The following is a 57,671-nucleotide window of genomic DNA, read 5'->3' on the forward strand; positions in this document are numbered from 1 at the left end:
ATATAGATGTAATAAAATTACACTCTATTATCAATAAAACATGTTTAGTTGAGAATGATATGTGCTATTTACAATATGAAAGGTCAAAATAAAAACTCAATATACCAGGTAATTTACCATTTCTATTTGAGATACGCTTAATATTGAATAACTTTCTTTTGACGCTATTCAAAGCTACTCTAATTTCATTTTCTCAATTAAAAAGTTTCTAAAGTTGACTATTTAAAGTCGAGATGTGATAATACTTAACAAGAGATTAGAATTATTATAAACAAACAATTATTGTTATGTAATTCTAGCTTATACTTAAAAATTTCAGGAGGTATTTACCTATGTCTTTAATTAACAAAGAAATCTTACCATTCACAGCGCAAGCTTATGATCCAAAAAATGATGAGTTTAAAGAAGTTTCACAAGAAGATTTTAAAGGTTCATGGAGCGTCGTATGCTTCTATCCTGCTGACTTCTCTTTCGTATGTCCTACAGAATTAGAAGATTTACAAAATCAATACGAAAAATTACAAGAGTTAGGTGTTAACGTATTCTCAGTATCAACTGATACTCACTTCGTACACAAAGCTTGGCACGATCATTCAGATGCAATCAGTAAAATTCAATATAAAATGATTGGCGACCCATCTCAAACAATCACTCGTAACTTCGATGTATTAGATGAAGAAGCTGGTTTAGCTCAACGTGGTACATTCATCATCGACCCAGATGGTGTAGTTCAAGCAGCTGAAATCAACGCTGACGGTATCGGTCGTGACGCTAGTACATTAGTAAACAAAATCAAAGCAGCTCAATACGTACGTCAACATCCAGGTGAAGTTTGCCCAGCAAAATGGGAAGAAGGTTCTGAATCATTACAACCTGGTTTAGACTTAGTAGGTAAAATCTAAGGAGGCATTAAAACATGCTTAATGCTGATTTAAAGCAACAATTACAACAACTATTAGAGCTAATGGAAGGCGACGTTGAATTCGTCGCTAGCCTTGGCTCAGATGATAAATCAAAAGAACTTAAAGAGTTACTAGATGAAATTGCTGGAATGTCAGCTCGCATCACGGTAACTGAAAAGGATTTAAAACGTACACCAAGTTTCTCAGTAAACCGCCCAGGTGAAGAAACTGGCATCACGTTTGCAGGTATTCCTTTAGGTCACGAATTCAACTCTCTTGTATTAGCAATTTTACAAGTAAGTGGTCGTGCCCCTAAAGAAAAACAATCTGTTATTGACCAAATCAAAGGCCTCGAAGGTCCCTTCCATTTCGAAACTTTCGTTAGTTTAACTTGCCAAAAATGCCCTGACGTTGTTCAAGCATTAAACTTAATGAGTGTTATTAACCCTAATATTACTCATACAATGATTGATGGCGCAGTATTCCGCGAAGAATCTGAAGACATTATGGCAGTTCCAGCTGTCTTTTTAGATGGACAAGAATTTGGTAATGGTCGTATGACTATTCAAGATATCTTAACGAAATTAGGAAGCACACAAGATGCTTCTGAATTTAATGATAAAGACCCTTATGATGTACTCATCGTAGGCGGTGGCCCAGCAAGTGGTAGTGCTGCCATTTACACTGCTCGTAAAGGTTTAAGAACAGGCATCGTTGCTGATAGAATTGGTGGCCAAGTGAATGATACAGCTGGCATTGAAAACTTCATTACTGTTAAAGAAACAACAGGTTCAGAGTTCTCATCTAATCTTGCTGATCATATTTCACAATATGACATTGATACAATGACTGGTATTCGTGCCACTAATATCGAAAAGACAGACTCAGCAATCAAAGTCACTTTAGAGAATGATGCTGTATTAGAAAGTAAGACTGTGATTATCTCTACAGGTGCAAGTTGGCGTAAACTTAATATTCCTGGAGAAGATCGCCTTATCAATAAAGGTGTAGCATTCTGCCCTCACTGTGACGGCCCTCTATTTGAAAACAAAGACGTAGCAGTTATCGGTGGCGGTAACTCTGGTGTCGAAGCAGCTATTGATTTAGCTGGTATTGTTAAGCACGTAACATTATTTGAATATTCTTCTGAATTAAAAGCAGATAATGTTTTACAAGATCGTTTACGTTCATTGGAAAACGTCGACATCAAAACGAATGCTAGAACTACAGAGGTTATCGGCGAAGACCACGTAACTGGTATTAGTTATGAGGATTTAAATACTGGCGAAACACAAGTAGTCAACCTTGATGGAATCTTTGTTCAAATCGGCTTAGTCCCAAATACTGCATGGTTACAAGATGCAGTTGAGTTAAATGGACGTGGCGAAGTCGTTATCGATCGTGATAACGCTACAAGCCTTCCTGGTGTATTCGCAGCAGGAGACGTAACAGACCAGAAAAACAAACAAATCATCATTTCAATGGGCGCTGGCGCTAACGCAGCGTTGAACGCATTTGATTATATTATTAGAAATTAAGTTTTAAATATATACCTATCATAATATCTTCACATGGACAGAGTCTTAATCACTTAAGACTCTGTTTTTTTATACATTTATCACTCTTGGTGGTAGATACTAAAAAACGATATGCCAAAAGGTTTGTTATAAAGCACAGCCACAAAGTAGCCATATCTCACGTTCAAATGTAGTTCTAAAACGTTCAAATATTTTTTCATAAATGATATTCTATTACGTGTGTAATAACAATAAAATGTATATACTTAATATGAGTGATGTAAAAAAGGAGTTTCTCAATTCTATGAAAAAGAGAGTAATTGTGAGTTTATTATTAGCACTTTCATTAACACTTGCAGCCTGTTCCAATAATAGTGAAGATGATAATAACCAAAATGATCATAGTAGTGCACACGCACCTAAAAGCGCTAAAAACATTAAAGAAAAAGATATTTTCTCATCAAATAAAAAAGGACAAAATATTAGCGACTCTGAAATGAAAAGCGCTCTAAAAAAATACCTACAAGTTAACAACGACGTATTAGATAATAAATACGTGATGCAACACAAGTTGGATAAACAAAGTGATAGTAGTCCTAAAATAACAAAAGATCAAGCTAATAAACTAAGTGAGCTTTCTAATTTAGCTGTTAAAAATGACCTACACTTTAAAAAGTTCGTGAAAAACAACAAAATTCCTAAAGAATATAAAGATCCTACGCAACGAATTATCAATTATTTCAATGCGTTGAATAGTACAATCGCCAATGTTGATGAAGATATTGAGGAATTAAATTACCAACCTCAAAACACTATCAATGTTGTTGATGTTCCAACTAAATATGCGGGCGATGTGAATAAAAAACAACAAGATAAAATTAAAGACTTCCTTAAAAAGAAAGGTATCGACACAGAAGTATTCGATAAATAAGAAGTAAACAACACTAGCTTCTATTTGATGTTCATTGATGCATCAAATAGAAGTTTTTTTAATACTTTTGACAGCGCTATCAATTTACTTCACACTAAGAGTGACTAACTTCATTTACATAATTATAAACTTTTAAAAACTTAAATAGGAGTGACTTGATGAAGCTACGCATAAGTTTTATAATCTTAGCAATCTTATCAACAGTAGCAATGGTTCTTGTTATGGCTAAATACCCTTCTGGCCCTAACACAATGAGTTACGATCATCCATGGGAAATATGGTTAGCTGTACTTACTAACATCGCTATGGCTTTGCCGGCATTGATATTAGGATTTTTTAATAACTTAATTTGTAGAATCATATCAGCTATTCTTCAAATGTTTGCAGTAATGATGTATGGTCTTTTTATTATCGTGGCATTTGCAGCCGGAATTGTCCCTGTAGGTCTTATTGCTATCCTAACTGTGCTACTTATATTACTCAGCACATTTATGACACTTTTTATAGGTTATCCCAAGTCTCAACACTATGGTAGTGGGACAGAAATATAATTTACTAGAATCAATTTCGTGGTTCCAGCCACATCCGGACGTCTTATTTCATTAAAAAAAGTGAATGGATGCAAGTTACATTAACTACTCCATTCACTTTCTTTTTATTTCTCAATTAAGTAAGGATGACAATTATCAATATTTAATTCTAAAGCTTCTTCTTTAGTGAGTTGCCCCAAATAAACAAATATACACCTTATTACAACTTGATGAGCGATAATCACTATATTGTCACTATCCTTATGAATTTCACTTTCAAAGAAACGCGCAATACGTTCATATACATCCTGATAGCTTTCTCCATTAGGTGCCTTCTGTATAAAACTATGTCTAAAATCCTTAAACTCCGGATCATTAAAATATCTCTCATATTCCTTGTCTTCGCTGACTTCTTGCTTATTTTTCCCTTCGAAAACACCTAACGAACGTTCTCTTAATGATTTTGTGAATGTCGTAGGAATATTATAAGGGAATATTCTTTCATAGGTTTGTTGGGTTCTAAGTAAATCTGAAACATATACATGTTCTATCTTTTTATCAGCAAAATAACTTACTAAATCTTGAGCACTTTGCATTCCTTTTTCAGTTAAAGGAACGTCTAATTGACCACAAAAATATGGGTTCCCATGTTGATTATCATAATTTGATTGGGATTCCCCATGTCTTACAAGAAAAATATTCATATTTAATACACCTTACTTAAGTACGATTAACTACTTTTACTTAATAATAAATTGATAGATAGGCCAATCAATACGAATCCAACGATATAGTCAAAAACTGCTTTAAATTTAGGCTTACTAAATAATAATTTAATATATTGAAATATAAATACACAGAATAAGAACCATAAACATGTTACAAGCACTACTGATAAAGATAGTAATGCTACTTCTGATTTCACTTCAATTCCGCCTTGTGAGAGAAATTGAGGCAAAATACTTACATAAAATAGTATCGCTTTAGGATTGAGACTTGTACTCAGAAATCCTTGTCTATAAGATGTTAAATAACTTACATTACGTACATCTATCAATGCTTCTTTACTAAAATTCACTGAACTGTGTGCACTTCTAATACTTTGAATACCTAAATAAATAAGATAACAAGCACCTAATATCTTAATAATTAAAAATACGTAGTATAAACTTGTCAATATGTATATAATGCCAAAAATCGCTAAAGAAGAATATAGAATATGCCCAGTTGTAATTCCAAATGCTGACATGAAGCCATTCATTTTACTGGAATTAATAGTATTCTTCATCACAATTATAAAATCTGGCCCTGGAACAATAATAATAAGTAATGTGATAATAATAAATGTAAATAAACCTTCCATACGCAACCTCCTAGATGTCATTTTATATTCCATTATCACATACAATTAGCTATTATGTAAGACCTTCCTCAGACTTCCCTCAAGTAGATACTTAGATTTATTGTTTAAAATATCCATAAACAACTCATCGTTTAAAGGCGTTATAATTGAAAATAGATTTAGAAAGAAAATGAACAAAAATTTTTTTATTGTCAGATAAATGTAAACCATGATATTATAAGAATGTAGTTAGTAGTAACTACAAAGTCTTTTATATTCATGAACATAATACTCCTGGATGGCGTAACCCAGCGCCATCCTCTTTTTATGTCAAAGAATATACCATATATAGAAAAAACCTTTGTATAAATCAAAAAATGCCCCAAAAAGATTATTACTCTAAATCTTTTTGAGACATCTACATTTAGAGGGAAATATAACCTCCCTCAAAACTTTATTTACATCGACTCATTATTTCTTTTTAAATAATCTAAGAATTAATGAAACAATGAAGATTAAAATAATTGAACCGATTAGTGCTGGGAAAATGTGAATTTTACCTAATTGTGGACCCCAGTGTCCAAGAATTGCAGTACCGACCCATGAACCTACGATACCAGCAATAATATTTCCTAAAATTCCACCTGGAATGTCTTTACCCATAATTAAGCCGGCAATCCAACCAATGATACCACCGACAATAATCATACCTATTAATCCAAACATAATTATTATCTCCTTTATTTTAAGATTGTTTACCTATTAGTAAGTGTTACCCTTAGTTAAAAATCATTAAACAATTTTGATAAAAATTTTTATTCAAGTTTAAAACTAAATCATTTATTAATTTCTTAATCCTCACAAAAACTGGAAGTGAAACAGAAATATAATTTAGCAAAATTATTCACGTTGTCCCAGCCTCATCATATATACAGAACTTGTAGACAAACTTAAATCATTTAAGAATGATAACTTTACTCCAAAATTGAAATTGTGTAGTTATAATTAAGACATTTAATATGATAAGCTATAATCTGTGAATTTAGCACAATCTATTTACTAACTATAAAAAAGTAGGTATTTTCTATGAATCATAAAAACACTAAACTTACGCTAGCAAGTAAAATTATGCATATATTAAGTTTCTTATCTATAATTGGAATATTAGCGATGATGACGTTAAACTTTTTCATTAAAGGCCATTTACATGGAGATTTTGAAATTGGTTTTAACATTAAAAGTAAGCAAGTTTATATTTTTTCAACGCTTATCTGCATCATCCTTATAAGTACAATTCTTTCAAATATTCTATCTAAATTAGATTCTAAACGTCATAAACAGCATTACTAAATTTCATTAATTCTGTAAAATCTCATCGCGTTTTTATAGAATATTTTCTGTTGTTCCTCCTCGGAAAAATGTTTTTTAATTAATTCAATATCTGATTTATTAAAAGGACGTTTCGCACGAGTAGATGGTAAATCCGTACCAAACATGAGCACGTCTGGGTTAATATCCATTAATTCTCTCATCGTTTGAATTGGTTCGACTTCAATTCTTCCAAAACCAGTTGCTTTAACATACACGCCTTGTTCAACTAATTCTTTTAAATCTTCGAACCCTTCATTTGTAAGGCCTAAATGATCTATTGAAACAAGTGGCAATTCTAATAATATTTCCTTTATTTCATTTAACTTTTTGGATTCTATATAGAGTTCAGTATGCCATCCCACTAAATTATAAACACGATGCGCAAAGGACTTAAGATGTTTTAAATCTTCAGAACCTCCCCTCTTTACGTTAAATCTTACACCTCTAATCCCAAGTTCATTTAACTTTTTTATCACTTCGTCAGGAGTAGATATAGGCAATTGGGTTGTACCTACAAACTGACCATTTAATGTTTCGAGTGCATGTATTAAATACTCTTGGTCAAACTCTTGAAATGATCCAGAAACAATCGCCCCTCCTATAATGTTGAGATCTTCTTGCCATACTTTATAATCTTTCTCTTTAAATTCAGGCGGCAAATAGCCATTATTTTCTTTAACTGGATAATCAAAATTAATCATATGAAAATGAGCATCAAAAATTTTCATCAATTACACCTCAAAATCTCTTGTTTTTAGAAAGATACCCTAAATTTTACAATAATGACACATATTCAAAATACTTTAACTTGAAAGTCTTATTTTATAATAATAGAATAAAATTACATCAGAACGATACATCTAGATTATTTCAACACGAATAGGAGATGTTATGTATGAATTTACATATTTTATATAACTTAAGAACTAAAAAACATTTAGAAATAGAGGAATTAGCACAACAATTAAACGAGAAGTATGGAACGCATTATGAAGCACATCAAATTTGGGAATGGGAAAATCATTACCACGAACCTAAATTTAAAGATGCTCTACGTTTAGCTGATTTCTTCGATGCACCCTATCAAATGTTCTTAGAAAGTAAAGTTAAAGAATATCAAAAGCATTTAGATAATGTTGATATAAGAATGTAACCCATTCATTTAAAATGAAAAGCTAAGATAGTACGTTTCAAACATAATAAACGTATTATCTTAGCTTTTTATCGTTGCTTATCCTAATTTAACTTGAGTGAAGACGCTTCTAACCAGACATGTTAATCCTAAAAACATTCAAGATAACTACATTGTTCAACATCTAGTTCTTCTTACTATCTTCTTCGTCTTCATCTTCATCATCAAAGAACACATCGTGTATAAGTTCAAAAATTGTTATAGCTAAACCTACAATTACTACAGCATTCGCAGTTTTATTACCAAAAATATGTATAAAATTAATCTTATCAATAATATTCGCAAACCAACCATGTTTATCTGAATTAATTCCAAAGTAATTGATTATAAATGCAATGACAAAAGTAATAATTAAGTTAATAAACAGATTCTTTAAAACCTTTTTCAAATTATATTCCATTTTAAGCTCCTCTTTATAATTTCGCTCACATTTAATAACTTAACATACTTAGAATTACATTTGATGAAGATCAATGATTTTAGACACCAAAACTAATTTTTAAAGCACAAAAATAACCCCATAAGCCTATGCCTACGGGGTTTAACAATAAACGATATATTATTGCTCTTCGTTTATAGTAGTATTATCTAAATCACTGTGTCTTTTATTAATTTTATAATTAGATGTGTTATTATAAAAAGCAAGTTGTAAATCTGTAAACAAATCTCGTATACTTTTAAAATCTCTTCTAGCTTAGCCCATATAAATATGATTAGTGTCTACTTCACCATTCACAACTAGTGTAAGTGCATAGACTTTCAAACCATTTTGTTTAGCATCGCGCTTTTCAATGACCTTGAAATTCTGACCACTCAAGTCATATACACGACCCTTTTTCAAATCTTTATAAGAATCATCAGCAACTTTAAATGACAGTTCGTCAGAAAATTTCATAATAAAATACTCCTTAATATTTTAAAAACAAGAGGTGGACGATGAAAGCAAAAATTATAATTCTTATATTGATATTAACACTTATAGGATTAGGAGGGCATACTTTGCACAAAAATAAAAAGGAGAATTACATTACGAAACAAGAAAAGCGTATAGATTTATACTTCAAACATAATCTAAAAAATTATCAAACTATGAAAATTAACAACTTCAAAAAGAGTCCTATGAAAGGATACTTTATTGATGGTTATATTAATGATGATAAAACTTTAGAGTTTGAGGCCTATATATCAAGTGCAGATAATCATCAGTTTACTGGAGACGTAGGATATGACACAGATGGCGTAGGTAAACTTTTTAAAGAAAAAAATGCTAAGGATAAATTAACACCTAATGATATTATTAAGAAAGAAAATTTAAATAAAAAAGACTATGAAGCAGATCCACCTCTAATTTGGGGCTTTTAACATCAGAAAAGCACTAACTACTCAACCGAATGAATAGTTAGTGCTTCTCATTTTCATCATTAATCCTCCAACGGAACGTCATCAACAATTATTAGCCTACCTGAATACTTGTCAGTTGCTTATTTTATTGAAACAAGCATATATTAGCATTATTGTTTATATAATAGTTTAATGAAATTAATAATATCCATCGACAATTAAGGAGGCATTTATGAGAAAAAGTAATTTAAATCCAATATTCTTAAAATTTACTGGTATTATTAAAGGTGTACCTAAATACTGGGCTCAAAACAGTCATTTGATTTATGCAATATCGTTAGTATTGTTTTTACCATTCTTGGTTTTATCAATACTTTTATTTTTACTTGGTTTAAATATTAAAAACACTACACTTGCAATTTTCATAGTAATTATAGTTACAAGCGCTTTATTAACATGGCTTTATCAAGAGGACTTTAAAAAAGACGATGGTATATTTAAAACATTTAATAACAATATTGTCCAATTTTTCATAACTATAATCCCTATAACATTAACATTATTAAGCACTGGATATACTCTGGATCAAATAAGCGAACAAAATAAATCAGAGAAAGATACAACTGTAAAATGTGTAAAAAAGCACTTTGAAGAAAATAAATTTTCTTGCGAGGTAAGTAATCTTAATTCTAAAATGAAACAATCTAATTTTCTAATTATCAATTTATTGTTAACTTCATCGTTTGGAACATTAATAGTTATACACAATATATACAAAGGAAAACATCAAAAGAAAAACTCCGTTATCAAATATAAAAAGAAGAAAAATTCAAACTGATAATTTAGTTGATATAGTATATCAGTCATGACAGCATCTATATTATAAAAACGCCAAGCCTATATGGTTTGGCGCTTGTTTAATATTATCACTTACATCTACCTAATTATCAATATGAAACTCTTCATTTGGACATTTCTTACTCAACTTCTCTAAATCTTTCTTATTCTTTTCATCATCTTGACCGGTACTATCAATAAATATTGGTGTCGCTAAATTTAAATCTACTTTATCAGTAAATAACTTTGGTGATTATCTATTCGGATATATAAATATTCTGTTATCATTCAATTTTATAGATGGCACTATTCTTCTATCAACGTTTTTACGTACTAACATTAGATTAAATGGCAATATAATACTAGCTTTCTGAAAATCATGTAGGGTCTTCCATATTTCTTTTTCTTCATCACTCATAAAATCATCATAGTACAAAACTGTATATCTTTTTATCGCCATTGCTCTATTGAACATATCTTCAATGCTTATCTTACTAGTCAATTTAGACACAATCCTATATACCTTTCTTAATCTTCCAAAGGAACATTACCAATAATGAAAGGTCTATTAGGGTGTTCCTCTCCGACAGTATCAATTACTTGCTGTTGTTCTTCTTCATCGCCATCCCATTCACAAACATTAACTTCGAAATTACGGGTTGTAATTTCTTGCCTATCTATAAATAATTTATGCTATTTGACGAGCATATACCTAGCACAAAAGCGATCACTAGGCTTAATAGGAACTCCTATAAGCTCAACCTGTTCATTATAGACTAACTGTACTTTACCATTCTGTGGATTTTCTTTATATTCACCACATTTGACGACAACTTCTTTCGTTTCAGTCTCATCACCAACTGCTGAATTCGTTAATAAATGTAAAAACTCGTTAGCACTTAACTTACGGTTGTCTCTTTTTTTATGTCTACATCTCTATAACCTTTCACCTCATGCCTTTTTTCTGCCCTATCTCCATATTCCCAAAGCACAAAAAATAACCCCGTAAGCCTTGAGCCTACGGGGTTTAACAATAAACGATATATTATTGTTCTTCTTTAACATATGGTAATAATGCCATATGACGAGCACGTTTGATTGCTGTAGTCAACATACGTTGATATTTAGCTGAAGTGCCTGTTACACGACGTGGTAAGATTTTACCGCGTTCTGAGATAAAACGTTTTAATAATTCAGTGTCTTTATAGTCGATATGTGTAATACCATTTGCTGTGAAATAGCAAACTTTTTTACGACGACGTCCGCCTCTTCTTGGTCCACCTGCCATGGTTAACTGCCTCCTTTGACTATTTTTTCGTTTTTATACGTTCGTTATTAGAATGGTAAATCATCATCACTAATGTCAATTGGACCATTCGCATTTGCAAATGGATTATCAGATTGATTAGATTTTGATGAATTATTGTTATTGTATGACGTATTTTGTCCTGATTGTTGACCACCGAATCCTTGACCATAGTCTTGGAAATCGTTGTTTTGTGAACGTTGGCCACCTTGTTGTGAGTTCTTAGGTTCAAGGAATTGAACACTATCACACACAACTTCAGTAACAAAGATACGACGACCTTCTTGATTTTCATAACTACGCGATTGTATGCGACCATCAACGCCAGCTAAGCTACCTTTAGATAAGTAGTTATTAACATTTTCAGCTTGTCTTCTGAAGACAACACAATTAATGAAATCAGCTTCGCGTTCCCCTTGAGCATTCGTGAAAGTACGATTAACTGCTAGAGTAAATGTCGCTACACTTACGCCTGAGGGAGTGGTTCTGTATTCTGGATCTTTCGTTAGACGACCTACTAATACAACTCTATTTAACATTTAAACGCCCCCGTCTAATTATTACTTATCTTGGTCTTCGCGGATAACGATGTAACGAATGATATCGTCATTAATTTTAGCTAAACGTTGGAATTCGTCAGTAGCTTTATTGTTATCTGTTTTAATACGTACGATGTTATAGAAGCCTTCTTTGAAATCATTGATTTCGTAAGCTAGGCGACGTTTGCCCCAGTCTTTTTCTTCTAAAACTTCTGATCCTTCTGAAGCTAAGATACCGTTGAAACGCTCAACTAAAGCTTTTTTAGCATCTTCTTCAATATTAGGACGTACGATATACATAATTTCATATGTTCTCATAGTTTATTTGCACCTCCTTGTGGTCTATGCGGCTTATCAACACTTATGTGATAAGCAAGGAATAATTTTCATTACTCACAATCAAGAATTATAGCATAGAGTATTACTTTTTACAATAAATATTCTAAAGCTCATCCTTCAAAATAAATTCAAAATCTAGCACCATACAAAGAAACAAACAGTTGCTATAAAAATAAGACTCCCCTTAGACCCCCTTCATCCAATTCTCGATCAAAACACATACAATTTATTGAATTACAAATGTTTTATATTCCGTGTAACCTTATTTTTCACAATAGTAAATCGTGTTAGATACGTTGTTGCGAGGTGAGTTTAATTGTAATAGTATAAAAATTACATTTTACATACAATTGCGTGTAATTTCTAAATTCTCACACAAAGGAGCACATTTATGTTTAAGAAAGTCACTTACTCGGTAATTTCATTTTCAGTATTAGCAACAAGTCTAGGAATAGTAAATGCACATGCTAAAGAATCCTCAAATAATCAGTCAACAAGCGAAAAAGGAACAATGGGGTATGGCTACCAACAATACATAAAGAAACATCCTAATCAAAAAAGTAATGCAACACAAAATCGTTCAACATTCTCAACAAAATCTAGAGCAGCTGTCACTGATAATGGCGAAAGAGTTCTAGATATTTCTGAATGGCAGGGTAATCTAACTGATGCTCAAGTCAAAAAATTAAAACAAAATTATGATTTCATTATCATTCGCGGCCAGTATGGTTCAGAATATGTTGATCAGTCTTTAGAACACAACTCTAACTTATTAGACAAAAACAATATGAAATTTGGCGTTTATTCTTACAGTATGTATGAAAATGCTGCAGACGCACGTTACGAAGCAAGAACATTACACAATCGTGCTCCAAAAGCTGAATTCTATGTCAATGACTACGAACAACAAACAGTGACAAATGGTGATGATGAAACAGCAACAAAAGCTTGGGCAGATGAAATGAGAAAACTTGCAGGAAATAAAAAAATACTCTACTATTCGTATGAAAACTTTATGATCAATCATGTTGCAAATGCTGTAAGTTCATATGATGGCTATTGGATGGCTTCATATCAAGCCGAAGAACCTAATCGAGAAAAAGTGTTATGGCAATATACTGATAGCTACTATTCACCAGAATTAAATCAAAATGTTGATGCTAACTATATCGACAGTAACGTAGATGCTTCTTGGTTCACATCTTAAAAAGCGAACAATAACGAACAAAAACACTTCACTTTTACGAACGTTCGTTCTATAATGTGGTTGAGGTGTTTAGCATGCAATTAAATTTAGATTGGAATAAAGAGTTCCAAGAATTTCAAGATATCTTAAATTGTGGTATTCACCCTGAATGGCTTTATTGTGCTAAGGCAAATTTGGTTCTTGAACCAGCTTATACCGGTGAAGGCAAGCAATTTTTCAGTACACAAGATATTATAGAAGCAAGCGAAGTCATTCCATTTTTTTAAAGAATTGGAATTTCAAATATATAAGCAATGGCATTTAGATTCTGAGTCACTACAAACTCTAATTTGAACGCCATTGCTTCTTTTTTAAACAAGTTGATCTATCAAGACCTCGAATTGACAGGCCCTCTAAGAAAATATTCACATAAATAAAAAACTGCCCACAAAATCAAAGACTTTGTCGACAGTTTGGGAGTGAGACAGAAATGTAATTTATCAAAATTATTTTCGTTGTCCCTCTCCCAACTTTCATTGATTGTAGAATTTCTTAAAAAGAAATTCTCTGTGTTGGGGCCCCGCCGGCAAGGATGGCTAGGATTGAAAGAAGCTTGATATAAGCGCACTTTCAATTCAGACATCTACTGCCAATATGTTAAAGAAGGTTGAGACAATTGCTTATGTCCCAACCTCTATAAAAATCTATTAAATTATACATTAAAGCGGAAATGTACGATATCTCCGTCTTTCATAATGTAATCTTTACCTTCTAAACGTTGTTTACCCGCTTCTTTAGCACCGTTTTCGCCACCATACTCTACATAATCATCGTAACTTGTAACCTCGGCACGAATAAATCCACGTTCAAAATCGGTATGGATAATACCTGCACATTGTGGGGCTGTCATACCTTGTCTAAATGTCCATGCACGTACTTCTTGAACACCTGCAGTAAAGTAAGTTGACAAGCCTAATAAGTCATAAGTAGTTCTTATGAGTCGATCTAGACCTGGTTCTTCAATACCTAAATCTTCTAGGAACATTTCTTTATCTTCATCATCGAGTGTCGCAATTTCTTCTTCAATTTTGGCACTAATCACGATAACTTCAGAATCTTCTTTCTCAGCATATTCACGAATTGCTTTTACTTTATCGTTGTCTTCATCGCCAATTTCATCCTCGCCCACATTAGCGATATATAACATTTTTTTAGAAGTTAATAATTGAGCTTGATTTACCCATTTTTGATCATCTTCATTGAAATCAATACTTCTAACAGGTTTACCATCTTCTAAAGCTTCTTTAATTTTAGTAAGAATACGTAATTCCATCTCTGCTGTTTTATCTTTTTGACGTGCCATTTTTTCAATCTTAGGTAAGCGTTTATCAACTGATTCTAAATCAGCTAATACTAATTCCATATTGATGACTTCGATATCATCTAATGGATTTACTCTTCCAGAAACGTGCGTCACATTCTCGTCATCAAATGCACGAACAACTTGGCAAATCGCATCTACTTCACGAATATGTGATAAGAATTTGTTACCTAACCCTTCACCTTTAGAGGCACCCTTAACGATACCTGCAATATCAGTGAATTCAAATGTTGTAGGGATAGTTTTTTTAGGTTGTACCATTTCTTCTAATTTAAGTAAACGTGAATCTGGTACTTCTACGATACCTACATTTGGATCAATCGTAGCAAATGGGTAGTTCGCTGCTAACGCACCAGCTTTAGTAATTGCATTAAATAGGGTAGATTTACCTACGTTAGGTAAACCTACGATACCTGCTGTTAAAGCCATTAATCATTCTCCTAACTTTCTTTGTCTTGATGAGATTCAAGAACTTTTTTCAATTTTTTATTAAACGTTTGACGTGGAATCATAATACTACGCTGACAATTTTCACATTTAATTCTAATATCAGCACCCATTCTTATGATTTTGAAGCGATTCGTTCCACATGCATGTTGTTTTTTCATTTCTACTATATCATTTATTCCGTAATTTGACGTCATGAAATTACCTCCAATGATAACTAGTCTTTACTTTGAGCCTCATCGTACTGTGTAAATAGCGGTTGAGGCATACGTATGCCCTCTTGCACAAACATTCTTTGCGCTTCTTTTCTAATAATACGGGCACCTGAAGCACCTTCTCCTGGAATCGTCTCTGCAGAAACACGAATGATTGCTTTATTGTTCTCAATTGCATCGATACCATCGACCACTGGGTCACTAACAAATAAATAGTATTTACTGCGTAATGACGTGAATAATTTATTTAATTTCTTCTCAACTTGATCCAAATTCTCATCAACTGAGACTGGAAGTTGCACAATCGAAGTGCCGTTTGTAATAGAGAAATTGGTGATTTCACCCATACTGCCATTTGGCAAAATAGTTAACTCACCAGAAATCGTATTAATACGTGTTGATCTTAACCCAATAGATTTAACTGTACCTTCTGCTACAGTTGTTCCGCCGCTATTGATTTTAACATAGTCACCCACATCAAACTGATTCTCAAAGATAATAAAGAAACCAGTAATGATATCTTTAACAATTGTTTGCGCACCGAAACCTACTGCTACACCAACGACACCAGCACTGGCGATAACACCTTCAACACTAATACCAAATTTGCTTAAAATGGTTGTAAGTACGATAAACCATACAATATATTTTACTACGTTTTGTACAAGTGATATAAGCGTTTTTGAACGTTTTTTACTTCCTTTTTTACTTTTATTTTGTATTTTAAAAGCTTGTTCAATCACTTTATTTAAAATCGCAATAACGATGAGTGCAACAATGATATAAATCAAAATCATTATAATTTTTGAGACAAGGTTCTCATATGTCTCAATTTTTGTTAAAGGTTCAAATAAAGAAGATAAAATATGCTTTATTTGGTTCATTATTTCGTTACCTCCTTTTTTAAAATTTTCGTAACTTATACACTATAGCTTAAAGCTCTTTCAATTGAATCAGTCTACAGTTTTAAAAAACCACATGAAATCAATTACTTTTCATTAAGTTGTTGAATCAGTCTTTTAAATTCTTCTTCTGATTTAAACTCAAAAGTGATTTTACCAACATGCTTAGATGTAGAAATATCAACTCTAGAACCATATCGTTCTTTGAGTTGTCTTTCTTGTTGTTGAATAAATTTAGGTTTCTTATTCTTACTTTGCTTCGATTCTGGTTGAACCGTATCATTCTGTAAATAGGTATTTACATATTGCTCGAGTTGTCTTACACTCCAAGACTCCCGGATGGCTTGCTTCCCTATCTTCTTCATCTTCGAAGCGTCTTTTAATGATAAGAGGGTACGGCCGTGTGCCCCAGATAATTCTCCTTCTCTAACCATTGTCATAATTTCTGAAGGTAAATGAAGCAATCTTAGCATATTGGCAATATATGGTCGAGACTTACCTAATCGTTGTGCAACCTGTTGTTGTGTAATGTTTAAATCCGACATCAACTTTTTATAACTTTCAGCTTCTTCAATCGCATTTAAATCTTCCCGTTGTAAATTCTCAATAATAGCTAGTTCCATCATATCTTCATCTGATAGTTCTTTAACTATTGCAGGGATCTCTCTTAGTCCAGCGATTTGAGATGCTCGGAATCTTCGTTCACCCACCACAATATAGAACCCTTGGATTGTTTTTCTTAATACAATCGGTTGAAGAATACCGTGTTGCTCAATTGATTTCGCCAAATCTTGCAATTTCTCCTCATCGAATGTCTTTCGTGGTTGATAAGGATTCGGTTTAATTAAATCAATAGCTATATTTTGCACGTGTTCGTTACTTTCAAGTTGCAAACGTTGATCTTCTTCCTGTGTCATATTTTCACATCTTTCTATAAATGTTTAACATATTGGCAGTAGATATCTGAATTGAAAGTGCACTGATATCAAGTTCCTCTTAATCCTAACCAACCTTACTAGCGAATCCCCAACAAAAAATTTTTTAGAAATTCTGCAAACAATGCAAGTTGGGTTCGGGACAAAGAAATTAATTTTGCTCAACTATTTTCTGTCCAACTTCCTATTTCAACACATCACTTACTATTTTAAAAATTTCAATCTCATTGTACAAGCGTTTTAAGATTTTTCCACATCCTTCCGAAACTTTTTAACAAACTTCAACGTTCATTCCTAAACCTTCCTACTACTCCCTAAATTAACTATTTAATCTAAATTTTCAGAAAAGTTGTTGACAAATCATTTTCCAGTATGTAATCTATGTATTAACAATTACAAAACGAAACATTTTACACACTGTAAAAAGGAAAGTAGAACTTACACTGCTAATACAGAGAGTCTTCATAAGCTGAGAGAAGGCATTGAAAGAAAGTTTGAAAATGGCCTTGGAGTGTTGATACCAATATGAGGTATCAACGGGTTCGCCCGTTACAGCGATACAGTATTAACATTGATGTTGAATGGCGTACTGGAATTACTACCGTCACAACTAATCGTTAATACTCATTTAATCTTTCAAAAGACTAAATGAGTTTTTATTTAACTCAATGATTTAACGTAGCGATTAAGATTGTGAATGTATTGGCACTTCCAAACATGTAACCATTTCCTACATGATGGCGTACTGATAGAGGTCACTTTAGCAATAAAGTGACAAACAAAGGTGGTACCGCGAAACCGAAGCTTTCGTCCTTTACATCCGATTTACTCGGGTTTAAAGGACGGAAGCTTTTTTTATTTTTTTATATTAGGAGGGTCTAGTAATGAAGGATACTGAATTAGCTCAAATCGCTCTAACACACGACCATACTGGCGCTATTGCCAATCCAATTTATTTATCTACCGCATACCAACATCCTCATCTAGGTCAGTCAACAGGATACGATTACACACGTACAAAGAATCCTACACGCACTGCATTTGAAGAAGCATTTGCAAAACTTGAAAAGGGCATCGCCTCTTTCGCCACTTCTAGTGGTATGGCAGCAATTCAACTTGTATGTAACATCTTCAAACCTGGTGATGAAGTTCTCGTAGCATTTGATTTATATGGAGGTACATTCCGACTCTTCGATTTCTACGAACAACAATACGGTGTGAAATTTAAATATGTAGATTTCTTAGATTATGAAGATGTTGAAAAAAATCTCACACCACAAACAAAAGCATTATTCATTGAACCCATTTCAAATCCACAAATGATAGAAATCGACGTTGAGCCTTATTACGTACTAAGTAAGAAACATAAATTATTAACAATCATAGACAATACTTTTTTAACGCCATATCTTTCAACGCCACTTGAAGAAGGCGCAGATATCGTGCTCCACTCGGCAACGAAATACATTGGTGGACATAACGATGTACTAGCCGGCGTCGTCACAGTAAAAGATGAACATTTAGCAGAACAACTTGGTCAATTTCATAACATGATAGGCGCAACACTGTCTCCTCTAGATAGTTACCTGCTTCAAAGAGGACTAAAGACCCTACACCTTCGTATTGATCGTTCTCAAGAAAATGCGCAACGACTCGCTGAAAGATGTCGTCACACTGAATCCATTGACGAAGTACTCTATAGTGGTCGCACTGGAATGCTAAGTTTAAGACTGAATAAAGCCTATAGCGTTGCTAAATTTCTGGAAAATATAAACGTCTGCATATTCGCAGAAAGTCTAGGTGGAACAGAAACGTTCATTACCTTCCCTTATACACAAACACATGTAGACATGCCTGATGCAGAAAAGGATAAACGAGGCATCGACGAACATCTTATTCGTCTTTCTGTAGGTATTGAAGATTATAACGATATCGAAATAGATATTATTCAAGCATTAGAAAATTCTAAAGTAGGAGTGATTTCATGAGTTTATCTATAGAAACAGAAGTCATTTTTGATTCACGCAGAGGACAAGAATATCACTCAGCTAATCCACCATTATATGATTCGTCAACCTTTCACCAAAAAGTACTAGGTGGCGATACTCAATATGATTACGCAAGGAGTGGAAATCCAAATCGCACTCTTTTAGAAGAAAAACTCGCACGTCTAGAAGACGGGAACTATGCTTTTGCATATGCATCTGGAATAGCAGCAATTACTGCAGTATTACTGACGCTTCAGTCAGGCGATCACGTTATCCTTCCTGATGACGTATACGGCGGTACATTTCGACTCACTGAACAAATTTTAAATCGTTTTAATATCGAATTTACGACGGTAAACGCTACAAATAATCTTGAAATTGAAAATGCCATTCAAACGAATACTAAACTTATTTATGTAGAAACACCATCGAATCCACTTTTCAAAATTACAGATATACGAGCAGTAGCAAGAATCGCTAAACAAAATAACCTACGCTTAGCAGTGGATAATACATTTATGACACCTCTTGGTCAATCACCATTAGCCTTAGGGGCAGATATCGTGGTTCATAGCGCAACTAAATTCTTAGGTGGTCATAGTGATCTCATTGCAGGTGCAGCAATCACAAATCGTAAAGATATTGCAGAAGCACTTTATTTATTACAAAACGGTACTGGCACAGCACTCTCTGCACATGATAGTTGGGCTCTGGCGAAACATCTTAAAACATTACCGGTAAGATTTAAACAATCTGTGTCAAATGCTGAACGCTTAGTTGAATTCTTAAGTCAGCGTGAAGAAATCGCAGAAGTTTATTACCCAGGAAATAACCCGATCCATTTAAGACAAGCTTCCACAGGTGGAGCTGTTATCGGATTTAGATTGAAAGATGAATCTAAAGCACAAGCATTTGTAGAATCACTCACATTACCACTTGTATCGGTCAGTCTTGGTGGTGTTGAAACCATTCTTTCTCACCCAGCAACAATGTCACATGCAGCTGTGCCAGAAGCTGTAAGACAAGAAAGAGGAATTACTTTCGGTTTATTCCGCTTAAGTGTGGGACTTGAAGATCCTGAAGAAATCATCGCAGATTTTAACTACGCTTTAAAGGAGGCTTTCAATGAGTCAATTTCTGAAACATTTACAGAACAACGTTTTGGTAGCTGATGGAGCTATCGGTACAATACTATACTCAGAAGGGCTCGACACTTGCCCTGAAGCGTACAACCTTACTCATCCAGACAAGGTAGAACACATCCATCGCTCATATATCGAGGCTGGCGCGGACGTGATCCAAACCAACACATACGGTGCTAATTTCGAAAAGCTTAAAAACTTCGGCTTAGAACATCGTGTCAGAGAAATTCATAAAGCAGCTGTACAAATTGCTAAACGCGCTGCCAATGAGGACACATTTATTCTTGGTACTGTAGGTGGCTTTAGAGGTGTGAGACAAGAAGAAATAAGTTTATCAACGATTCAATATCATACAGAACTTCAAATCGATACCTTAATCAATGAAGGCGTAGACGCTCTATTGTTTGAAACTTATTACGACTTAGACGAATTGAAAAATATTGTAGTCGCAACACGCAGAAAATATAACATTCCTATCATTGCGCAATTGACTGCTTCTAACACCAATTATTTAGTCGATGGCACTGAAATAAACGAGGCACTTAAACAACTCGTTGAGTGTGGTGCTGACGTTGTTGGTCTTAACTGTCACCATGGTCCACACCATATGCAGCGTTCATTTTCACATATAGAGCTGCCTGAACAGGCATATTTATCATGTTATCCAAATGCAAGTCTACTAGATATTGAAAATAGTGAATTTAAATATAGTGACAATGCGCAATATTTCGGCGACGTCGCACAAGAACTCATCAACGAAGGCGTGAGACTTATCGGTGGCTGTTGTGGCACGACACCTGAGCACATCCGCTACATTAAATCAGCCGTTCAAGGTTTAACACCTGTAAAAGATAAAAAAGTGATTCCCATCACGAAGAAATCAAATCGTAAACCAACGAGCGTGATGAAACAAAATCTTACTACCAAAGTTAAGAATGGACCGACTGTAATTGTCGAACTAGATACGCCGAAACATTTAGACACAGATACTTTCTTCGACAACGTCGGAAAATTAGATGAAGCAGGTATTGACGCGGTTACGTTGGCTGATAATTCCCTTGCAACAGTTCGAGTCAGTAATATCGCAGCAGCAAGTTTAATCAAACAACGTTATGATATTGAACCACTCGTTCATGTCACATGTCGTGATAGAAACCTTATAGGGCTTCAATCTCACCTCTTAGGCCTCTCACTCATCGGTGTTAATGAAATTCTAGCCATTACTGGTGATCCTTCTAAAGTGGGACATTTACCAGGTGCAACCAACGTGTATGACGTGAATTCGAAAGGTCTAACAGAACTTGCACTGAGATTTAACCAAGGTATTAACACGGATGGTGATGCGCTGAAGAAACATACCAACTTCAACATCGCTGGTGCGTTTGATCCAAACGTACGAAAACTTGACGGTGCCGTTAAACGACTTGAGAAAAAAGTTGCAAGCGGTATGAGTTATTTCATTACTCAGCCCGTTTATAGCAAAGAAAAAATAAAACAAGTTTATGAAGAAACGAAACATCTAAATACACCGTTCTTCATTGGCATTATGCCTATAGCCAGTTATAACAATGCACTTTTTCTACATAACGAAGTGCCAGGCATAAAAATGTCAGAAGATGTACTTAACCAATTTAAAGCTGTTAAAGATGATAAGGAAAAAACGAAAGAATTAAGTTTAAGACTCTCTAAAGAACTCATCGATACAGTACATGAATACTTTAACGGTTTGTACATTATCACACCTTTTCAAAAGGTAGATTATTCATTAGAACTCGCAGCATATTCTAAATCTATTACTGCTAACAAGGAGGCAATATTATGACAACAATTAAAACTTCAAACTTAGGATTCCCAAGATTAGGTAGAAAAAGAGAATGGAAAAAAGCGATTGAAAGCTACTGGGCTCACAAAATCGATAAGGCTGAATTAGATCAAACACTGACTGATTTACACAAAGAGAACCTCTTACTTCAAAAGAATTACAATTTAGACAGTATCCCTGTAGGAGATTTCTCATTATATGACCACATTCTTGATACATCTTTATTATTTAATATTATTCCAGAACGTTTCCAAGGTCGTGAAGTGAATGATGATTTATTGTTCGATATCGCCCGCGGTAATAAAGAACATGTAGCGAGTGCACTCATCAAATGGTTTAACACTAACTATCACTATATCGTGCCTGAATGGGATAATGTAGAACCTAAAGTAGAGAAAAACACATTACTCGAACGCTTTAAATACGCCCAATCTATCAATGTTAATGCCCATCCAGTTATCGTTGGCCCAATTACTTTCGTCAAACTTTCTAAAGGTGGCAACCAATCATTTGAAGAGAAAGTTCAAACTTTGCTTCCACTTTATAAAGAAGTACTAGAATCACTGATTCATGCCGGTGCCGAATACATTCAAATCGATGAACCTATCTTAGTCACTGATGATAGTGAAAGCTATGAGAATATCACTAAAGAAGCTTATGATTACTTCGCTCAAGCTGGTTTAGGTGAAAAGTTAGTCATCCAAACATACTTTGAACGTGTACACTTAAAATTCTTAAGCACATTGCCAGTTGGCGGCTTAGGTTTAGACTTTGTTCATGACAACGGTTATAACTTAAAACAAATTAAAGCTGGAGACTTCGATTCAAGCAAGACACTTTATGCAGGTATTATTGATGGTCGTAATGTGTGGGCTGCAGACGTTGAATCTAAAAAGCAATTAATCGAAACGCTACAACAACATACAAACCAATTAGTCATTCAACCATCATCATCTTTATTACACGTGCCTGTTTCATTAGATGATGAAACATTAGACGAATCTATTGCAGAAGGATTAAGTTTTGCTACTGAAAAGTTAGATGAATTAGATGCCTTACGCCGTTTATTCAATAATGGTGATAGCGCTAAATATGACGAACTTAAAGCGCGTTACGAACGTTTCCAAAGCCAATCATTTAAAAATCTTGAATACGACTTCGATAGCGTTCCTACAAGTCGTAAGTCACCATTCTCAGTACGTAAACAAAAACAATATGAGCGCTTAAATTTACCAGATTTACCAACAACAACAATAGGTTCATTCCCTCAAACACGTGAAGTACGTAAATACCGTGCAGATTGGAAGAATCATCGTATTACAGATGCTGAATATCAAGACTTCTTACAAAATGAAATTGCCCGTTGGATTAAAATACAAGAAGACATCGGTTTAGACGTACTCGTACATGGAGAATTTGAACGTAATGACATGGTTGAATTCTTCGGCGAAAAGCTTCAAGGCTTCTTAGTAACTAAGTTTGGTTGGGTACAATCATACGGTTCACGTGCCGTTAAACCACCAGTGATATATGGCGACGTAAAATGGACAGCACCATTAACAGTGAAAGAAACGGTTTACGCACAAAGTTTAACTGACAAACCTGTAAAAGGGATGCTCACTGGCCCTGTCACAATCTTAAACTGGTCCTTCGAACGTGTAGACGTCCCACGTAAGGTCGTTCAAGACCAAATCGCATTAGCGATCGATGAAGAAGTGTTAGCGCTTGAAGAAGCAGGTATTAAAGTCATTCAAGTAGATGAGCCCGCATTACGTGAAGGATTACCATTACGTTCTGAATACCATGAACAATACCTGAAAGACGCGGTTAACTCATTTAAGTTAGCAACGTCATCCGTACATGATGAAACACAAATTCATACACATATGTGCTATTCTCAATTTGGACAAATCATTCATGCTATCCATGACTTAGATGCAGATGTTATTTCAATCGAAACATCACGTAGTCACGGTGATTTAATTAAAGACTTTGAAGACATCAATTACGATTTAGGTATTGGATTAGGCGTTTATGATATTCACAGTCCACGTATTCCAACTGAAGCAGAGATTACTACAGCTATCAATCGTTCTTTACAACAAATTGACCGCTCACTCTTCTGGGTTAATCCAGACTGTGGCCTTAAAACGCGTAAAGAAGACGAAGTAAAAGATGCCTTAACTGTCTTAGTTAACGCAGTGAAGAAGAAACGTCAAGAAAATGGCGCAACAACAGCATAATATCATTTAGAGGTGATGCTTATGACAAACTATCCTTTATGGGACCAACTGAATCAACTTAAAGAGGCACAATGGGTCGACTTAACACATACTTTCGATCCTGAGATTCCTCGCTTTAGTGAATTTGAAAAAGGTGAAGTATCGACACTCTTTAACGTCAAAGAACATGGTTTCTACGTTCAACGATGGAGTATCGTTACACAATATGGTACGCATATCGACGCGCCGATTCATTTTGTGGAAAATCGAAGATACTTAGAAGAGTTAGACTTGAAAGAATTGGTCTTACCACTCATCGTCCTAGACTACTCTACAGAGGCTTCAGAGAATGCCGATTTCGTCGTAACTAGACAGCACCTTGAAGAATGGGAAAGTCACAATGGTCAAATTGAACCTGGTACATTTGTAGCTCTACGCACAGACTGGTCTAAACGCTGGCCAGATATTGACCAATTTGAAAATAAAGACGCCAATGGCAATCAACACTTACCTGGCTGGGGTCTAGATGCGTTAAAATTTCTTATCGAAGAACGTGGCGTGAAATCCATTGGTCATGAAACATTTGATACCGATGCTTCTGTGGACACCGCTAAAAACGGAGATATTGTAGGTGAACGTTACATTCTAGGCAAAGATACCTTCCAGTTAGAATTATTAACAAACTTAGATCAATTACCTACGCGTGGCGCAATTATCTATGCGATTAGTCCAAAACCTAAAGATGCCCCAGGGTTTCCTGTCAGAGCATTCGCAATCAAACCATAAATGAGCAATCATTTAAGCAAGTAACTCAAATTTTTCAATTATCGAGTACATCAACGTGACGCATGTCCCCCACAACTTTGGTAAGCTTTGAGCCGGCTTGCCAAAGAAATAAATGTATAAAATGCATTTAAAAGGGGGAACAAAGTCTTTTGCCTGTAGCGATCGTTAATGGAAGAGCCATTCATTACGTCATCGCATTATTAAACCTTCCTAATTTCATAAATAAAACAAACAAGCTGTAAGCGATGTCGCGGTGACATACACTTACAGCTTGTTTTATTATTTCGCGTCATAATGAGATACGAGAGTAGCAATACCTTGACCGCCACCGATACATAATGAAGCGAGACCATTTTGAGTCGTCTCATTCAGTTGATGTAATAAAGTAACTAATATACGAGCACCAGATGCACCAATAGGATGACCTAATGCAATCGCGCCACCTTTAACATTCACCTTATCTTGTGGCAATTGTAATTCTCGGTCAACTGCTAATGATTGAGAAGCAAAGGCTTCATTAAGTTCAAACACGTCGATATCAGACGCCGTTTTACCTGAACGTTTCAATGCTTGACGTACCGCTTCAACAGGACCAATTCCCATAACGGATGGATCTACACCACTTGTTCCGAAACTCTCTAACACCGCAATCGGCTTCACACCAAGTGCTTTCGCTTTCTCTTCAGTCATAACTAACATTGCTGCAGCACCATCATTAATACCTGATGCATTTCCAGCTGTAACAGATCCATCTTTCTTAAATGCAGGACGTAAATGACTTAACTTCTCAGCTGTCGTACCCGGACGAATCCCTTCATCTTGTGACACAACCACTGGCTCCCCTTTACGTTGAGGCACTTCTACTGGCACAATTTCAGCATCGAATCCACCTGTTTCTTGTGCATGTTCAGCCTTTTGTTGAGAGTGCGCAGCAAATTGATCTTGCTCTTCTCGAGTGATACCATATTTTTCAACTAAATTCTCTGCCGTAATTCCCATATGATAGTCGTTAAATTTATCTGTTAATCCATCACTTACCATGCTGTCTTCTAACGCTTGATTGCCCATTTTAAATCCAAATCGACTATTTTTTAATAGCATTGGTGATTGAGACATACTCTCCATACCACCTGCTATCACAACCTCATTATCGCCAGCTGCGATAGATTGATAAGCAAGTTGAATAGCCTTCATTCCAGAACCACAGACTTTATTGACTGTGAATGATGGCGTGGCCTCAGATAATCCGCCTTTAATGGAAGCAATGCGTGCAGGATTTTGACCTTGTCCTGCTTGTAAGACATTGCCTAGAATAACCTCATTGACTTCTTTTGGGTCGATGCCACTACTTTTTACGATGTGTTTAATTACTGTTGCGCCCAAGTCATACGCAGGGATATCTTTGAAGGCACCTCCAAATACGCCTATAGGTGTGCGGTATGCTTCTGCTAGAACTACTCGTGTCATATCTATTCATCTCCTTATTTTCTTTTTATCCTTATGAAAATGGGGGTCGAACCACATGTCGTTAACATGCATCTTCCCCTTATAAATGAAACGGTAACATCTTTCTGTATTAAAAATTATATATCATTAACCGTCTTTGAGAACGTCGTATAAGCATGTTTATCATACTTAGCGCGTGCCCACTCATTACTGACAATAGTACAAAATTATAATTAATTTTTCCAGAGACAACACATGTATCGACAAATAATTGTGTTTAATCTATACCTAATCATGTGATGATTCACATTTAGACTGACCCTTTGACGGTGAGATTTGAAATCGAGTGAATGAGGACATTGATATTTAATTGATTGAAAATGATATAAAAAGAGGAAACCAAGATGAAATAGTTCAGTTTAAATAGGCCGGGTAGACTGACCGCATTGTTAATCACTGATATAACTACTTCGTCTTGGTTTCCTTTACGATGTTATGAATACAAAGGCGAGAAATAATTTTTTTGATTCTTATTATGAATTGAGAGGGATACTTACTTTCCTTTATATTTGTTTAATTATTTATTGATGGATACATCATCAAATGAATCTTTTAACTTTTTCATTTCGCTATCTAGAAATTCTTGGTGTGGAACATCAAAATATTTACCTAACACAAGTGCATCTTCCATTTTGGGTTCATTTTCACCATTTTCCCATTCCCAAATATGATGCACTTCATATTGAGTACCAAATTTTTTATTTATGTCTTCTACAAGCTCTTTAATTTCTAAATTATTTTTCACTCTAATATTGTGTAGATTGTTCATGATCAACACTCCCTGAAAGTCTTTTATATTAACGTTGACGCCTTTTCCCTTACATTAGCGTTCTAATGATGGAATGTTAGCCCGTATGATAAATATAAATTACGATTAAAATTGTTACTGTTGCTCATATGACTCAATAGCTTGATGAATCGTGTCATGTAAGCTCGGTTCTTCAAGCCAATGTTGAAATCTATCAATAATATCTCTAGGACTAGAGACATCTTTAGGAAAATCGATATCTTTCATACCTTCAAATAAGTCACCAAAATGACTCTTCTCACCTTCATAGTTTTTCATGAAGTTATAAAAACTCACCACTTGCACCTCCCGGATTTCATAACAATAGATATATTAACAAAATATATACATTTCCAAAATACATTTGTTTTAATTTATCTAAATAATGAGATAGCCTCAATTTACAAATGATTTATCGGTTAATTTAATTTAAGAACGCTTCTATAACCAGCGTTTTAATCTTTTATCATTTCACTTACTAGATAAGCTACTCTACATTTGACTAAACTTATTTGAAGATTTTTGACATTCATTTACGTCATTTTGACTAATATACTTGTCAAAATGACAAAAGTAATATATGTTATGTGTGTAAGGAGTTGATAGAAATTGCGAAATCGACTTAAAGAATTACGTGCAAGAGACGGATATAACCAGACACAACTTGCTAAAAAAGCAGGCATTTCCAGACAAACTGTCTCATTAATTGAGCGTAATGATTTCACTCCATCTATTTTAACCGCTATAAAAATAGCCAAAATTTTTAACGAACCAGTAGAAAATATTTTTATTATTGAGGAGGGAGACTTATGAAAGTAGGAAGATACTTATTACTAATACTAATAGGAGGAGTAATAGGTGGCTTTATAGGAATGTCAATTGGAGTAATCAATACAAATAATCTTTTGAGAATCACTCATTTTTCAAATGTAAAGACAGTCCTAATTATTGTCGGATTAGCAACCATCATTAATATTATTTTGACTTTATATTTATATATTATTCAGAACAATGCACTCAAATATAAAAAGAAAGTTACTGAAGATATTGAAGATGATTTAGTAGATTATTATGAAAAAAGTGCGAACCTTAACTTTAATAAAGCACATATTATTTATTATGTTGAACTTATCATAAGTTTTATCAGCTTGTTCTTCATCGTTTTAGGTAACGGTAATGATAAAGTTCTTTTATATGCCCTAATACCTTATTTGTTTACAATCATACCATCATTAATGATTGGGTTCTTCGTACAAAAATTTGACCCACGTTATCCAAAATTGGGAGAAAAAAACTATACTGAAAAAGTTTTAAACCTATATGATGAAGGTGAAAAACATATCATACTCCAGTCTATGTACAAAGTCTTTTGTATAAATATCTATTTACTCATGACTGGAATTATTATATTAGGTTTCTTTTCTTTAGCCACTAACGAAAATCAAACAATAGGTGTATTTATCTTAATTATTCTATTTATCTATAATATTTATACTTATTTTTCTAAACTTATTCGTTTCTATAAACACAGTTAAATTGTCATTTAATAAGGGGGAAATATGAATGGAAAAGCTTTTAGAAATTAATCATCTAAATAAGTCTTATAATCAGTCAGAATTTCATCTTTCAAACATTTCTTTCTCAATTAAGCCTGGGGAAGTTGTCGGTTTAATTGGTAAGAACGGTTCAGGTAAGTCTACACTCATTAATACAATTGTAGGAAATAGACATAAAGATAACGGTAAAATCAGCTTTTTCGACGAAGAAGTCGACGAAGAAGATAATACATATAAAGAGCACATTGGCGTCGTCTTTGATGATTTAAGAGTACCTAATAAATTAACGCTCACATCTGTAGATAAAGTATTTGCAAATATATATCGCACTTGGAATAGCGAGGAATTCTTTTCACTAATTAAAGAATTTGAATTACCAACGCAGAATAAAGTTAACACCTTTTCACGAGGCATGAGAATGAAAACGGCTTTATCAATAGCGATGGCTCATGATTCTAAATTGCTTATTCTTGATGAAGCAACTGCTGGAATGGATGTTTCAGGTCGAGAACAAGTGATTGAAATTCTTGAAGATTATACAAACGAAGGTAATGGAATATTAATTTCATCACATATTTCAGAAGATATTGAACAACTCGCAAATAAATTAGTATTCATGAGAGACGGGGAAATCATTTTAAAAGAAAACAAAGAAGAATTACTTAAAAATTATGGAATTGTAGAGCAACCAGTGGAATCATTTAATATTTGTAATGAATATCTGGTCGCATCAAGAGAACGCAACCATAACAGAATAAGCTTAGTAAACAATTATCAAGAAGTGCCTGGAGCTAAACAAATCAACAATATTGATGATGCTACTAAAATTGTTATGCGAGGTGACAAATAATGAAAGGTTTAGTATTAAGTACTCTCTATGAAACAAAGAAACCATTAATTACTTATTTAATTATTGGAATCATTGCTACAGTAGTAATGACTTTTGCAAGCCCACCTATGAGCGGTTTTATTTTAATTGCATTATTAATCTCTTCAATTGCAGATAACTTTAAACGAGAAAAAGATTCTAAATGGATGAATTACGTTTCTACACTACCTATAAAACGATCTGATTATGTTAAGAGCTACTATTTTCTTTTTTGTATTGTCATAATCATTGCATTGGTGGTTAGTTTTCCGATTGTATTAATCATTACCCATAGTTTCAATATGGCGTTGATTTCCGCACTTGTTTCTCTTGGTTGTACTGGTATTTATTCCGCCATGTTGCCATTAACATTCAAATTTGGTCCTGAAAATTCCAACACAATCATCATGGTAACTGTCTTCTTTATGATTATCATATACTTCATTTTCTATATCCTTGCAGTTATTATAGCCGCACATTATGATAATTCAATGGTAGAAATGTTAAGTAATATAAGAAGTTTACTTGTGTTCGTTGTCTTTGGCATTTTAGGATTAGCAACTTTTGCTTTGACCTATAAATTATCTATAAGTACCTTTAATAAGAAAGAACTTTAATTTCAATAAATATGAAAATTTCGTTCAAACAATAACTAAATAAAATGATTCCTCATTCAATTCTAAATTACTAAAAAGACAGGATGTACAAATCCTGTCTTTTTTAATGACCTTCCCTTTTCAATTGTAGATACTCTTTCTTGAATAAATCATAAACATCACTATCTAAGCATACGCCCTGGATCCATTCTTCATTTCTTAGTTTTGAATAGTCATTTGATGTATTTTTCGCACAATTCTGGAAATTATCAACATCTTATCATATTATGTGGATAACTCCTAATTTACCTTTAAACGTTGATAAATGTGGGTTATGCAATATCTATCCATAAAGTTATCCACAATTTTTAATTGATTGTGTGAGTAATGTTAATAAAATTTTAAACTTAGGTTAATTTTAACTTAATGACACTCAATTACGCTTAAAAAGACAAAAAATGTAAGGGAATGATAATATGGAAATCGTAAAATCTAAAAATGATTTATTTAGAATTATTGATCATGCAGATCAGAAACACACATCTAAAATTCTACTTTTCATGATATTGGGAACGATCTTTTTAGATGCTTATGACATCACAATTTTAGGAACTATGACCGATCAACTCACGAAACAATTTCATTTGTCTCCAACAATGCTTTCAGTTGTCATGACCTCTTTACCTATCGGAGCACTTTTTGGTGCAATTCTCGGTGGCTCCCTCGCACATAAATTTGGTCGTAAACGTATTTTATCCGTATCTTTACTTATTCTTGTGATTACTTCTTTAGGTGCATCACTTGCTCCAAATCTCTTTATTTTACTTACATGTCGCTTCATTATGGGCTTCGCTATCGGTATGGACAGTCCTGTTGCCTTCACTTTTATCGCAGAAATCAGTAATAAATGGCAGAAAGGCCGTAACGTCAACTACTGGCAAGTTGTTTGGTACGTAGCGATTGTCGTATCTGCACTTGTGGTTATTGCATTCTTTGTTATGGGTACAGGCGAACATTTATGGAGATTTGCAGTAGGCTTTGGTGCATTCATTGCTCTCGTGCTTTACATTTTACGTATCAAATATTTGAAAGAGAGTCCAACATGGATCATTAATCATCATACATTGAAAGAGGCTACTGAATATGTAAGAAATAATTATGATGTAAATCTTAAGCTAGAGGGTAACGGAACTTCATTTTCCGAAAATAAATCTTCAAAACCATCAACAACTGAACTATTTAAGCCTAAATATTTAAAAAGAATTGTCTTAGCAACTTCAATTTCAACATTGCAAGGGATGCAATACTATGGCGTGGGATTATACATACCAATTATTGCAACTTACATTATAAGTAAAGATAAATTAGGCGTCTTACTAGGAACAGCCATCGTTAACATAGCAGGTATTATCGGAGCTTACGTAGGATCGCAACTCACTTACAAAGTGGGCACACGTCGCTTAACCATGATTGGTTTCAGTCTCGTCTTGATTGCAATGGTCATGACAGGCGTGTTCTATCACAGCTTACCAATGATCATTAACACGTTCTTCATCGCTCTATTCTTATTCGGGCACTCTGGTGGTCCGGGTACACAAGGTAAGACGATTGCTGCTTTATCATTTCCTACATATTTACGTTCGCAAGCTACCGGTTTCGTAGAATCTGTGAGTCGTACGGGTAGTATAATCGGGACTTTCGTATTCCCAATCATACTTGCAGCTGTAGGTTTAACAAATACTATGTTAATTCTAGCTATCGTACCGCTCGTTGGTTTAATTATCACGACCGCTTTAAGATGGGAAGCTGTTGGTAAGAATGTAGAAGACGAATAGAGGATAACCATTTAAAAAAGCCTCTTAGCAAGACCTCCCTGAGTTGAGGGTAGTCTACATTGCTAAGAGGCATATTTATATTAATTAGGGAAAGTACCTGGATTAAATCCACCTTTCCATTGATTCAACGGCCAATATCTAAATAATACTTTACCAACAAGTTGATCTTTATCGATTAAGCCCACATCTCGACGGCTATCAATACTGTTTTGTCGGTTATCACCTAAGACTAAATATTTATCTTTAGGAATTTTCATATGTCCATTGGCGCCTTTAAGATTCTTCGATTTAAAGTTCTCAGTTAAATATTCACCGACTTTATGTTTCTTATTGTAATTTAAATAAGGTTCTGAAACCTTCTTATTATTTAAATACAATTGGTCTTTCTTATACTCAACTGTATCTCCGGGTTTACCGATTAAACGTTTAATATAGTCATCTTTCTTTGTCGCATGAAAAATGACTACATCACCTGAATTAATATGGTTTAATGTTTTAGAAATTCGACTCACCATAACTTTATCTCTATCTTCAAAAGTAGGATGCATAGACTCCCCTGAGACGGTATAGGAAGTAAACAGGAATTTCTGTACTAAACCTACAATGATAAGCGCAACAGCGATAGCAATAATCCATTCTAATATCTCTTTTTTCATGATTTAGACTCCTTGATTCTTTAAATTATTCTTCTTCAGCATCTTCAACATTGTGAATGATAAAACCAGCAAATAAAGCTGCAGGGATGCCGATAAATGGTGTGAACATTGTACTGAATATGAAACCAAATACGAGTGTAAATAAGATACCCAGGTATCCACTCTTCTTCTCTTTATCAATAAATGCTTTCATCAAAGATTTAATTCTCCTTTAATGCTCATTATTGTACTATACCATTTTTAATTTTTACATTCTTACCTGTCTTAATTTTATCGTATTGTTTTTTAGGTACTACAATGACACGTTTACCCTTTTTCGTTTGAACAGTCACAGTATATAACTTTTCATTTGATTTCATCTGCTGTTTTAACATATTCATTTGGTATCTCACACTATCTTTCTTCGCCTGTTGATCATGAGATGAAGATGCAATGATATAGAAATATAACCAATTATTATAGTAAGAAGTCGCCATATATTGTGATGTATAAGGCGCGCCAGAACTATACGGACGTCTTGGAGCCATCAATGAACGAGACTGTGATCTCATATTTTGAGTACTCTGTCTATACTTTGAAGCATTTGCACTAGATTTCATACTACTTGATCTGGCTGCCTGTTGCGCTGCACGTTGGCTCGATTGTTGAGCAGTCCGAGATGCATTCGCTGCACTTGAACGACTCATTGATGAACTTGATGATGTTGAGCCTCTTGAAGCCGACGAAGACGCACTCGATGAACTACTGCTTGAACTACTTGAGCTAGAGCCACTAGACCCTCCTGATGTTGCAGCATTTAATTCCGTCGATAACATACCGATTGAGGCTGTAGTGATAACAATCATTAAACTTATAAATTTAAATATTTTACGTTTCATCTACTCACCTTTTCCTATTTAGATACTTCATCTTTTGAAACTGCTTTACCTTCAACATCATCATCGCCGTACATCATATATGGTGGACGATAAACGTGTACCTTGCTTCCATCTTTAACAATGTATGGCTTTTTATTACCATCACTTAGAATGTGTTCATAAACATGTTTTAAATCCGTTCTTTCTAAATGTGAATTTCCATTTTTATCTTTATATTTAATCTCGACATTAGGAGTTTCTTCTTTACCATCATTCAATACTTCATAATATTCGTATTCATATTTATCAGATTTCTGACTTTCTTTCGACGGCTCTTTTTGCTCTCCAGAACCCCCACACGCTGTTAAAATAAAAGATAAACCTAATACACTTACTAATAGTATTAACCTTTTCATAAACATACTCCTTTACCAATGATTCAAAGTTTCATATGAATTATAACAATCATTTTTTAAAATTCTATTAAGATTTAAATAAACTTAATGCTTTATAATGTTGATTAACTTCATCATCTCATAAATTAATTATGTAATACAAATCACTTTTAAAAATTCATATAAAAAGTGTTGAGATTTCATCTTTCAATGATTCTCAACACTAGAAATTTAATTATATTGACTTTCCTTAAAATTTTTACTCACAATGAGATTGATAATTAACCACACTACTTGGCAGATGATTGGCACTAAAAATATCCCTATCATGACAAAAGTGAATTTATACCATTCTATTCCACTGTTCAATCCATTCATTAATGTAAATACGAGTAGGCCTATCGCGACGACTCCCCAGAAAATCGTGGCAATCCACCATAAAATCCATGCAATTTTCATACTCTAACCTCTCTTATTCAAATGGACTATTCTTGTCTATATCTTTTGATCCATTTAGAAAACCATCTTTAATTTGATCAAAATGATTTATAAAATCCACTATCAATAGTACTGCTACAATAACTAAAATACCTTTAATCCAACTGCTAACGTGCATTGGTTCTTCACGTTTATAAAAATAGATTCCCAATATAGTCCCAACGATTAAAACAATTAAAAACGACATCGTGAACCCCCTACAATAATATATGTTACTTGTAGCATAACAAACTCTATGTACAATAAAAATTTTCTTATTAAGTATTCCGGGCGTCTTATTTTTCAAAACTTTCAACCGTGTAAGTTTGAAAAGCCAATTTGTAAGATTAGATAAAGGCACCTTACCAACAAAGCTCCTACAATTAAATTGTAAACAAATTAAAGGAGTGAAAGTTTCATGAAAGCTTTAAAAATTTCATTAACCACTATAATAGTCATTATTTTATTAATAATAGGATTACTTTTCGGATTAAAAGTTTATGGTGATCATCACCCAAATAATAAAGATGTTAAAAGTTTAAATATGTCTAACCCATTCGAACCCACAAAAGAATATTATGTAAAAACGACTAAACCAATGAAACATACCCCTAAGGATTATGAAGATGAAAGCAACATCTATAAAACAACTGGCTATGATGATAATGGTAATAGTAAAAAAATCACATATATGGGAATGAAAAAACTTAAACCAAATCACTATTTAAAAATTAAAGAAAAATTAGACACAGTGAAAAGTTATGAAGAAGTTAAAAAAGACAATATCCCTAAGAAAGCGATGAGTAAATTAGAAAAATAAATGGAGAGTGATTACACATATGTTAAAGAAACTATTAATAACACTGGGCGTTTTTATTCTTGTTATTGGCGCCCTCATGTTAGTAGGGAAAATTTACGGTGAACATCATCCAAACGATTCCGTAGTACAAGGCTTGAATAAATATAATCCAATGATTCCTAAAGAAACGTATTTTGTTAAAACGAATCAACCTGTGAATAAAGAAAAATTAGACAAAGATTTCTACGATTACACATACAAGACAGTAGGCTATGATGAACAAGGTGATGGTAAGAAAATTACTTATACGGCAACTAAGAAGTTAAAAACCAATCACTATCTCAAACTTACAATGAAACAAGGTCAAGTTTTGAATTATTCAGAAGTTAAGACAAATGATATCCCTAAAAATGCGAATAAAAATTTAAATTAAATTTTTCCACAATCTTTTTAATGGATTGTGGTTTTTATTTTGCAAAATCTTACTAATCTTACATACATGTAAGTTTGGACAGCGATTTTGTAAGGTTAGATAAAGGCAGTGATGACGGTAAGACTCTACAATTTAAGTATAAACAACTTGAGGAGTGAAAAAGATGTCAATTTTAAAAGTTAACAATCTATCTAAGGTCTATGGTGATAAACAAAAGTATCAAGCACTTAAAGATATCAGTTTCTCGGTAGAAAAAGGAGAATTCGTCGCTATCATGGGACCTTCTGGTTCAGGTAAGACGACCTTACTCAACGTACTCAGTTCAATCGATACTATTTCCGGAGGTTCTGTAGAAGTTGACGGCAATGAAATTAATAAACTCAGTAATAAACAACTCGCGAATTTTCGTAAAAAACAACTCGGATTCATTTTCCAAGATTACAGTGTGTTGCCAACTCTGACCGTTAAGGAAAATATCATGCTTCCACTTTCAGTTCAGAAAGTTCAAAAATATGAAATGGAGAATAATTATAAAGAAGTCACTGAAGCACTCGGCATTTATGACCTGGGAAATAAATATCCTAGCGAAATTTCTGGCGGTCAACAACAACGTACAGCAGCAGCACGTGCATTCGTTCATAAACCGACCATCATCTTTGCCGATGAGCCCACAGGCGCTTTAGATTCTAAAAGCGCACAAGATTTACTTAATCGTTTAGAAGATATGAATAAGCAGTTTAATTCAACCATTATCATGGTCACTCACGATCCTTCAGCAGCAAGTTTCGCTGAAAGAGTCATTATGTTGAAAGATGGTGATATTCACTCTGAAATTTACCAAGGAGAAGATTCTAAACAAGACTTCTATCAAGAAATCATCAAACTGCAATCGGCATTAGGTGGTGTCACTCATGACGTTTAATCAAATCACACTTAAAAACTTAAGACAAAATATTAAACATTATGGCATGTTTCTATTTTCGTTATTATTAAGTATCGTACTTTACTTTAGTTTCACAACTTTAAAGTATTCACACAGCATCAATAATTCAAATTCTCTCAAAATAATTCAAAAAGGTTCAAGTGTTGGCTCAACAATTCTATTCATCATCATTATCATCTTCTTAATGTATGCCAATCACTTATTTATTAAGAGACGTACGAAAGAGTTTGCACTTTTTCAACTTATCGGATTAACAAGAGGCAATATTCTAAGAATGTTAAGCATTGAACAATTTGCCATATTTGTAGTAACAGGCATTCTTGGCGTAATCATTGGAATTTTTGGTTCACAACTCTTGCTTGCCATCGCTTCAAATTTAATGAAGTTAAAGGTTCACCTTTCAATTGGTTTCGAACCACAGGCATTACTTGTCACAATCGTGATGTTAGTCATCGCTTTTGTATTAATACTTATTCAGAATTTCCTTTTCCTCAAAAGAAGAAGCATCTTAACAATGATGAAGGATAGTTCTCAGACAGAAGCGACTAAAGCGCGCATCACCGTACTCGAAATCATTGGTGGCGTGTTAGGAATTCTAATGATAGCTTTCGGATACTATATGGCGACTGAGATGTTCGGTGTATTTAACCCTTTAACCATGGCAATGATGTCACCGTTCATCATATTATTCCTAACTATTGTCGGTGCATACTTATTCTTTAGAAGTTCTGTTTCACTCATATTTAAATCAATTAAACGTGCTAAAAATGGACGTGTTTCTATTACGGATGTGGTCTGCACCTCATCTATCATGCACAGAATGAAGAAAAATGCGATGTCATTAACAGTTATCGCAATTATTTCAGCAATTACAGTGACGATTCTTTGTTTTGCGGCTATTACGAAAGCAAATTCGGATTATAATATTGAATCATCAACACCACAAGATTTTGACTTTTCAAAAGGTAAACAAGCTCATAAATTTGAACAGCAATTAGATAAAAATAATATTAAGCACGATAAAATCACTTATGAGTCTATTAACCCTAAAACTATTGAAGATAACGTTATGACTTTCCAAAATGATTCTGAGAGTATTTCAGAGAATACGTCAATGATTGTTAATAAACATCTTAAAGGTAATGACGCTCGATTAACAAATACAAAAACCGCTCTCGGAATAATGAAATTTAACATGAATAAACAAATCACAGTTAAAGGTAAGTCTAAAGAAACTGTGAAAGTCACAGATAAAGATGATTCCAAAGTTTACCCATCTGAACTTTCATATGCTGCTCCTATGGTGGAAGTAAGCCCTAAAGTATACAACTCATTAAAAACTGATAAAAATACTGTGCGAGTTTATGGATTTAACATCAAACATCCTAGTGATATGAAAAAAGCTAAACACATCGCATCAAAAGTTGATCCAAATGTTGTTTCTAAAGATGAATTGAAAAAAATAATAGATGCATCGAATGGTATTCTCATATTTGTAACTTCATTCTTAGGATTAGCATTCTTAATCGCTGCTGGATGTATTATTTACATTAAACAAATGGATGAAACTGAAGATGAAATTGATAACTTTAAAATACTTCGACGCATCGGATTCACAAATTCTGACATGTCTAAAGGCTTATTACTCAAAATTCTATTCAACTTCGGATTGCCTTTAATAGTTGCTTTACTACATGCACTATTTGCATCCCTTGCCTTTATGAAGATTATGGGCAATGTAACAATGACGCCGATATTCATAGTGATGATTGCTTACACAGTCGTTTATCTTATCTTTGCACTTGTTGCATTTATTCACTCAAATCGTGTCATTAAGCGCTCAATTTAAAATGGTTTTCCAAAAAATTTATTAAAAGGATGGTATTTATAATGAAAATTAAAGATTTAATCAAACAATCATATGAGGATTTAAAAAACTTAACTATTAACTGGTTCAATATTCTAGTATTAGTTGCTGCTGTATTCATTTTAAGTAATATCATTACACCAATCGCAGGTGTACCTATCGGGTTATTAGGTGGCGCGTATTATTTGAAACGTCGTGAAGAAAAAGAAAATAAATAATTGTAGCGTTTGAACTAGAAAACCCTCATAGAAGAAGTCATTTAGACCTCTATCTATGAGGGTAAATTTTTTACATAGCGACTATATTTATTTTTTAGCTACGCCGTCTTTTTCTTCGACTCTCATCATATTATTAATCAAACTTTGATAGAACTCACCTAGTTCTTTTCCATCGCGTTTATAATCAGTATCATCTAATCCTACGAAGTCTAAATGGTCCCAATTATATTGTACAGGTCTCACTTGCCAAATTCCTTTATCTGTCGCTGGATTCATTAATCCTACCTTTTTAAATGCTTGGTTAGTAGGATGTAGTGAAGATGTCACAGGTACAATACCATCGTTAACTCTGCGATCTTTATTTTCATCACTACCAATTACACGACTTGTTAAATCGAATAAGAAGAATTGTCTTACGTTAGGTACTTCATTTCCGAGAGGCCCTGTATGTGTCGCAGCACCTGTATAAGACGTATATACAATATTAGGATTGAGTGTCGTCATTTGATTTAACTTTTCTGCTCCTGGACTAGTTAAATCAGTAATCGCTTGGTCTTCAGTATCCCAAACTTTACTATTAGCAATACGTTTGGCATATTCCGCGTAACTTTCATTAGGCTTTTGCTTGAAGCCCCATTGAGCGAATCCTAGGTTTAAATTAAGTGCTTTACTACCACCAATACGTCCTATACGATTAATTGTGTTTTTGACAAATTTGCGTGTGCCTAGTTTATCTGCAGCAGGCGTACCATTATGTGGTGTCCCAAGAGTGGTAATGGAAGATATCATATTATCTTTTCCACCTTTGAACAGATCAGATAGCGTTCCTCCATGCTCACGTTGGTAATCTATTTCTTCTTGATTCCCATTTCTTAAAAAGTGTTCCATCAAACGAATCGTCTGTCCACCCATACTATGGCCAACGAGATGAACTTTCTTGCCGGGTTCCCAATCAGGAATAATACCTTTGTAAGTTCTTCCATAACGATTGTGACCATATTTAGCGGCATGAGCTGCGCCATAATCAACGCGACCGCCTTTAATATAGTAATATAGTTCTACTGCACGATCATAGTTACTACTAAATGCGCCGACATTGGCTTCATGAACACGATAGCCTTGTTCTGTCAATTTTTCTTTTACATTATATTTTTTGCCGCCCCAATAATTTGGATATAAATCAAATGAATCTTCTCCAACTAAACCAACAAACCCATGTACGAATATGACTGGATATTGATTTTTATATTGAGCTTGAGCAGCTTTTTTAGGAAGTTTATTAGATTGTTTTGATTGTAATGATTGTGAAGATTGTGAAGATTGTGAAGCTGATTTTTTGTTAGCTTTTGTAGTTTGTTTAGATGGTTTTGGAATTTCTTCTTTGTTGTTTGTTGATTGAATCGTTTGTTGATGTTTTTCTTTCTCTTTATTTTGGTTCAGTGAATTGTGGTTCGTATTTGAGGATTTCGTTTGAATTTGTTCACCTTTTTTAGGCTTGTCTACTTTTGATTCGTTATTTTCGGCTGATTGTTGTAAATTTTGTGATGGCTGTTTTTCACCTTTATCAACTTGTTTTTCTTTTTTCTTAGAATCATTTTGAGATTCTTGTTCTTTTGCTTTTTGTTGAGTTGTATCTTGACTTTGTTCAGGCTCTTTAGAATATGTATTTTTACCTGAATTCGTTGCTTGTTGTGTTTGTGAATCTTGGTTATTTTTATTTGATTCTGTGTTATCACTTACATTCTTTTGAACTGAATATTCATTTTCAGGTGGTTCTTGGGATTGATGATTTGTAGATGGCTCTTTTTGATGCGTAGCATCATCAGTTTTTTTAGACGGAACGGCGTCTTGATGAGTAGCTGGCTCTTCTTTTTTAGAATCGATTTGTTTAGGATTGTCCGCTTCATTAAGATTTTGATTTGAAGCTTCTTTCATCTGTTCATCATTATGTTTCGTAGTAACTTGAGCCTGTTGATTTGGAGATTGTACTTGTGTCTTTTCAGTAGAAGACTCCGAAGCTTCAGTTGATTGATTTTCTTTTTGAACACTTTGCGTTAATTCTTGAGTTTGCGTAGGCTTATCAACGTTTTGATGCGTATCTTCAGCAGCTTGTGCTTGATGTCCCCCAATAAAAATTGCTACACCCGTAATAATTGATATTGCTCCGACTGCGTACTTTCTGATACTAAATCTGTTTTTTTCTTTGTAATTTTCCAAAAATAATCACCTCTATAAGTTTTTTTCCTTTATAAAGATTGAAAAATATAACTGCTATTTTCACAATAACATAGAATTCTTTAAATTATTTAACTATTTTTATTAAAATTTAGTTAATTTTATGTTTTTGAGATTTAGTGTTAAATTTTTTGTTTTCATTTAAAATATTAAATATGTATTTTTTGTCGAAGAATAAACAGTTATATCTTTATCAATTTTTATTCGATACACATACTACTTTTTGATATATTATATAAAGGTCAACATTTGCGAGGTTATATCAATGGAGAACTATCAACAATTCTTAGACAGCCCTAATACATTCGTATTGATTGCGTTTATCCTATACTTAATCTGTGCCTTTGTGTTCTTTACTGTTACAGTTTTTATAGGATTACGCCATGTCTCTCTTATAGAAAGAATAATTACTACATTGGTTTTGACAATTATTCTTACATTGACTTTAACTGGACTTACATATTGTATCGTTTCAAAATAAGACAAATTAAAAACTGGAAAGCCTCAATTAAATAACAACTTTCCAGTTTCTCTTCGTATAAAATTATTTAAAATTTAATGCCTTTCTCACTACACGCAGTCTCATCAAAAAATCTTTTTTATTAATTAAATTCGTTTTCTCCTCTATTTCTCTTTCTCTTTCTTATCAAAATAATCTCGATATTTATCAAACACATTACTACCTTCTTGCTTATAAAAGAATAAAAAGTACACTGCTATTCCTATAGGAATGCCCAATATAGGTGTGGTTAAGAAACTTGCACATACAATTGATAAAACAATAGTCCACAAATCTTCACCTGTCCATTTTTTATTAATCAACTCGTGAAACATTTCTTTGATAGACATCTTTCTCTCCTCCTAAATCAATATAAAAATGTCTTATTACACCTCTAAACAATATTAAACAAGTAAGTAACTACCACGAGGTTAATTACTTACTTGTTTCAAAAATTTAAATCTTAATTACTTAATAATATCAATTAATTCTTTCTTAGAAGCAGCACGTGCCGGTATCCAACCGAAGACGATTCCGATGAGGGTCGATACGCCTACTGCTAAAATGACGGAACCTAGACTGACGGAACTCTTAACCATCTCTGGCGTCACTGCATCTATGAGGGTCGCAATGATAATTCCGAGTATCAGACCGATAATACCACCAATAAGACATAGTACAACACTTTCGACTAAGAATTGTATTTCGATATCTCGACCCTTGGCACCAAATGCACGTCGAATCGCAATTTCTTCAGTACGCTCAGTAACTGAAATGTACATCACGTTCATAACACCTATACCAGCGATAAATAGGGAAATACCTGCCACAGCCGCAACAAAGTAAGTAATGGTGTCTAAGACTTTACCAATACCTTTCATCATTGCTTCATTGTCTTGATAACTATATTGACCTTCAGATGTGCCAGTACCTTTTTTATTTAACTCTTTTTCAACTTTTTTACCTATCTCTTTTTTATCAGCGCCTTTTTCAACAGATACTAATAATTGAGGCATACCTTGAGTTAAATTTCCCATATATTTATTAAATGTCTTAGTAGGGAGTTGCACTGTAGATTCTTCAGGCATTCCCATACCTCCGGCGTCCATCCCTGAACTTTCAGATACTCCCACAACTTTAAATCCTTCACCATTGATATAGAGGGACTTCCCTAACGCATGATTATTGAACACTTTTTTAGCTATTTTACTATCAATAACAGCAACTTTCTCTTCTGTGTCATTATCATCTTTAGTGAATCCCTTACCTTTCTCTGGATCAGTTAATTCATTGACTTTTTTCAGACTTGTATCACCGCTACCATGCGTATTCGTAATTTTAGCGGAATATGTACTATCTTCACTATCTTTTACTTTAGCACTTTTAACACCGTTAATTTGTTCCACCACACTGATATCTTCTTGTTTAAACGGATTGTTTTTTGGTGCGTCCATATTTTCAGTCATAAATGAAATCGAAGCCTGATCTTTACCTGCACCGGCTTCATCAAATTGTTCATTCGTAGATTTCTTAAAACCATTACCAAGAGACATAATGGTAATCACAGCTGCGATACCAATGATGATACCAATCATTGTGAAGATATTACGACGCTTGTTCTTAAGGATCGAGCGAAAGGCAACTGCAATAACATTAGAAAAGTTATTCATGCGTTAACACCTCTTCCTCTTGCACACGTCCATCAAGTATATGAATAATACGGTCAGCTTTATCTGCGACGTCACGGTCGTGCGTGACCATAATCATGGTCGTTTTCTTTTCTTTATTCAATTTAACAAAGAGGTCCATAATATCTTGAGACGTCTTAGAATCAAGCGCGCCTGTCGGTTCATCGGCAATGACGAATTTAGGATTATTAATAATTGCCCGGGCAATAGCCACACGTTGTTGTTGGCCGCCCGACAACTTATTCGGCAATAAATCTTCTTTACCTTTTAGACCGACGTCTTGAAGACCGTCTAAAACTTTATCTTTACGCTCTTTACTACCCATTCCGTTATAAATAAGAGGGATACTAACATTCTCAAGAATAGTATTATTTTGAATTAACTTGAAGTTTTGAAAGACAAATCCTACAGTATGATTTCGAATTTCAGCTAGCTTATTGTCTGAACTTTTTTGATAATTTTCATTATTAAAAAGGTATTCCCCTTCATATCCGCGATCGATAAACCCTAAAATATTGATGAGCGTACTCTTACCTGAACCTGAAGGTCCCATAATAGCGATAAATTCCCCTTCATCAATATGAATATCAATATCCTTTAAAATATGATTGGATTCATTACCATTTTTGAAATGTCGATTGACTTTCTTCAACTCAATCATGATGACACCTCAACTTTTTCTCCATCATTTAAATTACCTTTAGGGTTTTTAATCACTTTATCGCCTGATTTTAAGCCTTTCTTAACAATGATTTGTCCATTATTACGTTCAATTTTGATATCACGTTTATGCACTTTGTGGTCTTTATCAACAACAAATACATTATTATCTTTTGTTAGCACATTGTTAGGTAATTTCTTAGTATTTAAAGGAATCTTCGCATCCATAGAGAAACCTGATCTTACAGGAATATCTAAATCTCCAATAACGACTTTATATTTAGATGTGTCGCCATCTTTACCTCCAGAAGGGTTGTTTACAGTTGGATTAGAAGCTTGAGCGCCTTCACCTTCTTCACCACCTGCTTGAGCACCACCAGAGGCCTCGCTTTCACTACCAGCATCAAAACTTGTAGGAAGTTCATCGATTTTTAGAATCTTACCTTCACCTTTTTTACCGGTACTATTTACAGTGACATCGACTTTATCTCCCTCTTTGATTTTATTAATATCAAATTCTGTAACTGTCGCATTGATTTGAGGGTTATCTGAAATCAACTGTAAAATCGGTTGTCCATCGCCGACATCTGAATCATTTTTCATATTTACTTTACCATCGAAAGTAGCATACATACTGTCATTCACTTGTCTGTCGTGTTGTGCAAGTGATTGTTGTGCCTCATTTAATGAACTTTGGTCTTGCGTAAGCTTAGATTGTAATTGGCTATTATTCGGACTTTGATTAATCTTTTGATAATCATCATTCACTTGGCTTTGTGCTTGATTCACTTTATTGGCTAATTGTTCACGTTTACTAGCATTCGTATCATAATTAATTAAACGATCCCCTTGTTTAACCTTCTGTCCATCATCTACAGATGCACTTAAAAATGTTCCAATTGAACTGTTATTGTTGTATGTTTTTACAGATTTAGGAGAAGCTTTCCCCTCCAAACTGATAGGTGTTTCTTTTTTAACTGTATATGTATCGTAACCTTCACTGTCTTTTTTACCTGAACCATTCACTTGTTTCACGATAAAAGCAGCGATAATTAATAATAGGATGATTGCAATTCCTATGATGATCCACAATGTTTTCTTTTTCATATCTATTTCTCCTTAATAATTAATTACAATTGGAATGATAACATACTCGTAATATTAGTAATATTTTATTTAAGAGAAATTTACAAAATCTTAGAATAGTTAAAATTAAAAAAACATTATTTAGTTAAAATGATTTAGTACTCACAAGTAATTTTAATCAAAAATTTAAATTGCGTATTTTATTAAATAGAATAAAATGTTAACCTTTTACTATCACAATTAAACAAAGGAGATATACATAATATGGAAAATCAAAACATTGAAAATAACCAACTAGAGAATTCAAGCGTTCCATTTGTAAGTCACTTTAGTAAATTAAGAGAAAATCCAAAGTGGTTAGTGAAGTTATTAATTCTAATAGTTTTAGCATTAATAACTGCATTCGTAAGTTACTTGGCTACGAAAGATACTGTAATATCACAATCTAACGGTCAAATGAATTCAGGATTATACTTGATAATTTCATTATTCACCGGTTTCTTCGGTATTCTTTTTAATACAGCAATAATTTTTGTGATTTTCTTAGTTATTTCTAAAATATTTAAATCTGATGCTAAAGGTAGTAGTATTTTTTCTGCTGCACTTTCATACGCGATTATCATTGATACTTTCTCACTTATTATCACTATTATTCAAGCATTATTTGGATTAAGTATTTTTGAATATAAATTAGATAGCTTAAATATCTTTGCTAAAGATAATAAGTACCTTATGGCTATTAGTTTAACTAATGTATTAAAAGCATTTTTAACAGGTGTAGTCTACTATTCAACAAGTCGTTTATCCAAGAAAACATCAATCATATTAGGCATCGTTGCTTTAGTTTTATTAGTTGGATTTGGATTAATAAGTGGAGCTTCTGGTCAATCAATGCCAAATATGAACACTAAATAATCACAAGAGGTACAAAAATGAACTCAGGATTAATATTATTGATAATCATTTGTTGTGGTATGATACCAATTATTATTAGTTTGAATGAGAAAAAGAAAAAATAATTCTAACCACAAATTAAACTCCAGTATATTGAAATCTTACTGGAGTTCATTTATTTATGTTATAGAAATTTATCAGTCAATAATATACTCAAGTAACCTATTAATACTAACACTCCCACAAAAGAGATAAGTGACATAAATGATGTAAACACATCTCTAAGTTTCATAGTTTTTATTTCATTTGGATCTTTACCATTCATAAAAGCTACTATTCTATCATAAGTTTCTATATCATTTTTTATCTTAATTCTCTCTACTTTATTAGATGCAAATATACCTATTAAAATTATAATGTAATCAATTCCTAAGCCCCACCAACTTAAATAATGAATAAGAGGACCTATCAAAATTGCACTAGTTAAAAATGGTATAATCATCATCCACGTCCAAAAATTTAATTCCTTTTTATCTCTTGTTAATTCCAATTTCTCCACGTCTCCTTTTACAAGATCGTCTAAAGAAACATTAAAAAGGTTACACATCATGAGTAAATTATGAATATCAGGATAGCTCTTATTATTTTCCCAGTTAGATATCGTTTGTCTTGAAACAAACATTTTTTCAGCCAGAAATTCTTGTGAATAACCATCTCTTTGTCTAAATTTTTTAATTTGATTACTAATATCCATATTTTTAACCCCTAATTGTTTTTATAGCGATCTTTCATAAATCATTCACTTTATTTAAAAGTGATAATTAAATTGAAACGTGTGTCTTAAATAAAAACTACCAAAGTTCTTTTACAACTTCATCCTTTTTGTTGTTAAAATCCTTTGACATCGCGGATACTTAAGTCTTCTTACACTATCCTCTATACAACCCGCATAAAAAAACGCTCCTTCTAAATAAGGAACGTCTACTTAATCGTCTCAAGTTTATAGCTCTACAATTCTTTTTAGATTATTATTTTCATATGTTTAGAACTTTACTTCTAATATAATTTTGTAGTTATATTTACACATTCAATTCATTATTTTGGCATGCACTTTTCTATCAGAAATTGAAGCTATATTCATAAATAAAAATGCCAAAAATATTCCTAGCCAGCAAATATAAATCATAATATTTTGTACATTATTAATAACCATTATATAAAATAATCCCACTACTAAGTAAATTGCAATAACGTAACAAAATACCATAAGCGCAAAATTTTTGAATGATGGAATCAGTCTTACTTTTTGTTTACTGTTCTTATTGAACGATTGATGTTTCAACTTCTTTCTTAAAGCTAAACGAAGCCCAACCACAGCAACAAATCCAATTAAAAACATGATTAGAGTCCATATTCGACTAATATTTATATCCATTAAACCCACTATACTTCTTAACAATACACTAATTATGACACCTATCCCACCAGTTATCATACCTTGACTAGCACCACTACCATTTGAAAATATATCTAAATTATTAAATTCTTGGTAAGTAAGTTTTGTGTATTTAATAGGTATAAACCAATTCAACATAGGAAATAGATAAGAACACCAATTTTGTTCTAAATCGACCATTAAATATTGATTATCTTTTTGAATAATTTTATACCTAGGATTTTTATAGATTGTATATACCAGTTCCATTATGTATATGTTCGCTCCATTTCATTGGATTTACTACTTTTTTGATTTTATTGACAGCTTCTCCAACATTATGTTCGACTTTTTTTGCTTTGTTACTACTATATTCGGAGCTATTTTTAACGTTTTTAGATTCCCTTAACGACTATGGACCTTCGTCATGCTAATTAGTTAACAATAAAATCAAATGCAAACTGCAACAAGCGTCTTATTTTAGTGACTTAGTAACAGAAGATTTTATTTCATGGATTTCAACATTTTCTTCCTCCATAGGATACAAGAAATAATTTGTTAAAGTTATTATGAATAATAATATCATTCCCGCTATTAGTATTAGTAAATTAAATTTATTAGATACTATAAATGCATACATTCCCAAACAATACAATATACTAAAGTAACAAAATATTCCTATACTTTTAAAAATATATTTACGTGGCGGAATTAACAAAGCTTTAATTTTATGATTACTATATTTAATTTCTATATGCTTATTGTTAAAATAACTTAACCATAGCCTCAAAAGCAAAACTGATGAAATTGATGTTATAACTGAAAATAACAAAAAAATTGAGTTAACTGATATGTCGAACTGATGTACAACCGTTCTGAGTAAAGTACTTATTATTATGGATAAACATATAGGAAAAACATAATTGGACTTTTTTACTTCGGATTTCTGTTTAGTCATTAATCTTTCTGCAGTCGTTTGATCTATTTCTCGAAGATATCTAGGAAACAGATAATTAATAAATGGAAAAAAGTAAGTAAATATATTTTTTTCGATATCTAAAATATAAAAGCTACCGCTATATATAATTAATTTATAGCGATTGGATTCTCCTATCGATTGAATAGTTCCTTGAACCATTTCACCAACTCCATTTCATAGGATTGACATCCTAATTCACTTACCTTCATGCTTTCTCACAAAATTCCTATAACTCTAACTTCTTTAATTTGGCTTATACGCCTGAATAATTTTTTTCAACATCTTTTCAATGTAATTTTCATCTAAAGAATCAGGTTTAATTAATATATTAAAGTAAATGGGTGAGAAGATGAGATCTATAAATAAATCTTGTTCTTCATCTTTAATATGATTGCTAATAATCTTTTTTAATGTTTTACGGTTGTTATTGAAATAATTAGTCATGAACATTTCACGTGCTTCGATTTGTTGGTGACTGACAAGTATTTCAATAACTGCACTACCTAATTTCGTTTTATAAATATCTTTAATTTTCACTAAAAATTGAAACAAATCTTCATATAAATCGCCATTATCGTCTATAAATATTTTGTGAGATTGTTCAACAAACATATCCATAATAATTGAAGCTTTATCTTTCCATCTACGATAAATCGTTGCTTTAGAGATGCCTGTATTTTCCGAGATCTGATCAATTGTAATGTCCCTAAAGTGCGTTGTTTCAAGTAAACGATTAATTTCATCATAAATTTTCTTATTTATCGTTGGATCTTTCGGTCTTCCAGCCATGTTTATCCCTTCTTTTACGGAAAATAAATTCAACCATTTCAAAAATAACTAATGCACTTACAAACCATACAACAAATCCGCCAATAATACTAACTAACCACATTTGAGTAGCTTGAAGAAGACCCCAAGTAGCTAAAATACTAAAGAGTACGCCGATCATGCCAAAGACTGCCCCTCTACTCACGTGCATCGCAACCTTATCGCCAAATTGCATACCAGTGATAAACATTGAAACTAAGAACACAGCTGGGAATGTTGCAAAGATACCTCCAAACTCTTTCCAAGGTAATACGACTGAGACGATATAACTAATCAATACCGCAAATCCACCTACAAGAAATTTTATTAAAACTAATTTCATTACTTAAATGCCTCCATCATTAAATATGTTTGACTACAAATATTGCTACAGAAATGACTAACCAACATACAATTGCAAATATCGTTCCGCTCTTATAATTTCTCTTACCTATAAATAAAGAAGTTAAAAAGACAGTAATGATACAAGATACAATTCCAACTACAGCGCCTGTACTTAAATGTATAGACATTTGAATAAGTTGATGTCCTCTATGGTCTATAGCTAAAGCAATAACAGCGGCCAGGTAGACTGCCGGCATAGTAGCAATAATGCCACCTAATTTACCGCCAACTTTGTCTGCTATCACTGATGCCAGTGCGACAGCGAGACCACCTATAACGAAATGAAGAATAGCACTAGAAATCGATATTCCAAACACAATAACCCTTCTTATCAATTAATTATTAAACGAAACGTTTCGTTTACTTTTAGTTTAAATCGATTAAAGGTTGTTGTAAACATATCGTTTAAAATACCTAATTTTCTAAAAATACAAATATTCATTGTTTCACGTTAAACAGTGATTCAAATTATTGAATATGAAAGAAAATTTACTAAGTTTAAAAGTGCGTTCGTCGAATTGAACGGTTTGAGGTTAGTAATAATTATCTTTATTTTACGTAGTATTGTGAACTTTTTTAGATGCGTGAAATTCGGCTTACTGAAAAACGATTATGCACTAAAACGTCATGAAGAAAAAGAGAGTAATTAACTATAAATAACGAAATCTCATTATCTGTAAACGGTGTTTTGCTATTTATATTATATTTATGACAATTTAGACACAAAGTTGTTTTCTATTTTATATATTTTATAATTAAATTAAAGAAATTATTTAATTCATCTAAGAAAGGACATCAAGCTATGAAATTAAAAACAAAATATCGATTCTCTATCAGAAAGTTTTCAATAGGAACTGGCTCTGTATTACTAGGTGCCTTTTTATTCGTAGGCTTTCAAGATGTAGCTCATGCAGATGAAATCCACAATAACACGTCACTTCAATTAGGTGATACGACTTCTAAACCACAACCTTTGGAAAATGAAGTGACTAAGTCATCAAATTCAGAAATATCAACCCAAACTCCAACAACTAACACGACTCAATCTGAAAACACTTCTAACACTAAAGAAACTGATTCTCACATTACTAGCGAAAAACCTAAACAAATAACAGATAATACGAATGCACAAACAACTGCATCTTCGTCTACTACGAACAAACAAAAAGTACATACTCGTGTACGACGTTCTACAACGTCACCTATTACTTCAGAAGGTGTATTAACTGATCACGCAACTATCGCTACGCCTAATATGGATAATCCAAATGGTGCGACAGTTAAAAATAGAGAGGTCGTAACTCCACAGCCTAAAAATTCAAATACAACACCAACGCCAAATGTAGTATTTGAAGCAAATCCTGACCCTAATCAATACACCATTGCTATCACAGATCTTACAAATTTTAATACTACATACCATACAAAATATTATTATCGTTTATCAAAACCGTATGACGACTCTGATGATATCACTATTCAATTGGTAGACGGTGTAAATAATTCTATTGTTGAAACAAAATCAATCAACGCAGATGGTGTAGTAACGTTTGGAGAAAATAGTTTGGCACATGTTGTAGCAACTCAAGACCCTAACAAAGCTAAATATGCCTTACTAGATTTCACGTTTCTACATACTCTAAATCAATTTAAACAAACTGTGCCAGCGATTAAAGTGCAATTCAAAAGTGATAAAAATGGTAATCTTGGTAATCAACGTACGAGTCTAAGAATTTTTGACGTTTATAATAGTGCGAATGAAGGAAATACATCTCCTGATCCTCAGTATTTTATTCCGATAACCGCTTCTCTAACAACGCACTATCGTGTAATAAATAAAAATAATCCTACATTCCAAGCTGATAAAAACGATATCAATACACAAACTTATGAGCCAGATCATACTGAACAAGAATTAGCTCATTATACAATTCAAGGTATGGGAGGACAAACATACACCGCTTCGAATGTTCGTAGATTTAAAGGCTATAAATTATATCAAACTGTGAGTCCTGATAATATGTCTGGTACATTGATATCTGCATACCCAGTAGGATTAAGATATGTAGATGCTACAAATAGTAACGGTGGTATCAAACGTATCAAAGAGGTAGTAGGCGAAGACGGCACAACACGTGTTGAAATTTGGACACTATCTATCGACCATATGTCAGAGGCCGCTAAATCAACTGGTATTGACACTACTAACTACGTGAGAGTTTATGCAGAAACGTTAAAGCCTGGTGAAAGAAACATGGAACATCTAGGTGAATACATTGATATACCTGGTTATCCGAAACCATTTAAAATACAACCAGCAAGTGAAGGTGACGCTGCAGGTATGCTTTTCGCACCTAAACAAGTCATTAACGGGGTTCAAGTTGGTTCTGGAGGTAACTTCCGCTTACAAAACTTTTTAGCAAGAATTAAACCAGCAGACTATTACTATACTACGCTTGATCCAGTTGAAGTAACGTTAAAAGTGCATAATATAATTAAGGGCGATCATAATCAAACTCCAGGTGAATTCACCTTTAATATAGAGGCAGGCCCTCATTCACCAACAATTCCAGATGCTTCACAATCAAAAACGAATGCAGAGGATGGTTCAGTAACATTTGATAAAATCGCGTTTACTAAGCCAGGTACCTATACTTATACAATTACTGAAAATAAAACAAATTTAAATCCTAATTATGATGCTGAACCGTTGCGAGTAACTGCTACAATTACTGTTATTGAAGAAGACGAGATGTTAAAAGCAAATGTGGTTTATAGTTACGATGGGGATAATGATGGTAACCAGGCATTCACAAATTATTACGTTGAACCCCAACCTTTTGATTTAAATATTCCTTTCACTAAATCTTTAACAGGACGTAATTTAAAAGATGGAGAGTTTCATTTTGCTTTAAAAAATGATAAGGAAGAAGTGCTTGCTACAGGTGTCAATGATGCTCAAGGTGCAATTAACTTTACCTTCTTAGACGGCAAACGTCCTACGTATACCAATGCAGATGTTGGACATACATTTAAATATAATGTAGAAGAAGTTCCGAGTAACGAGGAACGTATGACAAGTGATCCGATGAAAGCCGTAATCTCCGTTAATGTACTTAAATTTGAAAATACAGAACTACATGCACTTACCGTTACATCAATCGCACCATTAGATACAGAATTTAATAATACTTACACGCCATTACCAGCAACAGCCAAACTTGAATTTACTAACGTTCTTGATGGCAAACCTTTAACTGATGGTGAGTTCCAATTTACCCTCTCAGAAGGTGACCACGTGCTTCAAACAGTGTCTAATCAGAATGGCAAAGTCACGTTCGATCATTTAACTTATAATTCTGTTGGTAGTCATACGTATACAGTTAAAGAAGTACCGGGAACAGACACGAATATTGATTATGATCCGATGGCGGCGACTGTTACAGTAAATGTAACTAAAGATCCAGTTACTGGTAATTACGAAGCTACGATTGTTAATCCTAATGACACTGAATTTAATAATTATTTTGTAAGTCCAATTGCTTTAAGCTTTGATTTCTCGAAAAAACTACTTAATCGACCTTTAAAAGCTGATGAATTCGAATTCACACTGAAAAATGAACAAGGTGTAGAAGTTGCACGTACTAAAAATACGATTGACGGTAAAGTCATTTTCAATAATATTTCTTTCAAAAATAGTGACGTGGGTACGCATACTTATACAGTAGAAGAACTCCAAGGTAATGATCCAAACATTACTTACGATAATATGAAAGCTATTGTGAAAATTTCAATTTCTAAAGAAGGCCATATTTTACAAAGTAAAACTGAATTACCAACGGATACTGAGTTCAATAATACTTACATTCCATTACCAGCAACAGCTAAACTTGAATTTAATAATGTTCTTCTTACTGGCAAACCTTTAACTGATGGCGAGTTTCAATTCACCCTTTCTGAAGGCGATCATGTACTTCAAACAGCGACAAATCAGAATGGCAAAGTCACTTTCGATCATTTAACTTATAACTCTGAAGGTAGCCATACGTACACAGTTAAAGAAGTCCCAGGAACAGACACGAATATTGATTATGATTCTGCGGTTGCGACTGTTACGGTAAATGTAACTAAAAATCCAATCACTGGTAATTATGAGGCTGTGATTGTAAATCCTGATGACACTAAATTTACTAACTATTATGTAAATCCAATTGCTTTAAGCTTTGATTTCTCAAAAGAATTACTTGGTCGACCTCTAAAAGCTGACGAATTCGACTTTGTACTGAAAAATGAACAAGGTAAAGAAGTGGCACGTACTAAAAATACGGTTGATGGTAAAGTTATTTTCAATAACATTACTTTCAAAAATAGTGATGTAGGTACGCACACTTATACAGTAGAAGAACTACAAAGAAATAATCCGAATATTACCTACGATAGTATGAAGGCTAATGTAAAAATTTCTATTACAAAAGAAGGACATATTTTAATAAGTAAAACTGAATTGCCGGCGGATACTGAGTTTAATAACACTTATATTCCTTTACCAGCAATAGCTAAACTTGTATTTAATAATGTCCTTACTGGTAAACCTTTAACGAATGGCGAGTTCCAATTTACTCTTTCTGAAGGTGACCATGTGCTTCAAACAGTGTCTAATCAAAATGGTAAAGTGATATTCGATCATTTAACTTATGATTCTGAAGGTAGTCATACGTACACAATTAAAGAATTGCAAGGAACAGATACGAATATTGATTATGATCCTATGGTGGCGACTGTTACAGTAAATGTAGTTAAAAATCATCTTTCTGGAAATTACGAAGCTGTGATTGTTAATCCAAATGACACTGAATTTAATAAATATTATGTGAGTCCCGTTTCTTTAAGTCTTGATTTCTCTAAAAAATTAATCGGTCGACCTCTAAAAGCTCATGAATTCGACTTTGTACTTAAAGATGAACAAGGTAAAGAAGTCGCACGTACTAAAAACACGATTGATGGTAAAGTCATTTTCAACAATCTTACTTTCGAAAATAACGATATTGGTACGTATACTTATACAATAGAAGAACTTCAAGGCAATGATTCAAATATTACTTACGATCATATGAAAGCTAAAGTAAAAATCACAATTACAAAAGAAGGACATATTTTAATAAGTAAAACTGAATTGCCAGCAGATATTGAGTTTAATAATACATTCACACCAGTAAAAACGCCAACACCAAATAAAGTGCCTTTGCCAAAACCTCAAAAAACATCTGAACATAAAGTTGAATACGATAAAAAGGCGAAATATAATAAAGAAATTGAATTAATGAAAGAAACTAAATTCAATAAATATAATGAGGTGCATAAAGTAGCTTCACTTCCAGATACTGGCATTTCTGATAAGAATAACGATAAAACATTGTTCGCTACAGTATTCACTGTATTGGGTAGCCTTATTTTATTAGGCAGACGAAGACGAAAATCTAAATCAATTTAGAAATTAAATAAGAAGAAGTTGAGAGATAAGAAGTTAACTCGACTTCTTCTTTTTTTGTAATAAAAAGTATTAATATATTTCTTACTGCCGATAGCAGTAAGAACACGGGAACAATCATTTATACTATTCTCCTAAGACTGCCTTCCCTCTAATAAATTGAGTGATTCCAAATATATTGATGCGAATTTTATTACTTAATACTTTTATGTTAAAGTTTTATCAAATCAATTCCAAACAAGCGAGGTTAATCATCCATGTATAAGAATTTAATCTTTGATTTTGACGGAACAATTGCCGATTCTAAGCAATGTAGTGTGGTAGCTACACAGAAGACTTTTCGAGATAAAGGTATCACAGAACCTACAGTGAAAGATATTGAATATTATATGGGCATTCCTATTGAAAGGTCCTTTAGATTAATGAGTCCAACACCATTAGACGATTTACAATTAGAAGAAATCATCACTACATTTAGAAAGAATTACAAAGACATAGAGGCATCTTATCTACAACTTTACAAAGGGATGTCTAAACAACTTAGCATGCTTGCTGAAGACAAGAGATTGTTTGTCGTCTCGAGTAAAAAGACAGATGTACTGATTCGTAATCTAGAAATATTAAAAATAGATCATCTCTTCACCGAAGTCATTGGTTCTGACAAAGTTGACAATTACAAACCTGCGCCTGATGGTATCAACTACATCTTAAATAAGTATCGCCTCAATAATAAAGAAACGATCTATATCGGTGATGCCATATTTGATATGCAAATGGCCAATAGCGCAAACGTATCCTCATGTGCAGTGACTTGGGGCACACATAGCGAAGATGAACTAAAATCCGAAGACCCAACGTTTATCATCAATAATGTTACTGAATTAAACTTTTAAATGATTTAAAAAGTAAATAAACACCCCTAATAAACACAAAAAAACGAGTAAGTGCAACCCTATATTGCATTAACTCGTTTTCTCTTCTTACTATTTCTTATATATTCTAATCTTTATTTCATAATAGTCATCATGGTCTTTATCTTTATGTTCAACACGTAAGCCAGACTGCTCGATGGCTTGAATACTCTTACCAACTTCATCTCTCGCTTGAGTCACATCTTGAGAGAATTGAAACGTCTGTGCTTTAACCTTTTCAGGACCTGTCTTTTGACGAACTTTATCTTCAGTTTGTTTCACATTCAATTTTTGATTAATGACTTGCTCAATTAAATCCTCTTGCTCTTCTTCCGATAAGACTAAGACAGCACGCGCATGTCTTTCAGTAATCTTACCTTCTCGTAATCGTTTAATCACATTAGGAGCAAGCTTTAACAAGCGTAGTTTATTAGCGATGAAACTTTGGCTTTTACCTAAACTTTTAGCCAATTCACTTTGTGTTGTATCTCCAATTTCAAGCAATTTTTTGTATGCTTCCGCTTCCTCTACCACAGATAAATTCTCACGTTGAATATTCTCGATTAACGCAACTACTGCGGTTTCTTCATCATTCATATGGCGAATGATTACTTCAGCTTGTGGTTTATGCAAAGATTGTAATGCTCTGAATCGACGCTCACCAGCAATAATTTCAAACATGTCTTCTTCAATCGGACGTACAACAATAGGTTGTAACAAACCATGCTCTTCAATTGATTCAGCTAATTCTTTTATCTTATTTGGCTCAAATACTTGTCTTGGTTGATAACGATTGGGTACGATACGTTCAATATGAATGGATTCTACATTATTATTGCGTTCTTCTTCAGTATAACCAACGATGTCATCTTTATTTTTTAAACCAAATAATTTTGAAAAAGGTTTCTTCATATCCATTCTCTCCCTCTCAATTATTTGTATATGAATGATGTTAAATCTTAACTTTCAAGTAGTGGAGATTTATTTGGCGTACCTGGTTTTCTAGGATATTTCTTAGAAGTCTGTCTACGTTTATCAATCACAATCATTTGTCTTTCGCCAGCATCTTCAGGTAATTCAAATGTATATGTTTCTCTCACATTTCCACCTAAAATATTAATAGCAAACTTCGCTTCTTGCAATTCTTCTTCACCTTTTGAAGATTTAAGTGCGATGAATTGACCACCTTTTTTAACTATAGGTAAGCACAATTCACTTAATACTGTGAGACGCGCAACAGCACGAGCTGTAACAATATCATAAGACTCCCTGTAGTCTCCCTTGCCATATGATTCCGCACGATCATGTACAAAACTTACATCTTGGAGACCGAGCTCAGCAGCTAAATGATTGAGAAATTGAATTCGTTTATTCAATGAATCCACAATCGTTACCTTTAATTCAGGAAAAACAATTTTCAAAGGAATACTTGGGAAGCCTGCACCAGCTCCAACATCGCAAATACTCTTATCTCCATCGAAATCATAATAGAAACTAGGTGTAATTGAATCATAGAAGTGTTTTAAGTATACATCATGTTCTTCTGTAATACTTGTTAAGTTCATCTTTTCATTCCACTCAACAAGTAATTGATAGTACGTTTGGAATTGTTCTTTTT

The 57,671-nt window shown here is 33.3% G+C and carries 64 protein-coding genes, 1 pseudogene and 1 other annotated feature (1 of these 66 cut by a window edge); of the genes and pseudogenes, 29 read left to right on the top strand and 36 right to left on the bottom strand.

Translation table 11 applies throughout. From position 1 onward, the window contains the following. Positions 1-332 precede the first annotated feature (332 nt). The 4 genes from ahpC (at position 333) to JMUB898_RS12280 (ending at position 3,901) form a co-directional block, all read left to right on the top strand. The gene (gene ahpC, locus JMUB898_RS12265; RefSeq protein WP_002445177.1) at positions 333-902 is read left to right on the top strand and encodes an alkyl hydroperoxide reductase subunit C; all 570 of its coding nucleotides are present in this window, start codon (positions 333-335) and stop codon (positions 900-902) included. A gap of 14 nt (positions 903-916) precedes the next feature. Beyond that, complete coding sequence (gene ahpF, locus JMUB898_RS12270; RefSeq protein ID WP_002445176.1) at positions 917-2,440, top strand: alkyl hydroperoxide reductase subunit F; 1,524 nt, start codon at positions 917-919, stop codon at positions 2,438-2,440. Positions 2,441-2,723: 283 nt separating this feature from the next. After that, positions 2,724-3,350, top strand: coding sequence for an NDxxF motif lipoprotein (locus tag JMUB898_RS12275; protein WP_037541790.1), 627 nt, complete (start codon positions 2,724-2,726; stop codon positions 3,348-3,350). A gap of 158 nt (positions 3,351-3,508) precedes the next feature. Then, entirely contained in the window at positions 3,509-3,901 is a 393-nt protein-coding gene (locus JMUB898_RS12280; protein ID WP_002445174.1) for a hypothetical protein, read from the top strand. 104 nt (positions 3,902-4,005) lie between these two features. Here JMUB898_RS12280 and JMUB898_RS12285 read toward each other — a convergent pair whose 3' ends face one another. The 3 genes from JMUB898_RS12285 to JMUB898_RS12295 all read right to left on the bottom strand — a co-directional run bounded on the left by JMUB898_RS12285 (position 4,006) and on the right by JMUB898_RS12295 (position 5,948). Next, the gene (locus JMUB898_RS12285) at positions 4,006-4,584 is read right to left on the bottom strand and encodes a histidine phosphatase family protein (protein WP_002445172.1); all 579 of its coding nucleotides are present in this window, start codon (positions 4,582-4,584) and stop codon (positions 4,006-4,008) included. A gap of 26 nt (positions 4,585-4,610) precedes the next feature. Then, positions 4,611-5,243 (bottom strand): LysE family translocator, encoded by a 633-nt coding sequence (locus JMUB898_RS12290; protein WP_037541789.1) that lies wholly within the window; start codon positions 5,241-5,243, stop codon positions 4,611-4,613. 450 nt (positions 5,244-5,693) lie between these two features. Continuing rightward, complete coding sequence (locus JMUB898_RS12295; RefSeq protein WP_002445168.1) at positions 5,694-5,948, bottom strand: GlsB/YeaQ/YmgE family stress response membrane protein; 255 nt, start codon at positions 5,946-5,948, stop codon at positions 5,694-5,696. A gap of 360 nt (positions 5,949-6,308) precedes the next feature. Between JMUB898_RS12295 and JMUB898_RS12300 the strand changes: the two genes are divergently transcribed. Next, positions 6,309-6,572: a hypothetical protein gene (locus tag JMUB898_RS12300; protein ID WP_002445166.1), complete on the top strand. Its 264-nt coding sequence runs from the start codon at positions 6,309-6,311 to the stop codon at positions 6,570-6,572. On the opposite strand, the gene JMUB898_RS12305 is transcribed toward JMUB898_RS12300, so the two are convergent. Further along, positions 6,569-7,321 carry an amidohydrolase family protein gene (locus tag JMUB898_RS12305; protein WP_002445163.1) on the bottom strand — a complete coding sequence of 251 codons (753 nt, stop codon included), beginning with the start codon at positions 7,319-7,321 and terminating at the stop codon, positions 6,569-6,571. The two genes, JMUB898_RS12300 and JMUB898_RS12305, sit on opposite strands and share 4 nt — an antisense overlap. 167 nt (positions 7,322-7,488) lie before the next feature. Between JMUB898_RS12305 and JMUB898_RS12310 the strand changes: the two genes are divergently transcribed. Beyond that, positions 7,489-7,746 (top strand): helix-turn-helix domain-containing protein, encoded by a 258-nt coding sequence (locus JMUB898_RS12310; RefSeq protein ID WP_002445161.1) that lies wholly within the window; start codon positions 7,489-7,491, stop codon positions 7,744-7,746. Positions 7,747-7,909: 163 nt separating this feature from the next. Here the strand turns inward: JMUB898_RS12310 and JMUB898_RS12315 are convergent, their stop codons facing one another. Both JMUB898_RS12315 and JMUB898_RS12810 read right to left on the bottom strand, forming a co-directional pair. Then, entirely contained in the window at positions 7,910-8,185 is a 276-nt protein-coding gene (locus tag JMUB898_RS12315; RefSeq protein ID WP_002445159.1) for a hypothetical protein, read from the bottom strand. A gap of 294 nt (positions 8,186-8,479) precedes the next feature. After that, positions 8,480-8,680: a hypothetical protein gene (locus JMUB898_RS12810; protein WP_002445158.1), complete on the bottom strand. Its 201-nt coding sequence runs from the start codon at positions 8,678-8,680 to the stop codon at positions 8,480-8,482. A gap of 41 nt (positions 8,681-8,721) precedes the next feature. Between JMUB898_RS12810 and JMUB898_RS12325 the strand changes: the two genes are divergently transcribed. Both JMUB898_RS12325 and JMUB898_RS12330 read left to right on the top strand, forming a co-directional pair. Further along, positions 8,722-9,147, top strand: coding sequence for a DUF1433 domain-containing protein (locus tag JMUB898_RS12325; RefSeq protein WP_002445155.1), 426 nt, complete (start codon positions 8,722-8,724; stop codon positions 9,145-9,147). Between the two features lie 211 nt (positions 9,148-9,358). After that, positions 9,359-9,964, top strand: coding sequence for a hypothetical protein (locus JMUB898_RS12330; protein ID WP_002445153.1), 606 nt, complete (start codon positions 9,359-9,361; stop codon positions 9,962-9,964). Between the two features lie 527 nt (positions 9,965-10,491). On the opposite strand, the pseudogene JMUB898_RS12820 reads toward JMUB898_RS12330, so the two are convergent. The 4 genes and pseudogenes from JMUB898_RS12820 to rpsF form a co-directional block, all read right to left on the bottom strand. Continuing rightward, a pseudogene (locus JMUB898_RS12820) lies at positions 10,492-10,878 on the bottom strand (terminase small subunit); the annotation flags it as partial. Positions 10,879-11,008: 130 nt separating this feature from the next. Next, complete coding sequence (gene rpsR / locus JMUB898_RS12345) at positions 11,009-11,251, bottom strand: 30S ribosomal protein S18 (RefSeq protein WP_001831354.1); 243 nt, start codon at positions 11,249-11,251, stop codon at positions 11,009-11,011. A 47-nt stretch (positions 11,252-11,298) separates the two neighbouring features. Beyond that, positions 11,299-11,808 carry a single-stranded DNA-binding protein gene (gene ssb / locus JMUB898_RS12350; protein WP_002445148.1) on the bottom strand — a complete coding sequence of 170 codons (510 nt, stop codon included), beginning with the start codon at positions 11,806-11,808 and terminating at the stop codon, positions 11,299-11,301. Positions 11,809-11,829: 21 nt separating this feature from the next. Next, positions 11,830-12,126 carry a 30S ribosomal protein S6 gene (gene rpsF / locus JMUB898_RS12355; protein ID WP_002445146.1) on the bottom strand — a complete coding sequence of 99 codons (297 nt, stop codon included), beginning with the start codon at positions 12,124-12,126 and terminating at the stop codon, positions 11,830-11,832. 412 nt (positions 12,127-12,538) lie between these two features. Here rpsF and JMUB898_RS12360 point away from each other — a divergent pair, with 412 nt between their 5' ends. Together JMUB898_RS12360 and JMUB898_RS12365 are read left to right on the top strand one after the other, a co-directional pair. Continuing rightward, complete coding sequence (locus JMUB898_RS12360; RefSeq protein ID WP_002445144.1) at positions 12,539-13,354, top strand: GH25 family lysozyme; 816 nt, start codon at positions 12,539-12,541, stop codon at positions 13,352-13,354. A 74-nt stretch (positions 13,355-13,428) separates the two neighbouring features. Next, positions 13,429-13,620 carry a hypothetical protein gene (locus tag JMUB898_RS12365; RefSeq protein ID WP_002445142.1) on the top strand — a complete coding sequence of 64 codons (192 nt, stop codon included), beginning with the start codon at positions 13,429-13,431 and terminating at the stop codon, positions 13,618-13,620. A gap of 425 nt (positions 13,621-14,045) precedes the next feature. On the opposite strand, the gene ychF is transcribed toward JMUB898_RS12365, so the two are convergent. The 4 genes from ychF to JMUB898_RS12385 all read right to left on the bottom strand — a co-directional run bounded on the left by ychF (position 14,046) and on the right by JMUB898_RS12385 (position 17,195). Then, positions 14,046-15,143 (bottom strand): redox-regulated ATPase YchF, encoded by a 1,098-nt coding sequence (ychF, locus tag JMUB898_RS12370; RefSeq protein ID WP_002445137.1) that lies wholly within the window; start codon positions 15,141-15,143, stop codon positions 14,046-14,048. 11 nt (positions 15,144-15,154) lie between these two features. Next, on the bottom strand, positions 15,155-15,358 hold the full coding sequence (locus tag JMUB898_RS12375; RefSeq protein WP_002445134.1) for a DUF951 domain-containing protein: 204 nt from the start codon (positions 15,356-15,358) through the stop codon (positions 15,155-15,157). 20 nt (positions 15,359-15,378) lie between these two features. Continuing rightward, a complete protein-coding gene (locus tag JMUB898_RS12380; RefSeq protein ID WP_002445133.1) occupies positions 15,379-16,260 on the bottom strand; it encodes a mechanosensitive ion channel family protein in 882 nt (293 codons plus the stop codon). 104 nt (positions 16,261-16,364) lie between these two features. Continuing rightward, on the bottom strand, positions 16,365-17,195 hold the full coding sequence (locus JMUB898_RS12385) for a ParB/RepB/Spo0J family partition protein (protein ID WP_002445131.1): 831 nt from the start codon (positions 17,193-17,195) through the stop codon (positions 16,365-16,367). A gap of 428 nt (positions 17,196-17,623) precedes the next feature. Next, positions 17,624-18,031: a binding site (T-box leader), on the top strand. A gap of 66 nt (positions 18,032-18,097) precedes the next feature. On the opposite strand from JMUB898_RS12385, the gene JMUB898_RS12395 reads away from it, so the two are divergent. From JMUB898_RS12395 to JMUB898_RS12415, 5 genes are read left to right on the top strand one after another with little or no spacing between them, the layout of a single operon-like run. Further along, the gene (locus tag JMUB898_RS12395; RefSeq protein WP_002445129.1) at positions 18,098-19,201 is read left to right on the top strand and encodes a PLP-dependent transferase; all 1,104 of its coding nucleotides are present in this window, start codon (positions 18,098-18,100) and stop codon (positions 19,199-19,201) included. Next, on the top strand, positions 19,198-20,373 hold the full coding sequence (gene metC, locus JMUB898_RS12400; protein ID WP_002445127.1) for a cystathionine beta-lyase MetC: 1,176 nt from the start codon (positions 19,198-19,200) through the stop codon (positions 20,371-20,373). Before JMUB898_RS12395 ends, metC begins: the two co-directional genes overlap by 4 nt. Then, positions 20,327-22,165, top strand: coding sequence for a bifunctional homocysteine S-methyltransferase/methylenetetrahydrofolate reductase (locus JMUB898_RS12405; RefSeq protein ID WP_002445126.1), 1,839 nt, complete (start codon positions 20,327-20,329; stop codon positions 22,163-22,165). Before metC ends, JMUB898_RS12405 begins: the two co-directional genes overlap by 47 nt. Beyond that, positions 22,162-24,408 (top strand): 5-methyltetrahydropteroyltriglutamate--homocysteine S-methyltransferase, encoded by a 2,247-nt coding sequence (metE, locus tag JMUB898_RS12410; RefSeq protein WP_002445124.1) that lies wholly within the window; start codon positions 22,162-22,164, stop codon positions 24,406-24,408. Before JMUB898_RS12405 ends, metE begins: the two co-directional genes overlap by 4 nt. Positions 24,409-24,429: 21 nt before the next feature. Beyond that, positions 24,430-25,173: a cyclase family protein gene (locus JMUB898_RS12415; protein WP_037541788.1), complete on the top strand. Its 744-nt coding sequence runs from the start codon at positions 24,430-24,432 to the stop codon at positions 25,171-25,173. A 279-nt stretch (positions 25,174-25,452) separates the two neighbouring features. Here JMUB898_RS12415 and JMUB898_RS12420 read toward each other — a convergent pair whose 3' ends face one another. From JMUB898_RS12420 to JMUB898_RS12430, 3 genes are all read right to left on the bottom strand, one after another. Further along, on the bottom strand, positions 25,453-26,640 hold the full coding sequence (locus JMUB898_RS12420) for an acetyl-CoA C-acetyltransferase (protein WP_002445120.1): 1,188 nt from the start codon (positions 26,638-26,640) through the stop codon (positions 25,453-25,455). A gap of 556 nt (positions 26,641-27,196) precedes the next feature. After that, positions 27,197-27,448, bottom strand: a complete 252-nt coding sequence (locus JMUB898_RS12425; protein WP_002445118.1) for a helix-turn-helix domain-containing protein — start codon at positions 27,446-27,448, stop codon at positions 27,197-27,199. A 114-nt stretch (positions 27,449-27,562) separates the two neighbouring features. Further along, positions 27,563-27,763 carry a YozE family protein gene (locus JMUB898_RS12430; RefSeq protein ID WP_037541787.1) on the bottom strand — a complete coding sequence of 67 codons (201 nt, stop codon included), beginning with the start codon at positions 27,761-27,763 and terminating at the stop codon, positions 27,563-27,565. A gap of 312 nt (positions 27,764-28,075) precedes the next feature. Here JMUB898_RS12430 and JMUB898_RS12435 point away from each other — a divergent pair, with 312 nt between their 5' ends. From JMUB898_RS12435 to JMUB898_RS12455, 5 genes are all read left to right on the top strand, one after another. Then, positions 28,076-28,279 (top strand): helix-turn-helix transcriptional regulator, encoded by a 204-nt coding sequence (locus JMUB898_RS12435; protein WP_002445112.1) that lies wholly within the window; start codon positions 28,076-28,078, stop codon positions 28,277-28,279. Further along, a complete protein-coding gene (locus JMUB898_RS12440; protein WP_002445111.1) occupies positions 28,276-29,001 on the top strand; it encodes a DUF3169 family protein in 726 nt (241 codons plus the stop codon). The genes JMUB898_RS12435 and JMUB898_RS12440 overlap by 4 nt, the downstream gene beginning before the upstream one ends. A 28-nt stretch (positions 29,002-29,029) precedes the next feature. Beyond that, positions 29,030-29,872, top strand: a complete 843-nt coding sequence (locus JMUB898_RS12445; protein WP_002445108.1) for an ABC transporter ATP-binding protein — start codon at positions 29,030-29,032, stop codon at positions 29,870-29,872. Beyond that, complete coding sequence (locus tag JMUB898_RS12450) at positions 29,872-30,507, top strand: ABC-2 transporter permease (protein WP_002445106.1); 636 nt, start codon at positions 29,872-29,874, stop codon at positions 30,505-30,507. The genes JMUB898_RS12445 and JMUB898_RS12450 overlap by 1 nt, the downstream gene beginning before the upstream one ends. A 455-nt stretch (positions 30,508-30,962) precedes the next feature. Beyond that, positions 30,963-32,321, top strand: a complete 1,359-nt coding sequence (locus JMUB898_RS12455) for an MFS transporter (protein WP_002445105.1) — start codon at positions 30,963-30,965, stop codon at positions 32,319-32,321. Positions 32,322-32,401: 80 nt separating this feature from the next. Here the strand turns inward: JMUB898_RS12455 and lepB are convergent, their stop codons facing one another. From lepB to JMUB898_RS12480, 6 genes are all read right to left on the bottom strand, one after another. Further along, positions 32,402-32,977, bottom strand: a complete 576-nt coding sequence (lepB, locus tag JMUB898_RS12460; RefSeq protein WP_002445104.1) for a signal peptidase I — start codon at positions 32,975-32,977, stop codon at positions 32,402-32,404. 25 nt (positions 32,978-33,002) lie between these two features. Then, on the bottom strand, positions 33,003-33,170 hold the full coding sequence (locus JMUB898_RS12615; RefSeq protein WP_002445103.1) for a VraH family peptide resistance protein: 168 nt from the start codon (positions 33,168-33,170) through the stop codon (positions 33,003-33,005). Between the two features lie 28 nt (positions 33,171-33,198). After that, entirely contained in the window at positions 33,199-33,855 is a 657-nt protein-coding gene (locus JMUB898_RS12465; RefSeq protein ID WP_049402067.1) for a hypothetical protein, read from the bottom strand. Positions 33,856-33,869: 14 nt separating this feature from the next. Further along, positions 33,870-34,250 (bottom strand): LptM family lipoprotein, encoded by a 381-nt coding sequence (locus JMUB898_RS12470; protein ID WP_037541785.1) that lies wholly within the window; start codon positions 34,248-34,250, stop codon positions 33,870-33,872. A gap of 210 nt (positions 34,251-34,460) precedes the next feature. After that, positions 34,461-34,688, bottom strand: coding sequence for a hypothetical protein (locus JMUB898_RS12475; RefSeq protein ID WP_002445099.1), 228 nt, complete (start codon positions 34,686-34,688; stop codon positions 34,461-34,463). A 13-nt stretch (positions 34,689-34,701) separates the two neighbouring features. Continuing rightward, positions 34,702-34,914: a hypothetical protein gene (locus JMUB898_RS12480; protein WP_037541784.1), complete on the bottom strand. Its 213-nt coding sequence runs from the start codon at positions 34,912-34,914 to the stop codon at positions 34,702-34,704. A gap of 210 nt (positions 34,915-35,124) precedes the next feature. On the opposite strand from JMUB898_RS12480, the gene JMUB898_RS12485 reads away from it, so the two are divergent. From JMUB898_RS12485 to JMUB898_RS12505, 5 genes are all read left to right on the top strand, one after another. After that, positions 35,125-35,526 carry a YxeA family protein gene (locus tag JMUB898_RS12485; protein WP_002445097.1) on the top strand — a complete coding sequence of 134 codons (402 nt, stop codon included), beginning with the start codon at positions 35,125-35,127 and terminating at the stop codon, positions 35,524-35,526. A 19-nt stretch (positions 35,527-35,545) separates the two neighbouring features. Continuing rightward, the gene (locus tag JMUB898_RS12490) at positions 35,546-35,938 is read left to right on the top strand and encodes a YxeA family protein (protein ID WP_002445096.1); all 393 of its coding nucleotides are present in this window, start codon (positions 35,546-35,548) and stop codon (positions 35,936-35,938) included. A 163-nt stretch (positions 35,939-36,101) separates the two neighbouring features. After that, positions 36,102-36,860 (top strand): ABC transporter ATP-binding protein, encoded by a 759-nt coding sequence (locus JMUB898_RS12495; protein ID WP_002445095.1) that lies wholly within the window; start codon positions 36,102-36,104, stop codon positions 36,858-36,860. Continuing rightward, on the top strand, positions 36,850-38,730 hold the full coding sequence (locus tag JMUB898_RS12500; protein WP_002445094.1) for an FtsX-like permease family protein: 1,881 nt from the start codon (positions 36,850-36,852) through the stop codon (positions 38,728-38,730). The genes JMUB898_RS12495 and JMUB898_RS12500 overlap by 11 nt, the downstream gene beginning before the upstream one ends. 41 nt (positions 38,731-38,771) lie before the next feature. Beyond that, complete coding sequence (locus JMUB898_RS12505) at positions 38,772-38,966, top strand: VraH family peptide resistance protein (protein ID WP_037541783.1); 195 nt, start codon at positions 38,772-38,774, stop codon at positions 38,964-38,966. Positions 38,967-39,053: 87 nt separating this feature from the next. Here JMUB898_RS12505 and lip read toward each other — a convergent pair whose 3' ends face one another. Then, positions 39,054-41,183 (bottom strand): YSIRK-targeted triacylglycerol lipase, encoded by a 2,130-nt coding sequence (gene lip / locus JMUB898_RS12510; protein WP_002445090.1) that lies wholly within the window; start codon positions 41,181-41,183, stop codon positions 39,054-39,056. A 283-nt stretch (positions 41,184-41,466) separates the two neighbouring features. On the opposite strand from lip, the gene JMUB898_RS12515 reads away from it, so the two are divergent. Next, positions 41,467-41,682, top strand: a complete 216-nt coding sequence (locus JMUB898_RS12515) for a hypothetical protein (RefSeq protein WP_080981455.1) — start codon at positions 41,467-41,469, stop codon at positions 41,680-41,682. A gap of 143 nt (positions 41,683-41,825) precedes the next feature. On the opposite strand, the gene JMUB898_RS12520 is transcribed toward JMUB898_RS12515, so the two are convergent. The 4 genes from JMUB898_RS12520 to JMUB898_RS12535 form a co-directional block, all read right to left on the bottom strand. Beyond that, complete coding sequence (locus JMUB898_RS12520) at positions 41,826-42,050, bottom strand: VraH family peptide resistance protein (protein WP_002445088.1); 225 nt, start codon at positions 42,048-42,050, stop codon at positions 41,826-41,828. Between the two features lie 117 nt (positions 42,051-42,167). Further along, positions 42,168-43,370 (bottom strand): ABC transporter permease, encoded by a 1,203-nt coding sequence (locus JMUB898_RS12525; RefSeq protein WP_002445087.1) that lies wholly within the window; start codon positions 43,368-43,370, stop codon positions 42,168-42,170. Further along, positions 43,363-44,049, bottom strand: coding sequence for an ABC transporter ATP-binding protein (locus JMUB898_RS12530; protein WP_002445085.1), 687 nt, complete (start codon positions 44,047-44,049; stop codon positions 43,363-43,365). Before JMUB898_RS12530 ends, JMUB898_RS12525 begins: the two co-directional genes overlap by 8 nt. Next, entirely contained in the window at positions 44,046-45,155 is a 1,110-nt protein-coding gene (locus JMUB898_RS12535; protein ID WP_002445083.1) for an efflux RND transporter periplasmic adaptor subunit, read from the bottom strand. Before JMUB898_RS12535 ends, JMUB898_RS12530 begins: the two co-directional genes overlap by 4 nt. A gap of 243 nt (positions 45,156-45,398) precedes the next feature. On the opposite strand from JMUB898_RS12535, the gene JMUB898_RS12540 reads away from it, so the two are divergent. Next, positions 45,399-46,049 carry a YIP1 family protein gene (locus JMUB898_RS12540; protein WP_002445081.1) on the top strand — a complete coding sequence of 217 codons (651 nt, stop codon included), beginning with the start codon at positions 45,399-45,401 and terminating at the stop codon, positions 46,047-46,049. A 163-nt stretch (positions 46,050-46,212) separates the two neighbouring features. Here the strand turns inward: JMUB898_RS12540 and JMUB898_RS12545 are convergent, their stop codons facing one another. The 6 genes from JMUB898_RS12545 to JMUB898_RS12570 all read right to left on the bottom strand — a co-directional run bounded on the left by JMUB898_RS12545 (position 46,213) and on the right by JMUB898_RS12570 (position 49,971). Then, on the bottom strand, positions 46,213-46,782 hold the full coding sequence (locus tag JMUB898_RS12545) for a helix-turn-helix domain-containing protein (protein WP_002445080.1): 570 nt from the start codon (positions 46,780-46,782) through the stop codon (positions 46,213-46,215). 333 nt (positions 46,783-47,115) lie between these two features. Beyond that, complete coding sequence (locus JMUB898_RS12550; RefSeq protein ID WP_049402066.1) at positions 47,116-47,733, bottom strand: DUF443 family protein; 618 nt, start codon at positions 47,731-47,733, stop codon at positions 47,116-47,118. Between the two features lie 205 nt (positions 47,734-47,938). Next, positions 47,939-48,601 (bottom strand): DUF443 domain-containing protein, encoded by a 663-nt coding sequence (locus JMUB898_RS12910; RefSeq protein ID WP_002445076.1) that lies wholly within the window; start codon positions 48,599-48,601, stop codon positions 47,939-47,941. A gap of 84 nt (positions 48,602-48,685) precedes the next feature. Next, complete coding sequence (locus JMUB898_RS12560) at positions 48,686-49,231, bottom strand: TetR/AcrR family transcriptional regulator (protein ID WP_002445074.1); 546 nt, start codon at positions 49,229-49,231, stop codon at positions 48,686-48,688. Continuing rightward, positions 49,197-49,592: a DUF3147 family protein gene (locus JMUB898_RS12565; protein ID WP_002445072.1), complete on the bottom strand. Its 396-nt coding sequence runs from the start codon at positions 49,590-49,592 to the stop codon at positions 49,197-49,199. Before JMUB898_RS12565 ends, JMUB898_RS12560 begins: the two co-directional genes overlap by 35 nt. Before the next feature lie 19 nt (positions 49,593-49,611). Further along, entirely contained in the window at positions 49,612-49,971 is a 360-nt protein-coding gene (locus JMUB898_RS12570) for a DUF3147 family protein (RefSeq protein WP_002445070.1), read from the bottom strand. Positions 49,972-50,456: 485 nt separating this feature from the next. Here JMUB898_RS12570 and JMUB898_RS12575 point away from each other — a divergent pair, with 485 nt between their 5' ends. Together JMUB898_RS12575 and JMUB898_RS12580 are read left to right on the top strand one after the other, a co-directional pair. Continuing rightward, positions 50,457-55,145, top strand: coding sequence for a Spy0128 family protein (locus JMUB898_RS12575; protein WP_126502028.1), 4,689 nt, complete (start codon positions 50,457-50,459; stop codon positions 55,143-55,145). Positions 55,146-55,399: 254 nt separating this feature from the next. Beyond that, positions 55,400-56,035 carry an HAD family hydrolase gene (locus JMUB898_RS12580; protein ID WP_002445065.1) on the top strand — a complete coding sequence of 212 codons (636 nt, stop codon included), beginning with the start codon at positions 55,400-55,402 and terminating at the stop codon, positions 56,033-56,035. A gap of 90 nt (positions 56,036-56,125) precedes the next feature. Here JMUB898_RS12580 and noc read toward each other — a convergent pair whose 3' ends face one another. Continuing rightward, positions 56,126-56,965: a nucleoid occlusion protein gene (gene noc, locus JMUB898_RS12585; protein ID WP_037541834.1), complete on the bottom strand. Its 840-nt coding sequence runs from the start codon at positions 56,963-56,965 to the stop codon at positions 56,126-56,128. A 47-nt stretch (positions 56,966-57,012) separates the two neighbouring features. Next, on the bottom strand, positions 57,013-57,671 hold the 3' portion of the coding sequence (gene rsmG, locus JMUB898_RS12590) for a 16S rRNA (guanine(527)-N(7))-methyltransferase RsmG (RefSeq protein ID WP_002445060.1). Its footprint extends 61 nt past the window's final position; the window shows 659 of its 720 coding nt (coding positions 62-720); its start codon lies beyond the right edge, outside the window; it ends in the stop codon at positions 57,013-57,015.

Origin of the sequence: Staphylococcus caprae (assembly GCF_003966625.1) — a bacterium.
In the GTDB taxonomy this organism is placed as follows: domain Bacteria; phylum Bacillota; class Bacilli; order Staphylococcales; family Staphylococcaceae; genus Staphylococcus; species Staphylococcus caprae.

Coding starts and splice junctions, on each gene's coding strand:
- JMUB898_RS12520 (WP_002445088.1), bottom strand. CDS start 42,050: ATGTCTATCAAAGAAATGTTTCACGAGTTGATTAATAAAAAATGGACA.
- JMUB898_RS12275 (WP_037541790.1), top strand. CDS start 2,724: ATGAAAAAGAGAGTAATTGTGAGTTTATTATTAGCACTTTCATTAACA.
- ychF (WP_002445137.1), bottom strand. CDS start 15,143: ATGGCTTTAACAGCAGGTATCGTAGGTTTACCTAACGTAGGTAAATCT.
- JMUB898_RS12360 (WP_002445144.1), top strand. CDS start 12,539: ATGTTTAAGAAAGTCACTTACTCGGTAATTTCATTTTCAGTATTAGCA.
- JMUB898_RS12495 (WP_002445095.1), top strand. CDS start 36,102: ATGTCAATTTTAAAAGTTAACAATCTATCTAAGGTCTATGGTGATAAA.
- JMUB898_RS12565 (WP_002445072.1), bottom strand. CDS start 49,592: ATGAAATTAGTTTTAATAAAATTTCTTGTAGGTGGATTTGCGGTATTG.
- JMUB898_RS12485 (WP_002445097.1), top strand. CDS start 35,125: ATGAAAGCTTTAAAAATTTCATTAACCACTATAATAGTCATTATTTTA.
- JMUB898_RS12365 (WP_002445142.1), top strand. CDS start 13,429: ATGCAATTAAATTTAGATTGGAATAAAGAGTTCCAAGAATTTCAAGAT.
- JMUB898_RS12465 (WP_049402067.1), bottom strand. CDS start 33,855: ATGAAACGTAAAATATTTAAATTTATAAGTTTAATGATTGTTATCACT.
- JMUB898_RS12315 (WP_002445159.1), bottom strand. CDS start 8,185: ATGGAATATAATTTGAAAAAGGTTTTAAAGAATCTGTTTATTAACTTA.
- JMUB898_RS12295 (WP_002445168.1), bottom strand. CDS start 5,948: ATGTTTGGATTAATAGGTATGATTATTGTCGGTGGTATCATTGGTTGG.
- JMUB898_RS12445 (WP_002445108.1), top strand. CDS start 29,030: ATGGAAAAGCTTTTAGAAATTAATCATCTAAATAAGTCTTATAATCAG.
- JMUB898_RS12550 (WP_049402066.1), bottom strand. CDS start 47,733: ATGGAACTGGTATATACAATCTATAAAAATCCTAGGTATAAAATTATT.
- JMUB898_RS12455 (WP_002445105.1), top strand. CDS start 30,963: ATGGAAATCGTAAAATCTAAAAATGATTTATTTAGAATTATTGATCAT.
- metE (WP_002445124.1), top strand. CDS start 22,162: ATGACAACAATTAAAACTTCAAACTTAGGATTCCCAAGATTAGGTAGA.
- JMUB898_RS12305 (WP_002445163.1), bottom strand. CDS start 7,321: ATGAAAATTTTTGATGCTCATTTTCATATGATTAATTTTGATTATCCA.
- JMUB898_RS12280 (WP_002445174.1), top strand. CDS start 3,509: ATGAAGCTACGCATAAGTTTTATAATCTTAGCAATCTTATCAACAGTA.
- JMUB898_RS12330 (WP_002445153.1), top strand. CDS start 9,359: ATGAGAAAAAGTAATTTAAATCCAATATTCTTAAAATTTACTGGTATT.
- JMUB898_RS12505 (WP_037541783.1), top strand. CDS start 38,772: ATGAAAATTAAAGATTTAATCAAACAATCATATGAGGATTTAAAAAAC.
- noc (WP_037541834.1), bottom strand. CDS start 56,965: ATGAAGAAACCTTTTTCAAAATTATTTGGTTTAAAAAATAAAGATGAC.
- JMUB898_RS12580 (WP_002445065.1), top strand. CDS start 55,400: ATGTATAAGAATTTAATCTTTGATTTTGACGGAACAATTGCCGATTCT.
- JMUB898_RS12525 (WP_002445087.1), bottom strand. CDS start 43,370: ATGAATAACTTTTCTAATGTTATTGCAGTTGCCTTTCGCTCGATCCTT.
- JMUB898_RS12560 (WP_002445074.1), bottom strand. CDS start 49,231: ATGGCTGGAAGACCGAAAGATCCAACGATAAATAAGAAAATTTATGAT.
- lepB (WP_002445104.1), bottom strand. CDS start 32,977: ATGAAAAAAGAGATATTAGAATGGATTATTGCTATCGCTGTTGCGCTT.
- JMUB898_RS12325 (WP_002445155.1), top strand. CDS start 8,722: ATGAAAGCAAAAATTATAATTCTTATATTGATATTAACACTTATAGGA.
- JMUB898_RS12375 (WP_002445134.1), bottom strand. CDS start 15,358: ATGACGTCAAATTACGGAATAAATGATATAGTAGAAATGAAAAAACAA.
- JMUB898_RS12910 (WP_002445076.1), bottom strand. CDS start 48,601: ATGGTTCAAGGAACTATTCAATCGATAGGAGAATCCAATCGCTATAAA.
- JMUB898_RS12535 (WP_002445083.1), bottom strand. CDS start 45,155: ATGAAAAAGAAAACATTGTGGATCATCATAGGAATTGCAATCATCCTA.
- ahpC (WP_002445177.1), top strand. CDS start 333: ATGTCTTTAATTAACAAAGAAATCTTACCATTCACAGCGCAAGCTTAT.
- JMUB898_RS12490 (WP_002445096.1), top strand. CDS start 35,546: ATGTTAAAGAAACTATTAATAACACTGGGCGTTTTTATTCTTGTTATT.
- JMUB898_RS12810 (WP_002445158.1), bottom strand. CDS start 8,680: ATGAAATTTTCTGACGAACTGTCATTTAAAGTTGCTGATGATTCTTAT.
- JMUB898_RS12440 (WP_002445111.1), top strand. CDS start 28,276: ATGAAAGTAGGAAGATACTTATTACTAATACTAATAGGAGGAGTAATA.
- JMUB898_RS12380 (WP_002445133.1), bottom strand. CDS start 16,260: ATGAACCAAATAAAGCATATTTTATCTTCTTTATTTGAACCTTTAACA.
- JMUB898_RS12545 (WP_002445080.1), bottom strand. CDS start 46,782: ATGGATATTAGTAATCAAATTAAAAAATTTAGACAAAGAGATGGTTAT.
- JMUB898_RS12515 (WP_080981455.1), top strand. CDS start 41,467: ATGGAGAACTATCAACAATTCTTAGACAGCCCTAATACATTCGTATTG.
- JMUB898_RS12470 (WP_037541785.1), bottom strand. CDS start 34,250: ATGAAAAGGTTAATACTATTAGTAAGTGTATTAGGTTTATCTTTTATT.
- JMUB898_RS12500 (WP_002445094.1), top strand. CDS start 36,850: ATGACGTTTAATCAAATCACACTTAAAAACTTAAGACAAAATATTAAA.
- JMUB898_RS12300 (WP_002445166.1), top strand. CDS start 6,309: ATGAATCATAAAAACACTAAACTTACGCTAGCAAGTAAAATTATGCAT.
- JMUB898_RS12385 (WP_002445131.1), bottom strand. CDS start 17,195: ATGACACAGGAAGAAGATCAACGTTTGCAACTTGAAAGTAACGAACAC.
- ahpF (WP_002445176.1), top strand. CDS start 917: ATGCTTAATGCTGATTTAAAGCAACAATTACAACAACTATTAGAGCTA.
- JMUB898_RS12425 (WP_002445118.1), bottom strand. CDS start 27,448: ATGAACAATCTACACAATATTAGAGTGAAAAATAATTTAGAAATTAAA.
- JMUB898_RS12450 (WP_002445106.1), top strand. CDS start 29,872: ATGAAAGGTTTAGTATTAAGTACTCTCTATGAAACAAAGAAACCATTA.
- JMUB898_RS12290 (WP_037541789.1), bottom strand. CDS start 5,243: ATGGAAGGTTTATTTACATTTATTATTATCACATTACTTATTATTATT.
- JMUB898_RS12415 (WP_037541788.1), top strand. CDS start 24,430: ATGACAAACTATCCTTTATGGGACCAACTGAATCAACTTAAAGAGGCA.
- JMUB898_RS12475 (WP_002445099.1), bottom strand. CDS start 34,688: ATGAAAATTGCATGGATTTTATGGTGGATTGCCACGATTTTCTGGGGA.
- ssb (WP_002445148.1), bottom strand. CDS start 11,808: ATGTTAAATAGAGTTGTATTAGTAGGTCGTCTAACGAAAGATCCAGAA.
- JMUB898_RS12395 (WP_002445129.1), top strand. CDS start 18,098: ATGAAGGATACTGAATTAGCTCAAATCGCTCTAACACACGACCATACT.
- JMUB898_RS12405 (WP_002445126.1), top strand. CDS start 20,327: ATGAGTCAATTTCTGAAACATTTACAGAACAACGTTTTGGTAGCTGAT.
- JMUB898_RS12575 (WP_126502028.1), top strand. CDS start 50,457: ATGAAATTAAAAACAAAATATCGATTCTCTATCAGAAAGTTTTCAATA.
- JMUB898_RS12615 (WP_002445103.1), bottom strand. CDS start 33,170: ATGAAAGCATTTATTGATAAAGAGAAGAAGAGTGGATACCTGGGTATC.
- JMUB898_RS12540 (WP_002445081.1), top strand. CDS start 45,399: ATGGAAAATCAAAACATTGAAAATAACCAACTAGAGAATTCAAGCGTT.
- metC (WP_002445127.1), top strand. CDS start 19,198: ATGAGTTTATCTATAGAAACAGAAGTCATTTTTGATTCACGCAGAGGA.
- rpsF (WP_002445146.1), bottom strand. CDS start 12,126: ATGAGAACATATGAAATTATGTATATCGTACGTCCTAATATTGAAGAA.
- JMUB898_RS12285 (WP_002445172.1), bottom strand. CDS start 4,584: ATGAATATTTTTCTTGTAAGACATGGGGAATCCCAATCAAATTATGAT.
- JMUB898_RS12310 (WP_002445161.1), top strand. CDS start 7,489: ATGAATTTACATATTTTATATAACTTAAGAACTAAAAAACATTTAGAA.
- JMUB898_RS12480 (WP_037541784.1), bottom strand. CDS start 34,914: ATGTCGTTTTTAATTGTTTTAATCGTTGGGACTATATTGGGAATCTAT.
- rpsR (WP_001831354.1), bottom strand. CDS start 11,251: ATGGCAGGTGGACCAAGAAGAGGCGGACGTCGTCGTAAAAAAGTTTGC.
- JMUB898_RS12420 (WP_002445120.1), bottom strand. CDS start 26,640: ATGACACGAGTAGTTCTAGCAGAAGCATACCGCACACCTATAGGCGTA.
- JMUB898_RS12530 (WP_002445085.1), bottom strand. CDS start 44,049: ATGATTGAGTTGAAGAAAGTCAATCGACATTTCAAAAATGGTAATGAA.